Below are 57,671 nucleotides of genomic sequence, written 5' to 3' on the forward strand. Positions count from 1 at the left end.
ATCGTCAGCCTCGGCTGACTAAAAAACGCCCGCTTGCAGCGGGCGTTTTTTATGGGAGAATGAATCCCACTTACAAATAAAAACGTCAGTGATCTGAAGTATTTGAAATAATCGCCCATACTCTGTGCAGTATGGTTTAACCTGAGCAACAATCCGTATTGCCGGCAGGGGGTACATTCCAAACCACCGACACTTATGGGCTTTTAGTTTACGGGCGCCTGACGAACAGGCTAAAGACGGGTCTGAATGCAGAAATCCTTTGAGGTTGAAAACCGCCTTGGCTATCGCATCCTTCGATGGATACTTGCCGTCGCGCTGGTCAGCGGTGTCATCGTCAGTGCCATACAGGTGGTGCTGGACGCACGACACGTGTCTGCAGACCTGAACAACCAGGCCCGGCAAACCATTGCCATGGTAAAAGATTCGGCAACTCAAGCGGTGTTCAGTATTGACGAAGACTTGGCAAACCAGGTCGTCGATGGCCTATTTGCCAGAGAAGAAGTACTTTTAGCCCAGATTCTTCATACCAATGGCGACCCTCTAAGCAGCCGCGAACGACCAAAGGCCAAGAGCGCCTTCAACCCTTTAATTAACACCATTTTTGACGCCAGGCGCCAGTTCAACACAGAGCTGACTCGCAACGACAACTCAGGCACTGTTTACGGCCACTTTGTTGTTCACTACGATACGGTTCCTGCCGCCCACATGTGGCTGAGCCGGGCCATCATAACCTTCACGTCCGTCGTCGCTACCGCCGTCATTCTTGGCATGGTGTTGTACTTCGTTTTCTATATGCTTCTGACTCGGCCATTGCTGCGAATCGTGCACTCAGTCAAGCAGGTAAACCCGGAACATCCCGACGACCGCCTGGTTGCGACGCCAACCGGCCATGAGAAAGACGAACTCGGGCTTTGGGTCAGCGCCACCAACACCTTGCTTATTGCCATTGGCGACAGCCAGAAGCGGCACCGGGAAGCCGAAGACAAGGTAAACCGACTCGCTCGATACGACCAGCTCACCGGACTCCTGAGCCGGGACAGCTTTATGGAGCTACTGAAGGCCGACCTCGAAGAATCGAAACGCAATAACACACTACTATCCGTCATCGTTTGCGGTATCGACGACTTCAAATCCATCAACGATCAATGCGGCTTTCGCACAGGGGATATAACCCTGCAAACCGTCGCAGACAGGCTAATTAGCATTCTCGGCGGATCACGCTTCACGCTAGCGCGTCTCGGTGGCGATCAGTTCGTCATTGTCGAGAAGGGGCTAAAAGACGGCTTTCAGGCGGCCGACACAGCGGAAGCTATTCTCGCTGGTGTCAGCGAAACCATTGGCCTGGAGGGCCAAAGTGTTTCAATGACAGCCACCCTTGGCATTGCACTTTACCCCTCCGATGCTATCCAGCCAGACCGGCTGTTGCAGAGCGCAGAGCAAACCATGATGCTGGCCAAACAGAAAGGCCGGGATCACTTCCAGTTCTATGTGGCAAGCATCGACCAGGAAATTCGCGATCGCAAACAACTGGAGAAAGATCTATCGGAAGCCTTGTCACTCAACCAGCTTCACCTTGTGTATCAACCCCAGGTGAATCTTGAAACCAAACGGATTATTGGCGCTGAAGCCCTCCTCCGCTGGGATCACCCGATACGCGGGCTGGTGCCTCCGGACTACTTCATACCGGTGGCAGAGAACAACGGCTCCATTGTAGAGATTGGCCAATGGGTTCTGGAGCAGGCCTGTCTGCAAGCAAAGCAGTGGGCAGACAAAGGGCTTCCTTTGCGCATCGCTGTGAACCTGTCTGCGGTGCAACTACGGCAGGATCGTATTGTCGATGACATTCTGGATACACTGAAGCGCCATGACATTCCCGCCGGCCGCCTCGAGCTGGAAGTCACAGAAACCAGCTTTATGACCAACCTTGCAGACGCCGTAGCCAAACTGCATACGCTTAACCGTGCCGGCATCAGCATTGCCGTAGACGACTTCGGAACCGGTTATTCTTCCCTTACCTACCTCAAGAAGATGCCGGTACAGCACCTGAAGATTGATAAGCAGTTCATTCGTGATCTGCTGGTTAACGAGGAAGATACCCGCATAACCAACACCATCATTGACCTGGGAAGAAGCCTAAACCTGACGGTCGTTGCAGAAGGTGTTGAAACAGCAGAACAGGAATACTACCTCACCCAGCGTGGATGCAAGCTGGCACAGGGATACTTCTTCAGCAGGCCATTGCGCCCTGCGGATTTTGAGGCGTTTGTTCAGGAATTTCATCAGAAAGCCGTAGAAAATAACGCCTGATTTTTTCACTTATGAGGAGTTGCCATGGGAACTACCATTATTGGCCTGATTGTTATTGCCGTTGCCGCAATCTATCTGGTTTCTATCTATAACCGCCTGGTTTCATTGCGCAACCAATTCAAAAATGCGTTCGCCCAGATTGATGTGCAACTCCAGCGCAGACACGATTTGATTCCCAATCTGGTTGAAGCTGCCAAGGCCTACCTGGTGCACGAAAAATCAACACTTACGCAGGTGATGGAGGCAAGGAACAATGCTGTCAGCGCCCAGAAAGATGCGGCCAAAGATCCGGGAGACGGCACTAAAATCCAGCGTCTTGGCGGCGCCGAGAATCTACTCACCAAAGCCTTGGCTAACTTTTACGCGGTAGCCGAGAACTATCCGGACCTGAAAGCCAACGAAACCATACAGCAATTGATGGAAGAGCTTTCCAGCACAGAAAACCGGGTTTCCTTTGCCCGGCAGGCCTATAACGATGGCGTAATGAACTACAACATCTTCCGCGAGCAATTCCCCAACAACGTGATTGCGGGCATGTTCGCCTTCAAGGAAACCTCCCAGCTGGAGCTTGAGTCTCCAGAGGCCCGCCAGGTTCCGAAAGTAGCCTTCTGAGGCTCTGAACCATGGCTCATCCCGGTTTTTTCCAGCGCCAGGCCAGTGCCCGGCGCAATACCAGCCTGCTGGTATTCCTGTTTCTCACAGCGGTGGTGCTGATTACACTCGCTGTGTGCCTGGTTGGTTATTTTGTAACTCGCAGTGAAACCACCGGCCAACCTTTCCACCACTGGCTAGCCTCCAGCCACGGGTTGACCACAGCCTCTGCCGTTATCCTTCTCATTTTCATAGGCTCCATGATTCGCTGGGCGGATCTTGCCGGCGGCGGTAGCCGTGTTGCAAAAATGGTGGGCGCACGCCCCATTGACCCTGATACCCGCGACAGCGACGAACGGGTTCTGCGCAACATTGTGGAGGAAATGGCCATAGCGAGCGGCGTGCCCGTGCCGGAACTCTACATCATGGATAACGAAACAGGCATCAACGCCTTTGTAGCCGGCTACACACCGGGTTCCGCCGTTATGGTCGTTACCCACGGCGCCATAACCCAACTCACCAGGGATGAGCTTCAGGGCGTCGTGGGGCACGAGTTCAGCCACATCTTCAATGGCGACATGCGCCTGAACGTGCGCCTCATCGCTTTGCTTGCCGGTATCTTGATGATCGGGCAGATTGGCAGCTTCCTTCTTCGCACAGCGTTTTACAGCGGCGGGCGCACCTCTGGCCGCAATAAAGATGGGCGGGCTCAAGCTGCCTTTGGCATTGTTGGCATCGCACTTTTTATCATCGGTTATGTGGGCGTATTCTTTGGGCGCCTCATTCAAGCCGCCGTATCCCGCCAGCGGGAAACCCTTGCAGATGCATCGTCTGTGCAGTTCACACGCAACCCGGACGGGATTGGCGGTGCACTTTTCAAGATTGGACTCAAAGGCAGCTACCTGGACACCACTGGCCATGCCAGCAACATGAATCACATGTGTTTTGGTGAAGCCACGCATATGAAGCTCGCGTCTCTTCTTGCGTCCCACCCGCCTATCGAACAACGCATAAACGCGATCCAGCCAGGCCTGATGGCCCGGCTCAAGAGTCGCCTCCGCGATACAGAAACAGGCGATGATTTGCGTTCCGCAACCACCGGAGCCCAGCCATCCGGAGTCTCCAGTTTTGCAAGTGCGGCCACGGACATCTACGGCACCGTCTCCGGTAGGCGCACATCGCTGTCAGGCTCCGCTATTGCCACACACGCACCCACCCCCACGGCCAGCACGAAAAAACTGTCTGAGCGAGTTGGAACCATCAGCCCGGAAGGCGAAGATTTTGCGGTCCGACTGCTACAGCGCTTGCCGTCAACCTTTCGCGGTTTACTTTATACCCGGGCGGGCGCCATCCAACTCTGTTATGCACTGCTTCTCAGCGATCTGAACCAAAAAGAGCGGGCTGAGCAGCTCGCATTGCTGCCAGCGCACTCATTATTCGGACCGCAACCCGAATTGCTGGCAAAACTGATTCCGACACTCCAGAAAATCGGTGAAGCCGTGCGCTTCCCTGCCCTGGAACTCGCCATGCCTGCTCTCAGAAAATTGGACCCGGAAGAACGCGCCGAATTAATTCGGTGTGTGAGGGCTCTGGTGAATGCGGACAATCGGGTTACCCTGTTCGAACTGACTCTCACCAGCTTCCTTTCCCGCCATCTCGGGGCGGATTCCGCACGAGTGATTCCTGTGCGCTACCGCAGCTACAAAGCGGTTATGCCCGCGCTGCAAAAGCTTCTGAGCCTCATGGCTCGGGCAGGATCAGACAGCGCACAGGAAAAAGTTAATACCTTGTACCGTGAGGCTATGGCCGGTTTTGCCAGCTGTGACAACTCTGACCACCCGATACTACCGAAGGTAAGCATGCGCGAACTGCAAGGGGCTCTGAAAGAGCTCAACGGTCTTTCAGCGCTGTTAAAGCCTGCGGTAATCGATGCCTGTGGCCACTGCATCACCTATGACGGAGTGATTGATCCGAGAGAGTACGAACTGATGAGGCTCGTGGCGGATCAGATGGATTGCCCGATGCCGCCAATGGTGGTGTGAAGATAAGCCGGTTTAGCGAACCGGCTCATCCAGATTGAACAGAATATCCACACGCGGGTTAGCGTCCATTTCTGGCAGGCCAAGCTTGTCACGGATATCCAGGTTTACCTTCCAGAGTTTGTTGAACTTCTCCGATGTCGCCTCAACAGCTTCCGTCTTGCCAAGCATGATCTTAGGCCGCAAGAACACCAGCAAATTGCGCTTTACCCGGCGCTCAGACTCGGATGAAAACAGCCTGCCAAGGTAAGGAATATCCCCAAGGAAAGGCACTTTGCTCCGGTTAACCTGGTAGTCATCGCGGGTAAGACCGCCCAGCACGATGGTTTCGCCATCATCCGCCAGCACGGTTGTCTTGATTTCACGCTTGTTAGTAACAATGTCTGACGCATCTTCAATGCTGTCGGCAACGCTTTCAGTTGTCTGCTCCACCACCAACCGCACAAGACCATCCGCACTGATAGTGGGTGTTACCTTGAGGGTCAGGCCGATGTCCCGGCGCTCAATGGTGGTAAACGGGTTGGTGGTGCCGTCACCCGTTACCGTAGACTGGCCGGTACGGAAAGGAACGTTTTGCCCCACAATAATTTCCGATTCCTGGTTGTCCAGAGTAATAATGCTGGGTGTCGAAAGCAGGTTCGCGGCTGCAGACGTAGAAAGCGCTTGTAACAAGATGCCCCAACTTACCCCGTCCTTGTTTCTCTGGCCTGCCCCGATCGTGCCGCCACCCGTGGCCGGTGTAAGCGCCGAGCCTGTCAGTATTGCACTCAGCACTTCACCCAAACTGCGACCAACGTTTCCAAAGTTTGATCCCATAACTGGCGAAGAAGAACCCGACTCGTCGCCCACGGCTAACTGAACGCCAAGATCCTGACCCAACTCATCGCTGATCTCGACAATGGCAGCTTCAATCATCACCTGAGCACGGCGCACATCCAGTGCGGCGACAATTTCTTCAGCCTCTTGCATCAATGAAGGCTCGCCCCGGACCACCAGTGCGTTTAGCCCCTCATCTGCAAACACTGCAAAATTGCCTGTCGGCTTGCTGCTGGCACCACCGCCAGACGCGCCTCCTGAGCCCTCTTTCGTGAGTTCGCCCATCACACCTTTAAGCAATTCCGTGAGGTTTTTCGCGTCTGCGTGCTTAAGGCGAATAACCTTGGTTGCTCCGCCACTGGCAGAGGGCTGATCCAGCTGCGTGATCAACCCACGCATTTTGCTACGGAACGATTCATCGCCTCTGAGGATCAATCGGTTACTGCGCTCATCAGCGGTAACACTGTATTTTCTTGCGGCGCTGTCATTGCCCGCTCGGCCCAACTCGTCCGGCGCCAGCTCCTGCAACAGAGTCACCATATCGCCAACCCAGGCTTCCTTGAGTTTGATCACCTCCACCTCGTACTTGGAGGGGCTGTCCAACTCACGAACAATCTGCTCCATACGCTGAATGTTGGAAGCGTGATCGCTGATAATCAAAGCATTGGCTGCGGCGACACCGGCCAGATGACCATACTTTGCCACCAGCGGCCGTAAAATAGGCACCAACTCCAATGCACTGGCGTTATCAATCTGGATAACACGGGTTATAAGCTGCTCAGAAGGAATATTTGAGAAACGGCCGAGAACCTCAGCGGACTGTTTGGCGTCTACCTGCTGTACAACCTTGATAACTTCCTCACCGGGAATGGCCGTAAATCCGTGCACGTTAAGCACGGCAAGGAACAGATCGTAGATTTGATCCTTGTTCATGGGCGCGCTGGATAGAACCGTCACCTTGCCCTTAACCCGAGGGTCCACCACAAAGCTGTAGCCGGTTATATCGGCCACCTGAGTAACAAACGCGCGTATGTCTGCGTCTTTAAGGTTCAACCGCCATGTTTCATCCTGGCCGTACGCCGCCGACATCAGGGGCAGTAAAATAAGCAGAGCCAAGGTCCGCAAAAAATTGGTCTTGTAGTTATACATCTGGCGATTTCGTCCTGTATCGATAATCCCGGTCAGCGCCACTGCTCAGGTATGGCATAACTGATGTTGAGAATAGACCCGTCACGTTCGATTTCTATATCCAGGCTGGCTTGGCCGCGCCAGCTTTCGAGCAGCGATCGATCTTGCTGCACATCACCCAGGCGCTGCCCGTTGATGGCGGTAATCACATCACCCGCTTTGAGATTCACTGCGTTCAGCATGGCATTGGAGCCATCGTACACGTAGCCCGAGCCACCAGACTCATCCACTGGCGCAAGCCCGTATGGGGTCAGAGCTGCCGCGCCTGCGCTATCGAGCTGCTGCTTTGCATTCTCAAGGAATGCTTCCGGTGATGATTCTGCAGGTACCTGTGCCACCTCTGCAACCATTGTGGAAACATCGTCTTCCTCAAATGTCAGAGACTCATAGCGCCCACCACGGCGAATCAGGATTCGGCCCGCTTCCACTTCAGCCAATTCGGCATTGCCTGGCAGCATTTCACCAACACGATACCACGCGGTTTCACCGTTACTCCCGGCCACTATAGCACCCGAGTCTTCCGGGCGCTGTCCCACAAGAACACCTTCAAGCCTTAGCCGCAAACCGGTTTCCGGAGCCGCACGCTTAACCGCTTCCGCTACCTCCCCAGGCGCTTCCGCTCGGCCAAAAAACTCATAACTGGCCATTGGGTAGCTACCAGACCGCCCAAAAGCCTGGGCCGCAGATGGGCCACCCGCAGGCGCAACCACAATCGGTTTATCCTGCCAGGCAAATAGCCATGTGGCATTTGCCATCACAACACTTAAATACACAACCAGCCATACCAGCAGCAGGTTGGCCACCGCTTTTGCAATCCGGTGTTGGGTATCAGGAGCCGGCATTGCCACCATCAACGCGCCCCCGGCAACAGCGGTTGCCTTACACGAAACACAATATCATCAGGGCTGGCGGAATCCGGCCAGGGTTGGCCCGCGAGATCTATCATGCGTTTGTATACCCGCAACTCCATCATCCCGTTCCAGAGAATACTGGCATCCGCCGCCGGGCCACTGCCTGCCTGCTCGGCAACTACCAAGGCCACACCACCGCTGGTGGTATCCATGGTGGCCTCCATAGGCGGGAACTTTGCTTGCCCGGTTTGCTCACCCATAGGCCAGCTTACGCTACCGCCAGCCCATCGTCCGAGACCATCCGCACGAATAACGCGGCCATCTGCCCACTCCAGAGCCAGGCGATCGATGCTCACATCGCCCTCAATCATTGCGCCACCGCTGCGCCGAATCAATTCTTCAAACTCTGCGACAGCAATGGTGCCACGGGCATTCAGCCGGGCATTTTCGGGCCACCCTATGGCTATATCACCCGAAACCTCGGATTGCAGTGACGCCACAGAAATCCGTACCGGCTGCTCCAACTGTGTAATAGATGGCCAGCCCAGCTGCCACTCAACACGCAACGGGAAACCGGCAACCACCACGCTGGCGGTACCATCCCAAACACGGCCCGCTATCTGCTGCACCTGTACCTGGGGTGGCAATGAAACATAGGGAGAGGCTTTATGCCAGACCCAGCCGGCTGGAACAAAAACAATCAAGGCGCCCAAGTACACAAACAACCCCAGCAACACAAGCAAAAACAGTTTGCCGGGGCGAAGAAAAGGTTTGGATTCAGCGTCACTCATTCGGTAGCACACAGACAGTTGACCGGTTGCCGAGTCTAGCAAACGCTCAGGTCAAGTTCATGACAAAAAAACAAAAACCCCGCATCAGTGTGAACCGACGCGGGGTTTTTGAGTGCAGATCAGGCCACGTCGCTATTTTTGCGACGCAGTCGGAATCAGCAAGCTATGAACGGCATCACATCATGCCGCCCATGCCTCCCATTCCGCCCATTCCACCCATATCTGGCATTCCACCGCCAGCGCCTTCTTCTGCTGGCTCGTCTGCAACCATCGCTTCAGTAGTGATGATCAGAGACGCTATAGAAGCAGCTGCCTGCAGTGCAGAGCGAGTGACCTTGGCTGGATCCAGAATACCCATTTCCAGCATATCGCCGTACTCTTCGATAGCAGCGTTGTAACCAAAGGAACCTTCGCCTTCGCGAACCTTGGCAACCACTACAGAAGACTCGCCGCCTGCGTTGGATACGATCTGGCGCAGAGGCGCTTCCATCGCACGACGCAGGATGTTAACACCGGCTTTCTGCTCTTCGTTGATGGCATCTACCTTGTCCAGCGCAGCAATAGCGCGGATCAGGGTTACACCACCACCAGGCACAATGCCTTCTTCAACGGCAGCGCGAGTAGAGTGCAGCGCGTCTTCAACACGTGCCTTCTTCTCTTTCATTTCCACTTCAGAACCAGCGCCTACCTTGATAACGGCAACACCGCCAGCCAGCTTGGCCACACGCTCCTGAAGCTTTTCTTTGTCGTAATCTGAAGAGCTGTCTTCAATCTGCTTACGCACCTGCTCAACACGGGCTTCGATATCAGCCTGTGCACCAGCACCGTCAATGATGGTGGTGTTTTCTTTAGTCAGGTTTACACGCTTGGCTGTGCCGAGATCATCAAGAGTGGTGTTCTCCAGGCTCAGGCCAACTTCTTCGGAAATCACAGTACCGCCGGTCAGAATGGCGATGTCCTGCAGCATTTCCTTGCGGCGATCACCAAAGCCAGGCGCTTTAACAGCAGCGACTTTCACAATGCCACGCATGTTGTTCACAACCAGAGTAGCCAGCGCTTCGCCTTCGATGTCTTCAGCGATGATCATCAGCGGCTTGCCTGCTTTGGCAACAGCTTCCAGCACCGGCAGCAATTCGCGGATGTTGGAGATTTTCTTGTCGACCAACAGCATGTACGGGTCATCAAGTTCAACCGACATGTTGTCCTGGTTGTTGATGAAGTACGGAGACAGGAAGCCACGATCGAACTGCATGCCTTCTACTACGTCCAGCTCGTCATCCAGGCCACGGCCTTCTTCAACCGTGATAACGCCTTCTTTACCAACTTTCTCCATAGCATCAGCAATCAGCTTGCCGATAGTCTCGTCGCCGTTGGCAGAGATGGTGCCTACCTGCGCAATGCTGCGGGTATCGTCGCAAGGACGGGCCATTTCACGGATAGCTTTAACGGCTTCCGTAGTGGCCTTGTCGATGCCGCGTTTCAGATCCATTGGGTTCATGCCGGCGGTAACAGACTTAACGCCTTCATTCACGATGGCCTGAGCCAGAACGGTTGCGGTAGTGGTACCGTCACCCGCCGTTTCGTTCGCCTGGGAAGCAACTTCCTTCACCATCTGGGCGCCCATGTTTTCGAACTTGTCTTTCAGTTCGATTTCTTTGGCAACCGATACGCCGTCTTTAGTGATTACCGGAGCGCCAAACGACTTCTCCAGAACCACGTTGCGGCCCTTGGGGCCCAGAGTTACGCGAACTGCGTCTGCAAGAACGTTGACGCCTGCAACCATGCGCTTACGGGCGCTATCACCGAATTTAACTTCTTTTGCTGACATGTGTTCTATTCCTGTTCGTTAAATCGAATTCGTTGAATCAATCGAGTTAATGACTGTTCGTGCGAATTGCTTCAGCGATCACTCAAGCACGCCGTAAATATCGCTTTCGCTCATGATGAGCAGCTCTTCACCGTCGATTTTTACAGTGTTGCCGGCGTATTGGCCAAAAACCACGGTATCACCCGCTTTGACTGCCAGCGCACGAGTCTCGCCATTTTCCAGAATGCGACCATTACCCACGGCAATGACTTCACCCTGGGACGGCTTCTCTTTGGCATTACCCGGCAGCACGATGCCGCCTGCAGTTTTCTCTTCTTCTTCCTTACGGCGTACAACGACACGATCGTGTAACGGACGAATCTTCATTGCTCGGTTTTCTCCAATTAGTCAGATTAATGTGGCAATGACATTTGCTGTTAATGGCCGGACTACAGGTGCAATCCGACAAAATTGCCCGGCTTCTAACCTGCTGTTTTCCAGCAAGTATCAGCCTGCGGCGAACTTGTGATTCCTATGTGGGGCTGGCACAGGGGTTTTCAATACCTGCTCTGATAAATTTTTCACTTTTTATCGAGGCGATCATGGTTGGTTTCAGTTTCATCACGGTATTCCCCTTCGATAATGTCGCCGCTGCCATCGCGGTCGAACGGGCGCTGTTGCCCGAAGGGGTTACCGGATTCTCCAAAGGGGCTTTGCCCGCCACCCGCTCGAAAATAAAACCCACCGCTGGTGTTAGTCGCAACCATACGCTTCAGTGCCTGAGCCGCCAGCCAGTGCCTGCTGAATGGTAAAAGGCACAAAAACCCGACGGCATCAGTAATAAACCCCGGGGTAAGCAAAAGCACACCGCCAACCGCAAGAATTAACCCCTCAGCCACTTCCTTGGCTGGGAGCTCACCGCTGCTCAGGCGCTGGTTGGCTTTCAACAGAGTTGCCAGCCCTTGCTGGCGAAGCAGCCAGGCTCCCGCCACCGCCGTCAGCAACACGAAACCGATGGTATTGAACACACCAATCACGCTGCCGACCTGAATCAGAACCGCCATTTCGGCAATCGGCATAACAATAAAAACAAACAAGAATATGGACATCAGGCTCTCGTGTTTCGGGTTTGGGCATTCCAGGGTCTGGTATACTCGCAGCCCTTTCGATTACATCTGATTTCTATTTAAGGGCAAAACATGAAACTTCAAGATTCCGTGATTGCAATTACCGGCGGCGGCCAGGGCCTTGGCCGTGCCATGGCAGAATACCTGGCGGCCAAAGGCGCAAAACTGGCGCTGATTGACCTTGCCCAGGATAAGTTGGAGGAAGCTGCAGCCGCCTGCAAAGCCGCGGGCTCTGAAGCCAAAATCTACCTGTGCAACGTGGCAAAAGAAGACGAAGTAGAAGCAACATTTGCAGCCATTGCAGACGACTTCGGCCAACTTAATGGCCTTGTTAATAACGCCGGCATTTTGAGAGACGGGCTGCTGCTGAAAACCAAAGACGGCGAGATCACCAAGCGCATGGAGCTGTCCCAGTGGCAGTCGGTTATCGACGTTAACCTCACAGGTGTTTTCCTGTGCGGCCGGGAAGCCGCCACCCAGATGATCCAAACCGGCAGCAAAGGCGCCATCATCAACATCGCGTCCATTTCCCGCGCGGGCAACATGGGGCAAAGCAACTACTCGGCCGCCAAAGCCGGTGTATCTGCCTTGGTGCCAGTGTGGGCAAAAGAACTCGCCCGCCACGGTATCCGCTGCATGGGTATTGCACCGGGCTTTATAGAAACAGAAATGACTGCCTCCATGAAACCGGAAGCGCTAGAGAAAATGACCGCAGGTATTCCACTAAAGCGTATGGGTAAGCCGGAAGAGATTGCTTCAACTGCAGCGTTTATCTTTGAAAACGACTATCTGTCTGGCCGGATGATTGAAGTGGATGGCGCCCTGAGGCTCTAAAGTGACTAAAATACTTTACAAAACAGAGAAAATTGCTAAATTGTGAAGTATATTGGACACATGGCGGCAATATGGATTACCAGACTCTAGGGCAGACTATCTCAACTTTGCGCCAGCAACACGGGGTGTCTCAGCAAAAAATGGCTGAACACCTCGGCATGTCCCGAGCCACCATCAATGCACTGGAAAATGGCCGTTCGGGCGACATTGGCATACGCAAGGTAATGAAAATTCTGGATTATCTGGGCAAGGAACTCAACATTCGGGATAAGTCGCCTTTCCCTACGTTTGAGGAGCTTAGGGATGAGCAGTGAGCTAGACGTATGCGTAGATGGCCATCAAACGGGGAAGCTGTTCAAGGAAACCGCGGATATTGTTTTCAGCTATGGTGATAGCACCTCCCCGGATCAGTTTGTATCCCTCACTATGCCGGTGCGCCGAAAGGAGTACAGCCATCGCTATCTTCACCCAATCTTTGAAATGCACCTGCCTGAAGGTTACTTGCTCTCTACCATCAAAAAGCAGTTTGCTAAAATCACCGATACTGACGACCTGGGCCTTCTGAGACTACTCGCCCCATCAATCCGTGGGCGCATCGAGTACAACCGCCAGGATCAATCCGAAAGCAACCCGTTTCACCTCGATACGCTCTTGCATTCAGACAATCCAGGGCTATTTGAAGAACTGGTTTCACGATTTGCGTTACGCTCGGCGCTGAGTGGCGTGCAACCTAAAGTGCTGGCTCAGCTTGAGAACAAAGCGACGTTGCGCCTGGACGATTTCATTGTCAAAGCCTGGGGGCAAGACTACCCGGCCCTTGCCCTGAATGAATACTGCTGCATGCTGGCCTGCAAATACGCAGGCATTCCGGTACCGGAGTTTCATCTCTCTGATGACGAATCTCTGTTTATCATGAAACGGTTTGATCTGAATGAAGACGGCAGTGCGCTGGGCTTTGAGGATATGTGCGTCCTCCAGGCAAAACAGCGGGACGACAAGTACACCGGAAGCTATGAGCAAGTTGCAAAAACAATAAAAACCTTTGCAAGCCCAGCGAGTAAAAGAGCGTCACTGGAGCAGTTCTTCAAAATGATTGTGCTCAACAACGCACTGCAAAATGGTGATGCACACCTGAAAAACTTTGGCCTGATCTACAAGAACACTGACTCAATCAGGCTGGCCCCTGCCTACGATATAGTATGCACGACGGTTTATATAAACCAGGATATCCCAGCACTAACACTTGCCGGCAGCAAAAAATGGATGCCTCGTGCAAAGCTTGAACGCTTTGGAGTGCAGGCCTGCGAGCTGACAGGAGCCAGGGCCACGGCACTTTATGAAGAATGTAGAAACGCCCTGAGAGAACTACTGCCTTACCTAACGATGCGGCTTGCCCAAACCCCTGACACAGACCAAAGAATGGTACTGGAGCACCTGCAAACTCTTATTGCCACCGAAACCGGCGCATCGCTACCCGGCCGTTGACCACTTCCACGCCTTCGGCTTGCAGCCGGCTAACCTGTTCCTGGTAGATTTCCGAACCTTCCGGGAATGCAATCTGGCCATTGCTGCGAATTACCCGGTACCAAGGCACTGAGTGGCCTTTCGGCAGCTTGCCAAGTGCGCGGCCAATGTAGCGGGCCTGCCGGCCAAGTCCCGCCATGTCTGCTACCTGCCCATAGCTGACGACCTTGCCCGGCGGAACAGCCATCACTACCTGCCAGATTTTTTGATCTTTAGTCGGCTCCTCTTGCGATTCCTCATACGGCTCCATAGTACCTAGCCTCCCGTTGGTTGAGGGGCGTCCGGCTCGCCCTTTCCGGAGTGATCCGGCGCCAGAGCATCCAGCCTCTCGCCTTGTCGAATCAGGAACATAGCCAGAAGAATGGCGGGGATCCCCATCAAGCCGGCCACGAGGAAAAACTCCGCATAACCATAGCCCGCCACAACCATCCCCGAGAAACCGCCCAGGAACTTACCCGGCAGTGTCATCAAGGAGCTGAACAATGCATATTGAGTGGCGGTGAAAGACGCACTGGTCATGCTGGAAAGCCAGGCAATCAACGCCACATTGGCAATACCCCCACTGAGATTATCGGCGCTCACCACCACCGCCAATGTGGCCAGGTTGGGCGGGTACTGTGCCAGAAACACGAACAAAAGATTGGTACTGGCCGTCAGGATGGCCCCCGCCAGCAGAATCTTTCTCGTTCCGTAACGCACAACCAGAACACCGCCCGCCAGAGAGCCGGCAATGGTCATGAAAAACCCGAAAATCTTGGTGACGTCTGCCACCTGGGTTTTGCTGAAGCCCATAAAATTCAGATAGAAAGGATTGGCCATCACGCCCATGGCAATATCGGAAATGCGGTACACCGCCACCATCAATAGAATCGCGATGGAAAGCTCTTTATAACGGCGAAAGAAATCCAGAAACGGCCCCGCAACTGCAGCATAAAACCAACCTGCAAATCGGGCTACCCGAGGCCCGAGGTGGGTGCGTTTCGCAGCTTCCTGCTCGATTTTCTGTGCAATATCCTGAGCAGCCGAAAAATGGTTTACCGCAGGCTCCCGCACCACCAGCACGGTCAATGCACCCACACCCACCAGTGCCGCCATAACCTCATAGGACACCTGCCACGACCAGAACTCGGCAAGATACAAAGCCCCTGCACCTGCAACCAGCAATGCCAGCCGATACCCGAAGATATAAGTAGCCGCCAGCGCCGCCTGCAGCCGCTCTTCGGCGATCTCAATGCGATAGGCGTCTATAGCTACGTCTTGAGTGGCAGATGAAAACGCCACCAACAAGCCGCACAACGCCATGGTTTCCGGCACCGCAATGGCATCCACATGGGCCATCAGATACAAGCCGGTGGCGATACCCACCTGCGCGAACAAAATCCAGCTGCGGCGTTTGCCCAAAAGCCTGTCGAGCACCGGCAATTTCAGCCGATCTACAACCGGCGCCCAAAACACCTTGATGGAATAGGTGATCCCCAGCCAGCTGAAAAAACCGATGGTGGCGGTTTCCACGCCCACATCCGCAAGCCTGGCGTTCAACGTGGAGAACACCAGCAAAAACGGCAACCCGGCAGAAAAGCCGAGAAACAGCAGAGCAATGACCTGCCAGCGCGTGTAGGTGTGTAGCGTATCCCGGATCAAATCCAGACGGGTGCCGGTTGAAATGGTGGAGCCTCCGAATCAGTCGCGGAAATTATTGAACTGCAGGGGTACATCCAGCTCAGTCTCGCGCAGCAGGGCAATCGCAGTTTGCAGATCGTCCCGCTTCTTGCCGGTTACCCGCACCTTGTCACCCTGAATGCTGGATTGCACTTTCAACTTGGCCTCTTTGATCAGCTTCACGATCTTTTTTGCCATATCGGTTTCAAGGCCCTGCTTGAGTACAAAATGCTGCTTGATCAGCTTTCCGGACTTGCTTTCGCCACTCTCTGAAAGTGCACGACCATCAATATCCCGGCTTGCAAACGCCATGCGCAGAATGTCGATCAACTGCTCAAGCTGAAATTCCTGCTCCGCGCTGACCGTTACACCCTTATCGTCCATTTCGATATCCGCATCCACATTTTTGAAATCCCAGCGATTACCCAGATCTTTCTTGGCTTTGTCCACCGCATTGGTCACTTCGTGCATATCAATTTCTGAAACAATGTCAAAAGAGGGCATGATCGTTATTCTCCAGGAGCTGTTGCGAGTATACTCGTTGCTTGAATTTAAGGGGCCAAGCATACCAAGCTCCGGAAATCCCCGCATCTGACAATGGACTGGTAAAAGTAGGTAACAATGCCGAATCTGGATCTCCCTATCCTCGTAGTAGACGACGCTAAATTCAGCAGTATGGTGGTTGGCCGAACTCTGCGAAATGCCGGGTATCGCGACGTACGCATCGCCAACAATGCCCCTGCGGCCCTTAAGCTGATGGAACAGCGTGCGGTAAGTGTACTAATTGCAGATTGGTTGATGCCTGAAATGGACGGGTTGCAACTCACTGACAAGGTACGCCAGCTGGATGAACAAACGAACCACTACACCTATGTATTCCTCCTGACAGCCCGGGAAAGCGTAGAAGCCTTGGCATTAGCGTTCGACCGAGGCGTAGACGACTTCATTTACAAATCCGACATGACCAAGCAGCTGATTCCCAGGATTTTTGCTGCAGACCGCATGGCAGATCGCCAAAACACGCTGCTGCGTGCCAACGCCTTGCTCATCGAGAACAACCGCGAACTCGAATCCAGCAACATCATTGATCTGGAAACCGGGCTGTGCAACAACCGATACGGGCGCGACCGGCTCACCAAAATGCTTCGGCACGCAGAATCCCGGGGCGGTGCATCGGCCTATGTGCTGTGCGGCATTCGCAACTGGCAGGATTTGAAGCGCAAACACCCGCCCACGGTAATGTCTGAGCTGGCGGTTGGTATTGCGCGCAGGCTCAGCACCCTGATTCGCCCCATCGACGTGCTTTGCCGTGTGGGCGACAACCAGTTCGCCATCATTGCTTACTTCCCGAATAGTGACCACTGCACTACCACGGCGTTTCGCCGGGTATTCGATGGCATTAACCATAAAGCCCTGAAAACAACGGCCGGGTACATTTCAGTAGAGGCCGGCATGGTGCTGTGCAAAGCCGATGCTCAAAACGGAACGCCCTCCATTCGGGATATGGAGCAAGCGGCTGTACACGGCCTAGTAGACGCTTACGAAACCAGGCGCTTTACCGAGACGGTACCGACGCTAGGCGCAAGCGCCTGAACCTGGAACAATCTGTAACACTGTGACACACATCACGCACAGACACAGACCAGCGAACGCCCTATTCTGAGATTGTGGATTTAAGCAGTATCCCCCATGGCGGAGGAGCCGTGTTGTACCTCCGCCGTCAAATGGGAATCCACCGAATTAACGAATTTTTCAGGCACTTTCGTTTGTTCTCTCTTTAGGCCAGCTCTTTAGCTGGCCTTTTTGTTTTTTGCTCCGGGCAAACCATTCGTTTAAGTTGTTCAGCACAAGTTTCGTTATACTCCCCTGATAACACCTAAAAACAACCGTGCTGTAATCGTGACAAACCCATCATGACAAATCTAGGAACCGCCTCCGTTGCTGCCCTGCGCCAGTATGTGCGCGCCGCCGAATCCATTGGCGCCGATACCTCCGAGCTTTTTACAAAAGCCGGCTTAGACCCCGCTATCCTGGATTCTGACGAAGGCCGCATAAACGGGGATCAGTTTCAGCAGTTCATTCTTCTACTCTGCGAACTCACCAACAACCCTATACTCGGGCTTGAAACCGGCGATTTTGTGCAGCCAGGCTCCTACAGCGTGCTGGGTTACATTACTATGAGCTGTGTAACCCTAGGGGAAGCCGTCGCCCGCATTGCGCCTTTTGAGAAACTGGTGGGTGACATGGGCACCACCTCGCTCGCTATGGATAACGAATCCATCAAACTGGTATGGAACTGCAACTACAACCACCCGATTGTGCGGCCACAGGTTATCGACAACGTGTTCGCTTCCTGGGTGAACTATGCGCGTTGGCTAGCAGACAATACCAGCGCCTCGCCCACCAACGTGCGGCTGAAGCGTCAATCCCCAGGCGCTGACCTTGAACAGGCCTACCAGGAACGCTGGAAATGCCCTGTTCAGTTTGGCGCAGACGAAGACTCCATAACCCTAAAAAAAGAATTACTGGAAACCCGGCTGCGCCAACCCGACCCCATGCTGCGCAAAACCCTGGAAGCCCACGCCCTAACGCAGTTGGCCTCACTGGATACAGACACAGACCTGACATCACAGGTGAAGCACAGCATTCAGAAACAGCTGATGCACGGTATAACCCGGCAAGACATGGTGGCGGAAGATTTAGGAATTACGAGCAGAACCCTGCAGCGAAAACTAAGCCAGGAAGGGGTTTCTTATCAGAAGCTACTGGATGAAGTTCGCCAGAAGATGGCGGAAGATTACCTGCTGAACAGTGATCTGAGCATTCCGGATATTGCGTTAAGACTGGGCTACAGCGAAACCACTTCGTTTCACCGGAAATTCAAAGCGGTGGCGGGGAAGACGCCCGGAGAGTTCCGGGCGCCTACTACTTAATTTTACGACTTGGGCCTAGCCTTAAAGCTTACGACCTTTACCCGCAGCAATCCGCAGACGCAGAGCGTTCAGCTTGATGAAGCCTTCTGCATCCTTCTGGTCGTAGGCACCGTGATCTTCTTCGAAGGTCGCGATGGTTTCATCGAACAGGGAGTCGTCAGACTTACGGCCCACAACATCCACGTTACCTTTGTACAGCTTCAGGCGAACAACGCCGTTCACGTATTCCTGAGTCTGGTCAATCAGTGCCTGCAGAGCTTCACGCTCAGGCGACCACCAGTAGCCGTTATAGATAACCTCAGCGTAACGCGGCATCAAGCTATCTTTAAGGTGCGCCACTTCGCGGTCCAGGGTGATGGACTCAATAGCACGGTGCGCGCGCAGCATAATCGTGCCGCCCGGTGTTTCGTAACAGCCACGGGACTTCATGCCCACATAGCGGTTCTCAACAATATCCAAACGGCCAATACCGTTAGCGCCAGCAACCTTGTTCAGGTTTTCCAGCACTTCGTGGGCCTTCATCTCCACACCGTCAACGGCAACAATATCGCCCTTGCGGTAGGTAAGCTCGATGTAGGTCGGCTTATCTGGTGCAGCTTCCGGAGACACACTCCAGCGCCACATATCATCCTCGGCTTCTGACCAAGGATCTTCCAGATTCATACCTTCATAAGAAATGTGCAGCAGGTTGGCATCCATGGAGTAAGGCGACTTGCCCTTCTTCATATCTACCTGAATATTACGCTCGGCACAGTACGCCAGCAGCTTCTCACGGGAGTTCAGATCCCACTCACGCCAAGGCGCGATAACCTTAACACCAGGCTTAAGCGCATAAGCACCCAGCTCGAAACGAACCTGATCGTTACCCTTACCCGTCGCGCCGTGGGAAATGGCATCTGCGCCGGTTTTGTTGGCAATATCAATCAAGCGCTTGGCAATCAGAGGGCGGGCAATAGACGTACCCAGCAGGTACTCGCCTTCATAAATAGTGTTAGCACGGAACATCGGGAACACATAATCGCGCACAAACTCCTCGCGCAGGTCCTCAATGTAAATTTCCTTCACGCCCAAGGCTTCCGCCTTCGCACGCGCAGGCTCAACTTCCTCACCCTGGCCGATGTCGGCGGTAAACGTTACCACCTCACAGTTGTAAGTATCCTGCAACCACCGAACAATAACGGAGGTATCCAGGCCGCCAGAATAGGCCAGAACCACCTTTTTAATATCAGACATATTTTTTGCTCCAGACTGAACAGAATGGATGTATTGAAAAGAAGGGGCGTATTGTACGGGATGGCGGGGGAGTTGGCTATTGGGAGCGGGAGGAACGTCACCCCCTCTCCCCCGGCCCCTCTCCCGCCAGGGGCGAGGGGAGCTACACAACTAGAGCACTAGGCGACTCAGCATGCCCAAGGGAGTGCAGTAAAGCCCCTCTCCCCTGGCGGGAGAGGGGTTGGGGAGAGGGGAGGGTAAAATCAACCAACCTGAGCTGACTTAGACACCGCCTCTTCACGAATGCCATCCCAACCATCTTTGATCGAGCGCAGCAGATCTGCGACTTCATCCAGCTTGGCCATATCGTTCTTGGCACTGGCTTCAAGAAGCGTACGCTCCATATAGTCGTACAAACCTTCAAGGCGCGCAGCTAGCTCACCACCTTTTTCGAAGTCCAAAAAGCCCCTCAGCCCACCGATGATTTCAATGGCCTTGCCAATCAGCTTTCCCTTGCCTTCAAAATCCTTGGCCTGCATGCGAGCCTTGGCCATGTTAATCCGCTCCAGCGCACCGTTGTACAACAATTGGATCAGCTTGTGCGGATCGGCATCAGTGATGCTGGTCTGGGTATTTACCTGCTGGTACGCTTTTAAGCCTTTCATCGTAAACCTCGTTTCTCACCGGCTACGCCGGTATCACTTCTTGTTGAAGTTCTGCGGAGCCAGAGCGTCGAGCTGCTGGGTCACGTAATCTCGGGTGCTGTTCAGTTGGGAAATCAGCGAATCCGCCGCACTAAATTGTTTCACCAAGCGCTCCCGGTAAGATTCAATACGAATATCCAGCTTTACCTGACTTTCCTGAATCTTTTCCAGTTCGCGATTCAAACTGCTGGTACGGTTTTCAATCTTGCCATCCGCACCCACAAAACCGTTGACCAGATCAACCGTGCTCTTGCCAATGCCCTGCACAAAGTTGATTGAACCGCGAGAACCGGTTTGGTCGCCGAGGATACGCACTTGAATGCCGGATGCGGCGCCTGCATCACTACCCAGATACAACACTTGGCCATCACCCTTAGCAACCTGACCATTAATTGTTCCAGCTACGTCTGTGCCCGCCACCCCATCTTTAGAGTTCAAGCTCGGCGCATTCAGCGCGCCGGTCAATCTCACGTTAGACTCCGCACCATAGTTCCCGGAGGTAAACGTAAGGCCATCCGTCGCATCCCACGCAACCTGTACAGAGCGGTTTGCAGCTTTTAGCTCGCTGCTGTTATCCAAAGCTTGCTGTATAGCTGCGGCAAACTCTGCCCCAGTAAAATCATCCCCCGTGCCGGAAAGAGGGGAACCATCAGGCGCATTTTCCAAAAATACGCTCACCTGAGTTTCACCGTCTACCTCAAAGGTAAACCGGTTGCCCGCCATAACCGTTACGGTTCCTGTATCGGCAGCCGCGTAATTCAAACTTCCCCTGGTCGCAGCCTGGGTAACATTAATATCGTACTTACCCGCCTGTGTATTTGTACCACTTCGAACAAATTCAACCTGACTGTCGGTTGCTCTACCCTGCTCCGCAAAGAGTGCCGTTACGTCGTCCGGATTGTTCTTTAACTGGGTTTCAAATTTTTCTCGGTCAAAGTTTAAAGCACCGGTATTCGGGTCAGTTGAAACGCCCACATCAGCCAAGCTACGCACACTGGCATTTTCAAGCCCTGGCACAACACCTGTAAGCACTTGGCGCAGTTCGCCCTGAAGGGCTCGAACGGTGCTATCGCCTGTCAACAAACCACCCACACCGGCTTCGCTATTGAAACCGGCCAGGCTGTCTATGGTGGACTGCAGCGCATTGAACTTGTCTACGAAACCCTGAACACGATCCGTTACCGCACCCACATCCTGGCTAACGGTTACGGTAGAGGTGCCTGTTTCCTTGATGTCGAAAGAAAGGCCATCAATCACATTCTCAAAGCTGTTAGAAGAGCGGGTAACTTCAATGCCGTTGATCTCCATTACCGCATCTGTGGCGGCAATGGTTTGTTTCATATCCGGGTTGGCTGTCGGGTCTGCAACATCGAATGCAAAGCGCGCCAAGCCTTCTGCACCCACCTCTTCTGTGGCGGAAATACTTACCGAATTGGCCACGCCGGTTTCATCCGCTGACATTACCAACTGATAGCCATTACCGGTATCAATGATACCCGCAGACACACCTGCGTTAGCTTCGTTAATGACATTTGCCATACCCTGCAGCGTATTGTTGCTACCATCGATAGTGATATTGGTAACCTTGTCACCCACCGATAACTGCAAAGTGCCTTGGCCCACACTGGCGGTGTCTCTGTCTGCAAATACAGCTTGCGAGGCCAAAGCCTGAGCCTGAGCCAGACTGGTCACATTCAGGCTATAGCTACCGCGGCTGGCTTTGGTGCTGTCTACAGAAACACCGATATTTTCATTAGAAGACGTAGCGGAGAAAGCTTTCAGATTATCTGCAGAGCTTAGCTGGCGCATAGGCAGGCGCAACTCAGTAATGGCGCTGCGCAACTTGCCATAGGCAGAGAGCATTGCTTCTGATTGCTGGGTTTTCTGGGTTAACCGGTTTTCAGTCGGTGCACGTTCTGCCGCAACCAACTGATCCACCAGATCAGACGTCAGAACGCCAGACCCGATTCCCAGTGATGAAATACCTGCCATACCAATGCCTCCTTTAAGGGGCTGATCACTCTATACTACGTTTAACGACCGCAAGCGGCAAAACTTTGCCTCTTTACCACTTTAATTTTGTAACTCGGCGTAACACTGCTTTTATCCCCCTCTCCCCCAGCGGGAGAGGGGCTAGGGGAGAGGGGAAAGCCTCTACTCCCAAAACCAAAAACACCGCCAGCCCCTTACGGGAGTGGCGGTGCTGAAATACCGTTATTCTCAATCGCGCAAAAGCGGCAAGCTTTTACACTTTAATGTTGAACAACGTCAGCGGTTCATCCTGCTGCAATTTCTCTGCCAACCTCAATGCTACTTCATCCGGCATCTGGCGAATCACTTCCTGAGTAGACTGATCGACCACCTTCACAATGGTCTGGCCCGATTCGTTATCTACCTCAAACTGAAGATCCCGCTGCACATTCTGAACAAAATCGTTCAGCTGGCTAACCGCCTGGCCCAGCTCTTCTCGTTGTGCCTCACTGCGCTCTTGCAGCCTTTCGGCTTTGGAAGCTTCGTTAGCAACCTGGGTATTCTGAACCTGACGAGTGCCAGTAGATGAAGTAACAAGGTCAGGGGCTTTGATGCCCTCGGCCTGAGATGACGACAGTGCCTTGGCCGGAGCCTGGGCGCCAGAGCGCACCAGCTTCAAATCCGGGCTGTTCAGGTTAACGTCATTCATAGCTTTACCTCGCTATACTCAAACGGCGTAAAACCGGAACCCGAAGGTTCCGGCTATTACCGTTAAGCTCTTACTGCAGGAGGGACAGTACCTGCTGCGGACGGGCGTTAGCCTGTGCCAGTACTGAGATGCCAGCCTGCTGAAGCACCTGGGATTTAGCCAAGTTGGCTGTTTCAGCCGCGAAGTCAGCGTCCAGGATACGGCTGTTGGAGGCGCTGAGGTTCTCTACAGAGGTGCTCAGGTTCGCGATGGTGGATTCGAAGCGGTTTTGGATTGCACCCAAATCACCTCGGAGACTGTTTACCGCACCAAGAGCAGAGTCAATGCGATTGATTGCATCGTTTGCGCCAGCCACATCGCTGATATCGATATCTTCAATGGCACCAGAGGCCGCTACGGACTGTCCACCGCCAACCATAGCTGCGTTTGTGCCTGCAATGGTAATAGACTCCAATGAACTGATATCTACTTCGCCTGAGAATGTTGCCGCTGTATCATCAGAAACCTTTGCATCTGCAGCCAAACCAACCGTGTTTGCAACGCCAGAATCGCCAGCTGTAATCTTTTGCTTAAGCGTAAAGTTCTCACCATTTTTGGTTTGCAGCTTCAGCTCATTGTTAACAACCTCGGCACTCAAGCCTTGCTTTTTCAGCGTCTCGTTGCCGTTGATGTAGTCTGCAACATCCTGAGCCGTCACGACAGTAGGGGATCCACCGCCACCAGCAGTTGCAGTCCCATCTACCGTGAAGGTCGTGGCCGCTGTTGCTGCTTCGCCGCCCACGCCAATAGCCAGTTCAAATTTACCAGGGGTCTGGGGAGTCGTAGCATTTACATCTGCCATGCTAACGTTTGAATAGGCAAAGGTCTGCTCGTTACTACCTTGTACTGACGTAAGTCCATCAATGTTTTTGCTACGAATGGCTTCAGCGATCGAGGCTGCACTGCTGTCGGCGGCCAGCTTGACAGTCTGAGCGTCGCCGGCACCTACCTGTACGGTAAATTCGCCAGTACCAAGCGCAATCGCACCAACGTTTAATTTAACGTCAGCGACCGCACCAATGCTGTCTGCACGTGTGCCCGCGCCAAGATTCACACCAATGGTTTCTCCCGCGTTGGCACCAACTTGGAAATTAGCCTGGCCAAAAGTACCGTCCAGAACTTTTAGGCCGTTGAACGCTGTTTGCGATGAAATACGATCAATTTCTTCAATCCGCTGCTGTACTTCGGCGTTCAGAGCTGCGCGGTCTGAGTCGCTGTTAGTGGCGTTAGCCGACTGAACCGCCAGCTCACGAATACGCTGCAGGTTGTTGGTAACTTCATCCAGAGCGCCTTCAGTGGTCTGCGCCAGGGAGATACCGTCGTTAGCATTACGGGTAGCCACGTTCAGGCCAGAGATCTGTGACTGAAAGCGAGTAGAGATCGCCATGCCAGCGGCATCGTCTTTGGCCGAGTTGATACGCAGGCCAGAGGACAAACGCTGCAGAGCTTGATCATTCATGCCCTGAGACTTGCCCAACTGGTTCTGAGCGTTCAATGAAGCGACGTTAGTGTTAATTCCGAGAGCCATAATGCTTCCCCTTCGACAGTTTGTCGTTATTTCATGGTTAAGGTCTGGCGTTCTCTTTTTGGGTTTGGAGCGCCGCCCTGTTACTTCACTTAACGGCACCTGATTCGGTTGCTTTAGGAAAAACACCAAGAACTTTGTAAAGGAATGTAAAAACGGCAATTTGATTCCCACTCTCTCCGCCGGAAATTTGCCACTTATCATCAGCCACCACCCACATACCGATTAACTCTTTATATTAATCAGTAAGTTGAAGAAGATTCAGAAGAACTGGCACATACTTCGCTTAGCCTCCCTACAAACGGCCATTTAACAAATTTATTGCCGGTATGCTGCCTCAACCATTAACAAGCAGCGTGACCCGGCACCTCTGAGTAGGGAGTTTAGATATGCCACAGGTCATTAATACCAACATTGCCTCGCTGAACGCTCAGCGGAACTTAAACGCCTCGCAGGGCCAGGCCAATACGGCTCTGGAAAGACTGTCTTCTGGTCTGCGCATCAACTCGGCCAAAGACGATGCCGCCGGGCTGGCGATTTCCGAGCGGTTTCAGTCTCAAATTTCTGGTCTTAACCAGGCTCAGAGGAATGCTAACGACGGCATATCTTTGGCGCAAACGGCTGAAGGCGCCATGGACGAAATCACCAACAACCTGCAGCGCATTCGTGAACTGTCGGTTCAGTCGGCTAACGCCACAAATAGCATTTCTGATAGGCAAGCTCTAAACGAAGAAGTGCAGCAGCGGATTGAAGAAATAAACCGCATTGCCAGCCAAACGTCCTTCAACGGCCTTAAAGTGCTGGATGGCACCTTCGGCACCCAAACCTTTCAGGTGGGGGCCAACGCTGGTGAAACCATTGGCATCAGCGGCCTGGATTCAAGGGGCAGCCGGCTGGGGGCCACCCTCGGTGCCACCACAAACTTTGCTGAGAAAATCGTTCCGTTCCCGCAGGAAACAGACGCCACCGGCCTGGATTTCGCCACCGCTATTTCCGGCTCTGTAAACATTGGGGGTACGGATTACCCCATTGCCGCAACAACGGGGGGGGATACCATTGCTGATCTGGCGGCCAGCATCACCACAGCCATCAGCGGCGATTACCCAAACATTACGGTTGAAGGCGATACAGCCACCGACACCCTTACCTTCAGCAACGAGTCCGGTGAAACCGTAGCCGTTAGCTTTGACCTGACCGATGCTGCGACCCCAACTGCCGCCACATTCACCCAATCCCTGAACGCAGAAGGCGGCTCTACGGCGGATTACTTCAAATCCAATCGGGAAGCCTCTGTTGATTTTGTTGTGAACGGTGTGTCATTCAACTCGCCAGACGTCAGCTCGCTGAATGATTTAGTGGGCACCATCAATGCCCAATCCAACGAAACAGGCGTTGAAGCCAACCTCGACCGAACCAACAATGAAATTGTTTTTTCGTCAAAGTTCGGAACAGACATTGACGTTGAGATCACCTCAGACCTGAACAACGACGGCAACCCCGACATCAACATAAATGAAGCCTTTAGTGCCGCAAACGATACGGTTTCGCTGAACAACACCAATATATCCACACCCGACGGAGCCGATCGAGCGATGATTGCCATCGATTACGCCATCGACCAGATCAACGGTTTCCGCGCGGAATTGGGTGCGGTACAAAACCGTTTCGAATCCACCATACAAAACCTAGCCACAACTGCAGAAAACCTCTCAGCCTCAAACAGCCGCATCCGCGATGCCGACTTCGCCGCAGAATCCGCCGAACTGGCCCGCACCCAGGTGCTCCAGCAGGCTGGCCTCTCGGTTTTGGCTCAGGCCAATGCCCGGCCACAGCAGGTGTTGCAGTTGCTGCAGGGTTAATAGTCCAGCAAGAAGAAGCCCGGCTCGGATTTCCGAGTCGGGCTTTTTGCGTTCTTCCTGGCCTCAGCAATTTACTGATTCTGGTCTGATTCACCCTCCAATATTGATCCACGGTCCGAAGAAATCGTGCAGCAAGAAGCGTGGCACCGACGACAAAACTGGCACACCTTTCGCAACACCTCATACAAAGCACAGCAAACAACCAAAAACTGCAGGCCGTTGCCGCAATTTTTGAACCTAGCGGCAGGTAAATGAGGTATCCCATGCAAGCCAAACATCACGTTCAGGAATCCCATTCCCAACAGGCACAGGCGGCTCGCCTGCTTTTGCAGGCCAACCGTGCTTATGGCGAATCCAACAGCGGCGGGTTAAGCCATATCCAGCGCCTGCAGGCCCGGCAGGAGTGCCGTGTGTATCTGGAAGAAGTGATTGCGCTTGAACCAAACAGCGCCGTTGCTCTTGGGTTGTTAGGGCGCGTGGAGATGGACGACGGGCAGCTTGAAAACGCCCACGACCTCTTTAATGCCAGCCTGCAAGTTCAGCCTCGCCAAGCGCAGCAATACGCCAACCTCGGGTACTGGGCCCTGAAAACCGAGCGCCCTGCTCTGGCTGAACAGCACTTCCTGCAAGCCCTGGATTGCGACCGGCAATCTGCCGCCGCTTTCTGTGGTGTCGCCCATGCCAAGCGGTTGCAGGGGCAGTTTGATGTGGCCTACCTGCACTACCGCAAGCTGCTGGAAACCGGCGCTGAGTGGGATTCTGTGTACAGCGGCATGCTCTCTTGCGCTCACCATCTTGCGGTAAACAAGGCGGACAGCAACCTGGCGCTGGATGCCATTGCCCTGCTTAGCCACGAGGGTTTACCCCATCAGGAAATCGGGCGTTTTGTGGGGGCGATCATTCGCCAGCAATACGATCTGGATAACCCACAGGCCGAGATTTTCCTGGATGCCGCCAGCACAGACGAACTGCTGATCCTGGCTCTGCAAAAAACTCTCATGCCAGACCCAGCGGTGGAAGAGCTGGTTGTTATGCTTCGCCGCGCGATTCTGGCGGAGGTTGCGCAAACCGTGGAGCTGCGGGATGAACTCCAGCAGCTCGCCCTTGCCATAGCGCAATACGCAGACCGCACAGGCTACGCGCTGGCAGCGGAGGATGATGAAGAACGGTTGGTGGCTGCGGTGAATGACAGCCTCAAAGCCCAAATTGTAATGGGTGAATCTCAGGAAGCTTTGACTGGTTCGCTAATGATCAGCGCCATGTACGGTGCTTTGTTCCATCAGGATTTTGCCGTTCAGCTTGGGCAGTGGAATCTGGTGGATTGGCCGCTGGCGCTTCAACCGGTTCTGGCCGCCAGCTACTACCACCGGGCGGAAGAAGAAGGCATCAAACAGTGTTTTGATGAGAAGGCGGAAGAGTTGTGCCTGGATAAGATGGATGTGCCACAAGCCTGGCCCGCTTGGTCGAAACTGGCTTATCGCGCGGAAAGCAGCTTGAAGTCACTGATGGCCACAGAGCTGGGCTTGGCCACAGACAAGCTGCCAGACACCTTGCGCATAATGGTCTGTGGCGCGCAATCTGGTCAGCGCGCTATGGAACTGGCCAGCTATCTGGCAGATGTGGAAGTGATTGCTGTAGATGAATCACTGGCCAACATTGCCAAAGCCACCCGCATGGCTGCCGAATCCGAGATCAGCAATATCGTGTTCTGGCCCTGGTCCATCGCCCAACGATTTGTGGCTGATGGCCATCAAGTACACTGGGTTGAAGTGGGCCGCCTGCCCTCCCCGGCCATGACGGAACTCTCACTGGCCGCTCTCGTAAACAACGCAGCCGGCTCTGGCGCCGTTGTGCACCTGCACACCTCCATCGCCGAACAAACGACCGGCGACAGGCAGATGCGCAAACTGATTGCAGAACACCGATTGCAACCCACCCGATCTACCCTGCGCCAGCTTCGCCGGATGGTTCTTACGAACCGACAGGATGCTACCTGGCAGGAACTCGCGCAGGAAGACGACTTCTACAGTTTGGGCGGGTGCCGCGACCGTTGGTTCAAGCCGCAGGATGAGGCTCAGCTGAAAGATCTGATGGCGATGGTGAGCAACGAGGTGGAATGGAAGCTGATCAAAGCCCGTGATGAAGATGGGCATAGCTTGGCAACCAAGCCTGTACAAACACAGATTCAGGCAGAGGCTTTGGGGAGTGAAGTGCAGAGTGTGATGGGGCAGAATTTGAGTGTGTATTTTCAGCGGCGACGTTGATTTAGTTGCGTGATCAACGCCCCTCTTCTAATACGGAAGAGGGGCGTTTTTGTTCAAATATAAGGAATCAAAGACTCCCCATACAAATGCAAATCCTCCAAAATCTGCTGGTTCTTGGGCGTCAGTTCCGGATCACTGGCCAGTCGCTGCAACTCAAGCCCAAATGCCTCAAGCGACAGCCAACCTTTCTTCGGTGCCATCAAACGCTGGGTTCGGAACTGTTCCCATCGTTCGGCTTCTTCACTGGTCAGTGAATCCGGATAGTTCCGAGCACGGTAGCGGAATAGCAGTTCCTGCAACCGTTCATCTTTAAAGTGGAAGCTTTCCTCCACCAACAACTCCGGCGGGGTTTGCAGCACTCGGTTCAGCTCACTGCGGTCGGCCGGGGATATAAAGCCGCCAGCATAGAGTTGTTCATCCGGGTCTGTCAGGTCGCTTTGGTGTGGCTGATCAAAGGCTTCTGCAATTCGCTGCGCCAATCCTGGGGCTTTTCTTAGCGATGCAAGGTTGGCACGAAGGGTGTCACCATCCAGTTCAAGCTCTTTCAGGCGCTCGGCAGAAAGTGTGCTGAGCATGTTCGCAGGCGCCAAAACCGGGCATTTGTTCAGTTGCACACCTTTTAAAGGGAAGCGCTTTTGCTCCCCCAGTTCTGCTTGGGAAGTAAATACCCGCTCACGTATCTGCTCTGGCGTGGCGTTTATCAGTTCGTTTGGGTCTTCCCGCAGGTCGTACACAATCACCAAATTTTTATTGCTGGGGTGATCCGCAACCGGCGCCACCATGGCACAACAGCCCCGGGTGGCCGGGTATTTCGCGGAGATGTGGAGTACAGGCTTCATAGTCGCCGTATCCAGCATGGCGCGGGCAGAGTGCTTGTCTTTGTTGTTCAGCACATAATCAAACAGCTTCGGCTGTTTTTCCCGAATCAATCTGGCTACAGCAAGAGTGGCTTCCACATCCGACATGGCATCGTGGGCGGCTTCGTGGGCAATGCCGTTGGCGACTGTGAGCTCTTCAAGCTTGAAGCTGGGGCTGCCGTCTTCCTTGCGGGGCCAGTTGATGCCTTCCGGGCGCAGTGCATAGGTTAGCCGCACCATGTCGATAATATCCCAACGGGAATTACCGTTCTGCCATTCACGGGCATAGGGGTCTTGCAGGTTGCGGTACAAGGTGTGACGGGTTACTTCATCATCAAACCGCAGGCTGTTGTAGCCCACCACACAGGTGCCCGGCTGGCTGAAGGCTTCATTTATCTGGTTGATAAATTCGGTTTCCGGGAAGCCCTCTTCCATCGCCTTTTGAGGCGTAATGCCGGTAATCAGGCAGGCTTGGGGTGATGGCAGGTAGTCGTCGGTGGGTTTGCAGTAAATAACCAGCGGGTCTTCAATAATATTCAAATCCGCATCGGTTCGCACTCCCGCAAACTGAGAGGGCCGGTCGTGCACCGGGTCTACACCAAAGGTTTCGTAATCATGCCAGTAAAAAGAGCGGATCAACGGAAGACTCCTGCCTTGTGAATCATTAGGTTCAGGAGTCTAGCAAATCAAAACAGGTTAGTACCCATGTCGACCTGATGCGTGCGCAAGCGGTCAACGCCCGCACCGGTAAGATTTTGCAGATCGACGGTCATGTTAGTGGGCAAGTTAATGAACACACCTTTGCCAACATCGATCGTATTCAGACCATCAAGACTTTGCCATTCCATATTGTCATCCCGCTGAAAGCCGATAAAGAAGCCATCAGTAAAACCAACAGTTCCGTCAGTCGCGCCTGTGTCTTCACCCACAATTACGGATCGGAGATTGGTCAACGGAGCGCAGTTAGCCAAGGCGCCATCTACGTTGCAGCCAGCCACCTGCCCCGGACTAGTGGGTGCAAGACCTATGTGCGTGGCGCGATTATTCGTTGCCACGCCACCTACGCCACTAAACAGCATAGCGTCGTACACTTGGCCGGAATCGCTGATTTTCATACCTATATCGCCGCTAAAGCTCGTGGTATGGGATGAAACAGACCCACGGGCCTGCTCAAAGCCCATACGAAAGCCAGCCAACCCGGCGCCGTCTTCTGCCAGTTCGATATAAGGCTTACGGGCCTCGAAGGGAATGGCATCGCCTTCGTTATAGGTAACCCCATTAAATTGCTCACCATTAGTGCGAGCAATGTGGCCCAAGGCTACATGCTGGGCAGAAAAATCTGTACCGCCGTTAATCTCCCCAATCTGTACATCATCAATATTCACCCGCGTTTCCACATCCATATTCAGGCTCATGCGGGTATATTCATGGCTTGTGCCAGTTATATTCTCAACCTTCATAAACGCCTGCCCTGTTATATCTCCCATCGCGGATTCAGAAATGGGGTCCAGTTCAGCTTGGGCAACAGGCACAATACCTAGGCTTAAACTAAGGAGGGCGGCGCATCCATACGCGTGATATTCCATAAAAATGCCTCTCTTAATCTGGTTGTTCGCTGTCAGTCTTGATTTTTCAGTTGCAAGCAGACAGCCTATACTTGCACTCTGCATCTTTATTAAGTTGCCGAAATGCCACTATATCGGAGGCCCCAAGGCCAATGAGGTGTGCTCAGTCACAAACCGGAATAACAATTCATTACAATCCATCAATTTGCAGCAGCCGAAGGTGTCGTTTACGTGTACATACCCTGGCGTAATGCTATGATCAGCGAACAAACATTCAATAGCCCCCGGGCACACCCATGAACTCCCGCATTCTTATCTGCGATGATTCTGCACTCGCCAGAAAACAGATGGCCCGCGCCCTCCCGGCCGGGCTAGCCGACACCATCCTTTTTGCCAATAACGGCCTGGAAGCGCTAGATAAGCTACGCGCTGGCGAAGCCGACCTGATGTTTCTCGATCTGAACATGCCGGAGATGGACGGCTACCAGGTTCTGGAGCATGTTCTGGCCGAAGACCTCCCCATCATGACCATCGTAGTGTCTGGCGACATCCAGCCCGAAGCGCGGGACCGGGTCCGCAAGCTTGGTGCGATCGATTTCATCAAGAAGCCCACAGATATGGGGGTTGTCCTCAGCCTGCTCGCCGAATACGGCTTTTACCGCCCAGGGGAGCTTGAAAGCACCGCACTGAGCGATGGCACACTCAGCCCCGACGATGCTTCCCACACCCCGGAAATTTCAGTCTCGCTCAACGATTACCTTCAGGAAATCGCCAACGTCGCCATGGGGCGCTCGTCAGACTTACTCGCCCGGCTTTTGCGAGTGTTTGTGAAACAGCCCATTCCAAAAGTGGCCTTTATTGCCAACTCCGAACTCCACATGGCCATTTCTGCGGCCCACGACAGCGACACCTATTCCGCGGTATGCCAAGGTTTCACCGGTGCGGGAATTGCCGGCGAGGCCTTGCTGCTGTTTGCGGATGCCAGCTTTCGGGAAATGGCTGAACTGCTTCACTACGAAAACTTTGAGGGTGCATCCGTAAACGTGGAAGTGCTGATGGATATGTCGAGCATTCTGTTCGGCGCTTTTCTCAAAGGCATGGGCGACCAACTGGATCTCGAACTCGGCCTCAGCCACCCCAGCGTGCTCGGCCAACACAGGCAGATCACAGATCTACTTGAACACCAGAACTCCCGGGAGGAACAACTCCTGTGCATCGAGATCAGCTACACCCTGGAAGACAGAAATATTCAGTGCGACATGCTGGTGCTGCTCACGGAAGACTCAGTGCCCTTCCTTGAACAACGCCTCCAATACCTGACGGACTAAACCATGGCCATAAACGAACTTGAAGCCCAATCCTTCCACTGGCTGGTGGATATGCTCGAATCCGTTGAAGTTGGCCTGGTGGTGTTGGATTTGGACTTCCGGGTGCAAGCCTGGAACGGCTTCATGGAAAACCACAGCGGTATTACCGCCAGTAAAACCCGTAACCAGGTGATTTTTGAGCTGTTCCCCAACATTCCGGAAGCCTGGCTGAGGCGCAAGGTGGATGCCGTCACATTGCTTAATACACGAGCGTTCACGTCTTGGGAGCAACGGCCCTACCTGTTCCAGTTCCGCAATACGCGCCCCATTACTGGAACGGATGATTATATGTTCCAGAATCTCACCATCAGCCCGCTTTCAGGCAGTACCGGGCAGGTGGAGAAAATATGCATCATGGTGTACGACGTAACCGATATAGCCACCGCCAAACGGGCTCTGGAACAAGCCAATGAGCTGCTCGCCAAACTCAGCATGACCGACCGTTTGACCGGCCTGTTGAACCGGGGAACCTGGGAGAACCTGGTGGATGCAGAGTTTGAACGCTTCCGCCGCTATGGCCACACAACCAGCCTTGTGATGTTTGATATCGACTTCTTTAAAAAAGTAAACGATGCCCATGGCCACCTTGCCGGAGATGAAGTAATCAAACACACAGCAACAACGGCGAAAGACAGTTTGCGATCATCCGACAGCATTGGCCGCTACGGTGGCGAAGAATTTGGAATTATATTGCCGGAAACCGATGCCGAAGGGGCCCGTGTTATATGTGAGCGAATACGGGACAGCATCGAAAAAAGCATTGTACAAACCAGTGTAGCCCCCATCCAATACACAGTAAGCGTGGGGATTTCACAATTAAGTGGCAAGCCTGAAAACCATATGTCCTGGATGCAGCAGGCCGATGAAGCTCTATATGCAGCAAAGAAGGCTGGCAGGAACCGCGTTATTGTTCACCAAAGCCCTGATCTGCCCGATTAGAATAAACCGTAAAACAAATATTAGTACAAAAAAGGGGCCGGATGAATAGATCATCCGGCCCCTTTTTTCACATCTCTGGCTAATCAGTCTTTCTGCCAGCTCTGTACTGTTTCTTTGCCGTGGGTTTTACGCCACTCGTTCAGCGTTTTGTGATTGCCACCGCGAGTCTTGACCACTTCACCCGTGTGCGGGTTAGTATAGGTTTTCATGGGGCGCTTGGCGCGGGTGCCAGTGCTGCCTTGTGCTTTTTCTGTCGCGATAGAAGGATCGATGGCGGCCAAAATACGAAGCACGTGCTTCGGCGACTTGTCATACTCTTCCATCAATTCCCGAATACTGCTTTCAAAGGCCAGTTCGCGCTTCAGGGACTGATCCTGTTCCAGCTGGTTAATCTCGTTTGCGAGCTGTTCCATTAGCTGCTTTTTCTGGTAATAATCGTTAATCTTTGCCATGGAAATAAAACCTTATAGTTTCTGTGGACTCTGGAAATCAAACCTCGCTAAAGCAAACACAATGCTCGCGGCTTGCCAAAAGACACAGGAATAATAATTCATAGGGTTATATATGGCAAAGACTAATAATTAAAAAGCCTTTAATAACTCATAACATAGGTTTAATTTACTATTAGTTTGGTATCAAAACACCCGAATACCCCAGGCTCTCAAGGCGCTGTTTGAATGCCTGCTTGGCATAAGCATCTCCGTGCACAATTCGAATCTCGGCCGGCTTTTCGGGAATGCCTTCAATAAAGCGAACTAAATCCGATTGGCCAGCGTGTGCAGAGTAGCCGCCCACCTGGTGCACACTTGCCCGAATATCAAATCGCTCCCCATCTAACTCTACCCATCCACCACGGGGCCCATAAGCAAGAATATCCCGCCCGGGCGTACCTGCGGCCTGATAGCCCACAAACAACACATCATTTCTGGCTTCCCCAAGCATGGCTTTCAGATAATTAACCACCCTGCCACCGGCACACATGCCGGAACCGGCCAGCACCACACAGGGGCGATGGGAGCGAGCAAGGTAGTCCACTGCGTTGAGGTGATTATCATGGGAGTTAATCACCGTTAATTGCTCAAAAGAGAGCGGATGCCGCCCCTGCCGAACCAGTTCAGCCGCCTCTCCATTCCAGAAGGGCTTTAACTGGCGGTAGATACTTGTGAACTCAGCCGCCAAAGGCGAATCCACCACAATTTCCAGATCGCTCCAGGCCAAGCCATCGGTTACACAGTCGCTTCCAAACTCGTGAATCAGGCCCTCAATCTCGTACAGCAATTCTTGGGTGCGGCCAATGCTGAACGCCGGAATCAATACCGTGCCGCCATCCGCCAGTGCCCGCTCCAGAATAGCCTTCAGGCGATAACGCCGAGTTTCCCGGCTTTCGTGATCCTTATCACCGTAGGTACTTTCAATCACCAGGCGATCTGCCCGTTCCGGTGAGGCAGGCTCCTGCAGCAAAGGTGCATGGGGCGCGCCCAAGTCGCCACTGAATACAATCCGCTCATGCTTGTGACCAGACACTGCATCGCATTCAACATAGGCAGAGCCCAGAATATGCCCGGCACGTTGCAAACGTACCGACAGCGAAGCCCCAGATTCTGCAAACACCTCATGCCATTGCCCATAGGGTACAGGCACCAACCGGGAACGAATCAAACCGAGCACTCGCTCAATTAGCTGCTTGTCTCGGGTGAAACCAATCTTTAACGCATCTTCCAGAATTTCCGGAAGCATGATGGCAGAGGGCTCGGAACAAATAATCGGCCCCTCGAACCCGGCCGCCAATAAATATGGAATGCGGCCCACGTGGTCTATGTGCACATGGGTGACAACCAGGGCGCGGATGTGGTCTATGGGGAAATCAACGGAGAGATTGGAGGCCGACGCGCCGTCGCCCTTCTCAGCACCCTGAAACAGGCCGCAGTCGATCAAAATACCGGCTGGAGGGGCTTGTTCAGAGTGCAGAGTAAGTTCGTGGCAGGAGCCAGTGACGCCAGAGGTGGCGCCGTGGTGGGATATTTCAATCATGGTCAACAATCCTTGTTGTATGTATCTCCCCTCTCCCCAACCCCTCTCCCGCTAGGGGCGAGGGGCTTTAACTGCATTGTCTTCAGGCTTTGGAGTTTTCTCCCCTCTCCCCCCGCGGGAGAGGGGCCGGGGGAGAGGGGGCCTCTCTAATCAAACCGGCAAGCGGTGAATCTTCCTTTCGGTTTCCTCATCAAACTTTGCATGCTCGCTGCCATTACACCAAACCAAATCCGCCACACCCCCATTGGGCGTATAACCCGTGGGCGCACTTTTGAGCGTATCAATAATCAAGCAGCAATCGAAATCCTGACTGGCACGGGCCAGTTGTTTGAGTACCGCATCCAGCTCCTCCCAAACCATAGAAACCTCTCGGGCCATCATAATGCGCGGGTGGGAGGTACCCTGAGGGTCGTCGCCAATCAGCAACTCCTCGAAAAGCTTTTCACCAGGCCGCAGCCCCGAAAAGACAACCTCTATATCTCCCTCAGGCTGCTCCGGCGTTTTCTCCACAAGCCCCATCAGGTTAATCATCTTGCGGGCCAAATCGGCAATCTTCACCGGCTCGCCCATATCCAGAACAAACACCTCACCGCCACGGCCCATACTGCCCGCCTGTAGTACCAACTGGCTGGCCTCAGGGATGGTCATGAAGTAGCGGATGATGTCCTTGTGGGTAACCGTAATAGGCCCGCCGTCGCGAATCTGGTCGCGGAACAGCGGCACCACCGAACCGGACGACCCCAGCACATTGCCAAACCGAACCATGGAGAAAATCGTTTTACTCTGGCGCTGCGCCAAGCCTTGCAGCACCAACTCCGCCATGCGCTTGCTCGCGCCCATTACATTCGTCGGGCGAACGGCCTTGTCGGTGGAAATCAGAACAAAGCGCTCAACCCCTGCAGTAATGGCGGCTTCTGCAGCGTGCAAGGTGCCGAACACGTTGTTCTGCACACCTTCAATCACATTGTGCTCAACCAAGGGCACATGCTTGTAGGCGGCTGCGTGGTAAACCGTTTGAATGCCAAAACTACGCATCACCGTTTCACAGCGGCGGCGGTGGACGACACTGCCCAGCAGAGGGTGAATCTCCACATTCAACCCATCAATTCGGTTGATGGCCTGCAGCTCACGCTCAATGGCATACAAGGAAAATTCGGATTGCTCAAACAGCACCAGAACCCGGGGTCGATGATGAATAATTTGACGGCACAGCTCGGAACCAATGGAGCCGCCAGCCCCGGTTACCATCACCGCTTTGCCATACAAACTGGCTGCTACCTGGGCATTATCCGGGCGCACTGGATCCCGGCCTAACAGGTCTTCGAGTTCAAGATCGCGGATGTCGTTAATTCGAGCCTGGCCGGCTACCAGCTCGCTCATGGAGGGCACGGTTTGAACCGGCAGCTTCAATGTCTCCAGCTGATTAAGGAGCTTGCGGCGGTCAATCTTCTCATCCGCATCCAATGCCAGAAGCAAACGTTTTACGCCATGCCCTCGCACCGCCTGTTCCAGATGGCTCAGAGCAAACACGGGTAAACCTGCGATCAGAGCCTTGTGATTGGCTGGTATCAAGCCGATGAACGCCACCGGGTGATACTCGGTACCCTGCTGCAGTGCTTTGGCCAACTGAGCGCCGGTTTCCCCTGCCCCCACAATGGCCACACACTCCTTGCCACGGCTGGTGGTGTGATGCACCAGCATGCGCACACTCATGCGGCTGCCGCCTACAAAAATAAAGGCCAAGGCCGCGTAAATCACGGGAACAGAGCGGGGGATCTGAACTTGCAGGCTGTAACCGAGGATGATCAACAACAGGGCCGAAATCCCGACACCGGTAATGATGGTGAGGAAAGCCCGATCACTCATATAACGGACAACGGCGCGGTACAGGCCGAGACGAACGAAAACGCCTAAGGTAAAGACCACCGTAAGGGCTGTGATCAGAAGCTGCCCCTTAGTCGGTAGCCAAAAGGTCTGCTCCAAACGCAAGGCAAAGGATGCCCAAAGAGCAAACGAGAGCGCGACAGCATCTACCGACAGGGAAACAAGACGCTTTTGTATACGGGGCAATCCCAGGAACTGCGTAAACATATTAAGTGTAATCCCTCATCTGTCGAACTCCTTCCCTCATCCCCATAGTCTCACTAAACATCTGCTGAGGAAGTAAAGAGGCAGCGTCGCAATCCAGTACTATTGTGACATCAGAGTGTTGCTTCAACGCCGATGCCGGCAAAGCCTCATCCACAGTACTGTGGAACAAATCCGCCATAATGGCTGCTTTTTTCATGCCCGTCGCCAACAGAACAATCTCCTTGGCCTCCAGAATATCCTGAATACCCATAGTGATTGCGCGGGTGGGCACTTCCTTCTTATCGACAAAAAAGCGACCGTTGTCCAGTCGAGTTTGCTCGGACAGCTCAATTACATGGGTTCGGCTGGAGAAACAGGTATGGGGTTCATTGAAACCAATATGGCCATTGGAGCCAATGCCCAACAGTTGTAAATCCAACCCGCCTGCTCCCCGGATTGCCTCAGAGTAGGCGTGGCAAGCCTTCTCAACATCCATCGCCATGCCGTCTGGAAGATTTATTTTCTCTTCCGGGATGCTTAGCTTGTTGAATAAATGCTGATGCATGTAATAGCGGTAGCTCTGAGCATGCTCCCCACCCAGACCAATATACTCGTCCAGATTAAAGGTGGTGAGCTGGGACAGATCTACAGGTTCGCGCTGTAAACACTCTAACAAGCGGTGATACACGGGCTCCATAGTGCTGCCGGTTGCCAAGCCCAGGTTGGTGCAGGGGTTGGCTTGAATCCGGGCTAGGAGGCGCTGGGCGGTGTAGTGGGATGCTTCTTGGGTGGTGTTGAAGATTTTGTACATGATTGGCGGCTCAATCTTTGCCTGGCACCCGGTCGCCAGCTCCTTTGCCTGAAACGGTCATGAGGATGTATTTAAAGTAGGCAGCCAAGCTCAAACTAGCCAACATCTTGGCATCCGTTTCTGCTAGCAGCTTTGGCGTAGACATATCAATATCGTTTACCTGCGCCAAACCAGTTATACCCGGGCGAGCCTTTAGCACACCGCGCTCTTCGCGCTCTGCAATTAACTCTTCCTGATTAAACAGACAGGGGCGCGGGCCCACCAAACTCATCTCCCCTTTTAATACATTCCATAGTTGGGGCAATTCATCCAGCTTGGTTTTCCGAAGAAAATGACCAAACTTGGTGATGGACGAACTGCTTGCCAGGTGACTGGCTACGGAAGCAGTGTCTACGGACATAGTGCGGAACTTTACCAGCGTGAATGGCTTTTTATTCCGCCCAACTCGTTGTTGCTTGAACACCGGAGAACCTGTGTCGAACAAACCAATTACGTAGAGCACAAGCAGCGCCGGAAAACCAAACACCAATCCCAACAACGAAAATATAAAATCCAATAAACGAATCACAGCTTCAATCCTGATGGTCTGGGAAACAGCGCTGCAAGCCCTGCTTTACCGTTAAGGGTGGCGCCCAGTTCAAAGTCTTCTGGGTATGACTAATATCAACTTGGAGGGATCCGAATAAGCGCTGGGCCACGGCTTTACTTCCAAGGAGTGTCGCGCCCAATTGAAGCAAGCCTGCGGGAACAGGTATAAGCCGTGATGGCCGGCCCATGGCTTCAGCAACACCTTTAAGCAATTGCGTTGTAGACAAATCCTCACCGTCGCTAACCAGAAACGTCTGATTGGCTGCGCCTGGATGGTCTATGCAGGTGATGATCAGATCAACAAGATTATCCAGCGCAACCAGAGAGCGCTTGTTGTGGACAGCGCCCAATGGCAATGGCAAACCCTTGCTAACCAGCTTTATCATACTGGCAAAGTTGCCCTTCACTCCCGGACCGTAAACGAGCGGAGGCCGAATGATAACGACTTCCATACCAGTTTCCGCAGCCAGTTCACGCAAAGCCTGCTCCGCTTCGTGCTTGGAAATACCGTAGAAATCTTGGGGTGCGGGTGTGTCGCGCGAGTAGAAAGGTTGGTCTGTGGCAGTTTGCTCACCGTTCACTTTAATCGAACTTATAAAGATGAAGCGTTTTACACCTGCGGCGGCAGCTTGCCGGGCTAGGTTGAGCGTGCCTGTTGAATTAACTGCACGATAAGCTGAAAGAGGATCAGCGGATTCGTCTTTCATTATGTGGGCACGGGCTGCTGTATGCACAACAACGTCTTGGCCTGAAAGTACGGATGACCAATTTACGGGCTTATCCATATCCCCAATGGCAACAATATTCTCTATCGCATCTACATGCACGGAGCCTGATCTCACAACGCCCACACATTCAAGTTTTGGGTCTTTGCTAAAACGGTGAAAAAGCGACCCGCCCACGAATCCATTCGCACCAGTTACAAGAATCCGCAATCTATTCGTCATGGCTTAAGTAAATCTCGATAGATCTCAATATGCTGCGCCACAATACGCTCAATCGCAAACGCCTCTTCAGCGAGCTTTCTGCCTTCCCGTCCCATTTCATGCCTCAACTCTGGGTTCTGGATAAGGGACTGTAGAGCATCAGCTAGCCCTAAAGGATCTTTTGCAGGAACAAGCACCCCCGTTACATCAGGAGTAATTGCATCGCGACAGCCTGGCACATCGGTCGTCACTACGGCTCTCCCACATGCAGCAGCCTCTACCAGACTTTTTGGCAACCCTTCCCGGTAAGACGGCAGGCATACAATATGGGCTGCCGCGTACTGCTCAGCAATATCGCTACGATACCCGAGCAGCTCAACCACCCCGGCTCGCTTCCAGCTTTCTAGATCAGGTTTGGAGACACTTGTTGGATTTCCAGGGTCTGGCGATCCTACAAGACGCATGGTCACAGGCACGCTCCGCTCACCTAATAGTTGCGCAGCCTGAACAAACTCGAAAACACCTTTATCGCTTAATAAGCGCGCTGCCATGACCACAACCGGCTTACCCGCTGGCTCCGGCAGGCATGGATACTCATCGAGATCCACACCTGAACCACGAATCATTCTTGTGTCCGACGGCTCCAACGCAACAAGGCTTTGCAAAGTGTCGCGATCATCCGGGTTCTGAAAAATTACAGCGAACCTTTTCTGCTTAAATGCTGCCGCATACAGTCGTTTGACCAGCCACCGGCGGGCTTTTGCCGCAATTGAAGATGCAAGAAAAACCGTACCAAGCCCAGAAACAGCGGACACCACAGCATTCACGCCAGAGAATCGTGCTGCAACACCCCCATATACAACCGGTTTAATGGTGACAAGGTGAACCAAGTCCGGCTTGAGACTGCGAAACAATGCGATTAACTTCAATATCGTTTTCAGCTCACTGAGTGGGTTTTGCCCCCTCCTTGCAAATGGTACAACATGGTGGGTAAATCCCTGCTTTTCAATTTCGCCGACCTTTTCTCCAAATGCCGAGGCAACATATACATCATAGCCTTCAGCTTTCGCAGCTTGAGCTATGGGCAGGCGATGCGACAGAAAAAACTCCGGCGCATTCACCACGAACAAAATTCTACCTGGAGCCTTAATCAAAGCCGCAAATCCGCCTCTCCCAGAGGCAATAAACCCTTGAGGTCATAAAGCACTCCGTCATCTTTCAGATAACCTCGAAGATCATCCGAGCTCATCGCAGCATATTCCTTGTGCGGTACCGCAACTATCACACCGTCGTATTCGCCCTGACCTGGCTGCTCGGTCAGGCTGATGCCATACTCGTGCTCTGACTCAGCACTGTCAGCCCAACAGTCAGTTACATCAACTGCACAGCCGAACTCCTTCAGCTCTTTCACTACATCTATTACACGGGTGTTGCGCAAGTCGGGGCAATTCTCCTTAAAAGCGAAGCCCATTATCAGTACACGCGCCTTGGCTATAGTGTGGCCTGACTTTATCATCGCCTTGACCAGTTCTGCCGCCACATAAGACCCCATGCCATCATTTACCCTCCGTCCTGCAAGAATGATTTCCGGGTGGTATCCAATAGCCTGGGCCTTATGGGTCAGGTAATACGGATCCACCCCAATGCAGTGGCCGCCTACCAAGCCGGGCTTGAACGGCAAGAAGTTCCATTTAGTACCAGCTGCAGCTAGCACCTCATGGGTATCAATCCCTAACCGGGCAAAGATCATCGCGAGTTCGTTTATCAAGGCAATGTTGAGATCTCGCTGGGTATTCTCAATCACCTTGGCAGCTTCTGCTACCTTGATGGAACTGGCCTTGTGGGTACCGGCGGTAATGATGTCCGCGTATAGGGCATCCACTTCATCCGCAATGGCTGGAGTAGAGCCAGAGGTAACCTTCATAATCGTGGTTACGCGGTGCTCCTTGTCCCCTGGGTTAATCCGCTCCGGGCTATAACCCGCATAGAAATCCGCATTGAACTTCAAGCCGGACACACTTTCCAATACCGGAACACACACTTCTTCAGTGGCACCGGGATAAACCGTGGATTCGTAAACCACGATATCGCCGACTTTTAACACCTTGCCCACGCTTTCACTGGCCTTTATCAGCGGCGTTAGGTCTGGGGTTTTGAAGTCATCGATGGGCGTAGGTACAGTCACAATGAACACGGTGCAGTCTGCAATATCATCCAGCGAATCGGTAAACGATAATTCAGGCGCTGCACCCAGTTCCTCTGCTGATACTTCGCGAGTGAAGTCTTCGCCGTTGTTGAGCTCGGCAATGCGCTTAGCATTGATATCAAAACCAACAACTTCGCGTTTTTCACCAAAAGCGACGGCCAGAGGAAGGCCCACGTAACCGAGGCCGATGATTGCGATTTTTTTCATGCAATAAATCCGTTGATAGACGTGACAAGTTACTAAGGGTGAGGAAATTCAGCTTTTGTGATCTAGATACCAGGGCATAGCCTTGGCAATTCCTTCTCTAATTCTATATTCCGGCGCATACCCTAGCTTACTGGCAGCCTTACTAATGTCTGCCTGGGAGTGCCGCACATCTCCCGGTCGAAAATCACGGTACACTGGCTCTTTCTCATAAACGACGCTGCTCTCTGCCAAAGCCTCTTTCAATGAGTCGAACAGGATATTCAACGTGGTGCGATCTCCAACCGCCACGTTGTAGACCTCATTCTTGGCAGATTCGTCCGCAGTGGCGGCGAGGAGGTTGGCCTGCACCGCATTCTCGATGAAACAGAAATCTCGGCTGGTTTCACCATCACCGTTGATGAAAACATCCTCACCACTGACCATGGCTGCAGTCCATTTGGGGATGACCGCGGCATAGGCACCATTAGGGTCTTGCCTCTTGCCGAAAATATTAAAGTAACGCAGACCAATGGCATTGAACCCGTAGCTGCGAGAGAACACATCGGCATACAGCTCATTCACATATTTAGTAACCGCATAGGGCGATAGTGGTTTGCCGATATTTTCTTCCATCTTTGGTAGCGCCGGATGGTCGCCATAGGTAGAGCTGGACGCGGCATAGGTGAAGCTCTTCACTCCGGCATCCCGCGCCGCCACCAGCATGTTGATAAAGCCAGTGATGTTGGCGGCATTTGTGGTGATCGGGTCGCTGATGGAACGTGGTACTGAACCAAGGGCGGCTTGATGGAGAATGTAATCCACACCACTGCAAGCTTTTTTACAGTCCTCTTCGTTGCGGATATCACCTTCAATAAAAGTGAAGCATGACCATTGCTCTCGGCTTACGAGGCTTTGGACTTCATTTAAGTTGTGTTGGTGGCCAGTGGCGAAGTTATCCAGGCCAACCACTTGTTGGTTCAATTGTAATAAATGCTCCAAAAGATTGGAGCCTATGAAGCCAGCAACGCCGGTGATCAACCAAGTGTTGGATTCATTTTCAAGGCGGGTACACAAATCATGATATCGCATCAGGGGCTTTGGTTTCCTTTTCTACAGAACGAATGGCACTAGGAGCAAGTTGGGGCTGACTGGCACGCCCTATCCGCCAATGCGCGGGCGCAAATGGCCTGAAGAGCGAGCGAACATCACAGTCCGAACACACAAATAGTACAAAAATAGTGATAAAGGGGTAACGGTAACGAGCTGCGGTACCATAATTGAATACAACCAACCCATAAATCGAAAGCGCGAAAATAATAAACAACAACCAAAAATTCAGTTTCCGCGGGGCACGTCGCCAAGCGACTCTTATGATCAGGAAAGTCACGACCACTATAGCAATATTTTCAAAAGACTGAATTAACTGAAAAAAATTTGAAGTTTCCCAAGGAAAAGGCTTCATAAAAAAATACAAACCACTAGTAATTCCTTCCAGAATAAACTCGCTTGGCCCGTTTATTAATACCACCTGTGATGGATCACCACCATCCTCCGCAAACATCGCAGCACGATAATAGTTAACGAGTGGTAACGCTATGGGAGCTGCTATAAGAAAAACAATAAATCCCACACTCAATGTTATTGCCCCCCTCCCTAGTGAAACTCCGCCATGCCGAATACCAAACCACGTGTATGCAAGAAGCAAAGGGGCTAAAACAAAAAAATTCTGAAATTTAATTGTAAAAAGCAATACGAGTGGAAACCATAAAACTAGCCAACGGCCTTCCCGTGCCCATTGGATGGCAACTACCATAAACACTAGTATAAAGTTATCTCTAAGGCCCATCCCTGTATACAAAGCAAGACTGGGATAAAGGAGGTAAAACCACATGGAAAGACTGGTGAAAACTTTTTTTCTAAACAACCAAAAAAATAATACCAAGTATAAAAAAGTATTTATAAATCCAATACTTAATGGCGTAACCGCTAGCGGGAATGGCATTAATGTAAATAATGCAGCCGCTTGCTCTACGTTACCACCTGTCAACGCATCAAAAAAACCAAGCTCTCCACTCCTGATAGCATTGAAAGCATGCCAATACTTGAACGCATCCGGCATAAAAGAAAATGAAAAAACCACCCCATTTAGAAACATCGGGAGCAGGCAATGACCAAAAAGCACTATTTCAGCTAACCGTGGCACCTTCATCAGCCGACAATTTATAAAAACGAATAACAAACAAAGGAGCAAGTTCGGCATGTCGTAAAAGCGCATACCGAAAAAACCGGCATCAAATATCCAGTCCAAGTCGGTCATTCAGACACTCGAAATACGTTCAAGACATCACTCTCGGTTAGGAACTAAAATCAGTCTGAGCACTTAAACTTAGCCTTCTCATGAGACGATAAAAAAGCAAGCTAAAATATAGAAACATCAGAACGTCACAGAACAAAACACCTCGGATAGCGGTTACGTTAATCATATCTAAAACTGACTTTTACGTTAATTTCTTGTGGCTAAATTGATGCGGATTTTTCCCGAGGTTACACTACATCCGATCCCGGATCACCTATGCAGCATGAAGTCAACAAGCCACACCAGTAGACTCAACAGCTGGGCAAAAAGGAGCAGATCAAATTAGCGAATTACTGACATTGTGCGGTTAACACAAACTTCAGCAAAACTTCTGATCGATTCAAGAGCCAGAAATATTAAAAAACTTAATCTTAGGCTATATCAATCCTGTTTCCGGCCCAAACTCAGTCTTTAAGGCCAACATCAGGCGTTTTGACACGGACTTACCCAGCAAACGCGTATACAAAAGCAAATATGTAAAAAGCCGCGCCCTGTGTTCTTTAACAGCCCTCGGCAACACACCTTCCTGTGTCGGAGTAGATTATTGGCTACGTGGAATAGGCACTCACCCGGCGCTCACTACTGTTCCGTCAGCCACGCCTGAAACATCAACACATTCCAAAGATGGTACTGCCAATTCATTTTGCCACTCAAGTGCTGCACCCACATAGTTCTGACAGGTTCCGGGTGGAAAAAACCTTCTCTTCTCAACCGTTGCTCACTCAATAAAGACTCAGCCCATTCACGGAGTGGCCCACGCAACCAACTATCCAGCGGAATCCCAAATCCGGCTTTCGGGCGCTCGATAAGTTCCCGTGGAACATACTTGTAGAGCACCTGCCTAAGCAACCATTTTCCCTGCCCATCACGAATCTTATATTCTAGGGGCATCTGCCACGCCAACTCGACAATCTGGTGGTTAAGCATGGGTACCCGTGTTTCGAGGCTAGTGGCCATAGCAGCACGATCCACTTTCACCAGAATGTCATCCGCCATATAGGTTTGGGCATCCATTGCCATCATGGCATGCTCTAGACTGTCGGTTTTTGGCCAGGCACTGCTATTGGAGATTAGAGTTTCGGGCTCACTGCCATTGACCACAACACTGGCCGGGTCATTCCAATGACTGGTTAACTGACGATAAAATGCATGGCCATCCGTCAGCGATAACACATCTGCCAACTTTCGGGCTTTCTCACCCGGTATGGATAAACGTGCACGCTTTGGCAATACAGGCGAGAGCGTTTGAAAAAGGCGATCCCACTGCGCGGGTGACAAAGCACGCAAGGAGGCTGCACCAAACTGGCGAACAAACTTAGGCAGTCGCTGCACCGGTCCCCATACTTTTTGCGCTGCCATATAGCGATTGTAACCACCAAAAAGCTCATCACCGCCATCGCCACTCAGCGCAACAGTCACATGCTGTTTCGCCATCTGGCTTACGAGAAAGGTAGGAATCTGGGAACTGTCACCAAAAGGTTCACAAAACATACTTGGCAGCCGGGGTATTACTCCATGCGCATCTCTGGCATTTACATAAAGCTCTGTGTGATCTGTGCCTAGATGTCGAGCAATCTGCTTGGCGTGCTCGGCCTCGTTATAGCCTCCCTCTTCGAAACCAATCGTAAAGGTTTTCACTCTCCTGGTGGACTGCGCCTGCATCAGTGCAACGATAGCAGAGCTATCTACGCCCCCACTAAGAAAGGCCCCCAGTGGCACATCCGACAGCATCTGCTCCGAGACGCTGCTAGATAAACAGTTTTCAAGAAGATCAACCGCTTCAGAAGGGGTACCAAGAAACCTGTTCGTCTGACCATTCTCAACAACGTGATTTAAGCTCCAGTAAGCTACAGGGGCCGCAGCTTTTGACTCGGCCACATCGCCCCTCACCGGAATCCGAACGTAATGCCCAGGCTTTAATTTCTGAATACCTTGATAAATACTATAAGGTGCAGGTATGTAACAGTGCCGCAACAGAAGGGTTAACGCATCTCGGTCCACCTCGGCATTAAAACTTGGGTGGGCTTTCAACGCCTTCAATTCAGACCCAAACAACAGAACATCACCACACCAGCCCCAATATAGAGGCTTTTCACCTACTCTATCCCGGGCTAGCGTTAACTCGTGCTCTTGCTTATCCCACAAGGCAAACGCGAACATTCCCCGAATTGCTTGCAAAGTTGCTTCTAGTCCCCAAGCCGTCAGACAGGCGAGCAATGTTTCGGTATCGGATTGGCCACGCCAATTTAGCTCTGCATTCTGACCAGCCAAAAGACTCCGCAACGCCAGATGGTTGTAAATTTCGCCGTTGAAAACCAAAACGTATCTGCCGCAATCGGAGTGCATAGGTTGATGACCTGCAGCAGACAAATCCAGAATCGATAACCTTCTATGCCCTACTGCCACCACTCCGTCGTCAGTGTGCCAATATCCTTCGCTATCTGGTCCTCTGTGGCTGATTTGATCGCACATAGATTGAATGGTAGTGCGACTAAAGGATTCTCCGTAGACAAAACCGGCTATTCCGCACATCAGCTAAAACTCTCCGGCCGCTGCCAATCGGCGAACCAAGCATGCTCAAAGTTCTCGACCATACTCTCTATCGAGAAATGCTCGACGATGCGATCACGACAAAACCGCTTTCGACTTGCCCATTTGTCAGGATTATTACGGCACTCACTTTCCATCGCCAATATAAGGTTCGCCAGTTCTTCCGGGCGGCCTGCAGGACAAACCGCCTTGGCGTCACCTATAATGTGCCTCGCATCACCGACATCTGTTGAAACGCAGGGCGTTCCACACGCCATTGCCTCAGCAACAACATTGGGAAATCCTTCAGAACGGCTAGACAAGACGTGTAGATCCAATGCATTCATAATGTCCGGTATATCAGCTCGAGGTCCAAGCAACTGAACGCGTGCCTCTAAATCAAGCTTCTCGATTAGCTCCAGCAGCTCCGAATTGTTTTCATCTATGTTGGTTCCGATTAAAATGCAGCGGAAATCATCTAATTCCTGAGCAATCAACTTAATAGCTCTGAGTAATGTTTCATGATCTTTTAAGGGATCATACCTGCTAACCGTTCCTAAAAGAAAAGTATTTTCAGAAATTCCTAATTCGCTACGAACGGAGTTTCGACGTTCTTTATCAACTAACAAGCGTTTTACGTCATAGCCATTAAAAATGGTATTCAGCTTTCTAGCAGAATAGCCAATTTCGGCATGCACTTTTTTTGCCTCTTCAGCACAGCAAATAATGCCGGCAGGAACCCATCCCGAGATGCCGGCGCATACCCGTGCAATCGCGCGTGTCGCGGCTGAAGATCGTCCTTTTTCAAGCGAAGACATCCTCACTCCCCAGAAAACCCGGTTCACACCCGCAAACCGAGCAGCCAACCCACCAAAAAGATCCGCATGGTACATCCAGGTTTGTACGCAATCAGGCTGCTCTTTCTTGATTATTTGAATAAGGTTCAGCCACTTTCTCAAACTCAATTTACCGCGATCCATGCCGAGGCAATAAACTTTTACACCACCCATTTCTAAAACCGGACCGTACTTCCCCTCATCCATTAAAGAGACCACAATGTGCTGCAACTCACTGTTGAGGCAAAGCCTTGCTAGAACACCTTCTGCACCACCATCATTCAGCCCGGTTATAACATGAAGAACTTTATTCATTGGGCTTCTAGCCAAGCCTGAAACATCAAAACACTCCATAAGTTACCAGAATTGTCCCGCTGCCCATTTAGGTGTTGCAGCCACGCCTTTCGAATGGGTTGAGGATAAAAGTACCCTTCTGTCTGCAGGCGCTTTTCATCCAACAAACATTCTGCCCAATCTTTAAGAGGGCCTTTCAACCAGTCCCCAAGTGGTACAGAAAACCCTTTCTTCGGGCGTTCAATAAGCTCACGGGGAACGTGTTTATATAACACTTCCCTCAAAACCCACTTACCCTTGCCCTCTCGAATCTTCATGTGTAAGGGCAACTGCCACGCAAATTCGATAATACGGTGATCCAACAAAGGCACTCTGGTTTCCAAGCTGTTCGCCATGGCTGCGCGATCCACCTTCACTAGAATGTCGTCTGGCATATACATTTGAGTCTCCATCGCCATCATCCAGTGCTCGTAGCTGTTTGTAGCGGGCCACAACTCCGGCGAGTTCAGCACAGACGCGGGTTCATTTGCGTTCCGCACAATGGTTTCCGGCTCTAGCCAGTGGCTCATCATCAGCCGATAGAAGTCTTCTTTCGAACGGGCGGCCATCACGTCTGCGAACTTAAGCAATTTGTCCGGTGCTGGCGATCGAGCGATCATAGCCGCCATCGCTCTCCTAACCGGCCTAGGCAGTTTGCTAAGCGCACGCCAATACTTTGGAGCGAACTGGTATGGTGTGTAACCCCCAAACAATTCATCACCGCCATCACCACTCAGTGCAACCGTAACGTGCTGCTTAGCCATCTTGTTGACAAGAAATGTGGGCAACTGCGAGCTATCAGCAAAAGGTTCGCAGTATATAGACGGCAGATGGGGCACCAGCTCTAAAGCATCCTTTGCGGACACGTACAACTCGGTATGGTCCGTGCCGAGGTGGCTGGCCACTACGGCGGCGTACTCAGCTTCGTTGTATCGAGGATCATCAAAACCAATAGCGAACGTTTTAACCGGTCTACTTGCCTGCGCCTGCATCAGCGACACAACCACACTGCTGTCGACACCGCCACTGAGAAACGCCCCTAATGGAACATCTGCCAGCATCTGAGCGCTCACACTTTGAGTCAGAAGCGCTTCTAAGGCCTCAACCGCACGTGACTCTGTAGCTCCGAACGTGCGCTGGCCGCCGTTCTCAACTGCTTTGTTAACTGACCAATAGGGCACGGGTGTAGCCGCATCAGGCAAGGAGCTACTATCAAAGTGAATATAATGTCCGGGAGGTAGCTTGAAAATGTCTTTATAAATGGAGTGAGGGGCGGGAATGTAGTTATGACGCAGGAAGATAGCCAATGCGTCCCGATTAATCTCACCCTCAAACTCCGGAACGGCTTTAAGCGCCTTTAGCTCCGAGGTGAAAACCAAACCGGCGTTACACCAGCCGTAATAGAGAGGTTTTTCGCCAGCCCGATCCCGGCCAAGGGTCAGGCGTTTCTCTTGTTTGTCCCAAAGAGCAAACGCAAACATCCCAACTGCGGACTCAAGGGTCGCCACTACCCCCCAGGCCGAAAAACAAGCCAATAGGGTCTCGGTATCCGCATGGCCGCGCCAATCCACAACCTGCCCGCTGTCTTCTAACATTTGCCGCATCTGCAGGTGGTTGTATATCTCACCATTGAATACTAAAACATAACGCCCACCCTCTGATGCCATTGGCTGGTGGCCTGCTGGCGAAAGGTCAACAATTGCCAGGCGCTGGTGCGCTAGCAAAACATCATCTTCCTCATTGTACCAATGACCATGTGAGTCGGGGCCACGATGCTCAAGTATACCGCTCACATCTATAGATGCAGCTCGAGCGACATTTATCCCAACTGCTAGCGTTCCAAAAATTCCACACATTACATAAAAACCAATAAAGTATTAGGATGGGCTTGATTAGTGAACTATAGACACGGCACTTTTGTGCGATCTTCAACACAGCGGTACAAGTGGCTGCGCCTAACCGGCCAGCTTATTAAGCTCTATCGGCTTCCCATGCAATGGCATAGCGGCTGAAGAGGCCGTGATCAGAAACAAGCACCAATACTGCCCACATGTTACTGACGAGCAATAACTGATGCTTTACACCGCAAAGATGATTGGCTCAGGCCCTAAACGGAGACTCCATGGTGCCTCCATGGCTTTGCTTTGTTGCTGGTGTTTTTTCTTTACCCGATAGAGCGATCATTCCAGGGGTAGGGAAACGCATTTGTCTGCCATCGGGGTTAGTCGTCCTCGCTGCTATCCAGCTCCTCGCCCCGCAAGGCTCCGAGTTTTTTGACAGCATCAGAAACGAGGTTGCCTTAGCCATAAGCTCTGCCCTTGTGGTGAGCTTCCACTCTCAGATTTTCATGGGCTTGAGGACGAACAATTAACCTATATCTTAACAACTCCAAACGAAAGCAGATAAACACACAGACAAAAAAATGACTTTAAATCTCCCGTGACCTTAAAGACGAACCATAGCGAGGCTCCATATTGTAAGACATGCCTTTCACCACGAATTATCATAGAATAACAATATGACAACTCCTTAAAATATTCAGGATTCTTGGCCAACACCAGATTACATGAATTAAGGTGATCAACAGTATTCCGTCCTACAACCATCCTCTTGTTCGTTACATTCCCAGCGTGCCTTCTATAACGACCTAAAATTTCATCTATATATCTAATATTACCACCTGAAGAAAGAGCTTCGACCCAGTAAAGCCAATCAGATGCAACGGGAAGTTCTCGATTGTACCCTTTTTTAGGCGTGCGATCTCGTCTAACCATTGTTGAGCACGCCCCATTAAAACAGCCATACTTAACGGCAACCTTTACGTCACCCTCCTTTGGCGTATTCTTTTCAGAAAAACGATACAGGGTTCTGTTAGTCAAACTGTCAAAGACGTCCAAGTCATGATAGCAAATAGTACAGTCAGGATCAGACTCCATAAACTCAACTTGTTTTCTGAGCTTACCTGGTAACATCAAGTCATCACCGCCCATCCAAGCGACATATTTACCTGAACACGCAAAATGTGCAACATTCGAGTTATAAGTAATCCCTTGATTAATCTCAGCCAACTTCAATATTATCTTTCCTGGGTAACGCGTTTCATATTCATATAACATATCATGAGTGCCATCATCAGACGCATCATCGGCTATGATAACTTCTAGGTTTGGATAATCTTGGGCTAAAACCGAATCAAGACATGCTCGAAGAAATTCTTTTTGATTATAAGTAATTATAGCTACTGAAACCAATGGGAAATTATTTTCAGGCATCAAAACATCCAGCGTTAATATGATAATCGACAGTTCTTGACCTTAAACTCAGTTAGGCTGATTCAATTTTCGCCAACCAGCCGCTAAGTTTTAAGCGCTCTAACCACTCAAAATTGAATTAAACTTGCCCAGCATATCCAGTAAAGTGTTTTTTCCAAAATAACGCTAATGCGTCTGTGCATGCTTAATCGTTAGACCTCAACGCAGGCTTAAATGACCACATCCATTTCCACTAGATTGGCTAGAAAAATCTCCACCACCGGACAAACTCACTAAAGCGCATAAGAAAGATATGAAATAGAGGGGATGGCGAAAAAATTGATTTTTAACAACTCTCCACTAGCTAAGGACTCAAAATGCTCAAGAAAACCTCTTTAACATGGACACTAATTAGAACATTACTATTGAGAAGCCACATTCAAAACCACTCAAAACCAGCGACCTTTTCAAAAAATTTTACATCAATTAGGCAATAGAATGAGGTAAACTTGACAACCTCTCTCTCCACACCTCCAACTCCCTAACAACATAATCTTTTCCGTCAAGTAATTCCGATACTATTTCGTTATCTTTACCATTCCCTATATTTTTAAGTGACTTATTCAGCTCAAATCTACGGTTATTTTGATCACGGGCCGTAGATATTTTAAAGAAATCACAAATCCTCGATGTTACTCGATCATGATTTAATAAAAAGTCCTCAAAGGAAAAAACAATCAGATCATCTGTTGATGTCTCAGAAGCGATTTTCAATCGAGCTTTATATATTTTTTTCGAAATTTCTAAAAATCGATCGGCCGGGTGAAGGTGCTCTGTGCCGCCATGAAATCTAGGGGATGAAGTATCTAAATGAGATCCAGATAGAACAATATCAGCAAATTGATCCAACGGATCTCGGTGAACGAACACCAACTTAAACGGCGCAAACAATTTTGGCCATAAGTCACTATGCTCATCGAACATTTCATCATAAAAAAATGGATTTTGGAACACACTGTATTGAAAGTTGCCTTTGGCTGACAGCCTACTTGCAAGCTCATTTAACCACAACCGCCAAAAACTCACTTCATCAAAGTCATTGGATGATATATTTCGCTCATAAGTGCATAAAGCTTTATAAAAAAACCTATAGTAAGCTGGCCGCAAGAAATAAGCTGGCTCCTGCCTAGATTTAAACATATTCTTTGTGTAACGGCCAACAACGTTTCTTACAATCTTATAAGCCCCGAGATAACAATCAACTTTATTCTTAGAAATCATTTCATTCTTTTTTTCAAAATTCTGTGTCGCGATCATATCCATAATACCGCTCTCGAGTCTCGATATGTGGAAATCGCCCTTAATGAAGGAGAATTCTTCAAAGCCGTCCATCCAGTCAAGTACAGCCGTATTACCAACGAACCATCCACCAGAATTAATAACATTCATTAAACAAATCCCTTAACTCCGCCCTCTGATCTATGAGTAAGCTGCTGACAAAATAGGGCCACCCTTTCATTTCACTCCAATTACTTATAAATACAAAATCCAAACCCGCTGTAGTCGCCGCCTCATAATCATATCTACTGTCACCCAAAAACAGTGCAGGATCCTGGACGACACCATCCATTATTTTCTGAGCGAGTATTTCATCTTTTGTGTCAGGGCTACCAAAAATCCCTCCATCAAACAATCTCACTAAGCCACGCTTAGCGAAAATTTCACGCAACTCACTCTGATCACCGCCAGAAACGATCAACCAACAAGCTTCAGAAGTGAATTCTCGAAGCTTATTCAGATCCTTGGCCACTTCGCAACTAAGCAAACCTTTGCGCACTTTACCTGCATAACTGGATAACAATTTATCTAAATTAGGACCGCGTTGCTGAACAGAAACGATATTCTCCAGGAAGTAAGAAAACTTCTTATAACGTGAAACTCCCCCATTAGCAACGTGATACTCTACTAGCTTCATCGCAGCCTCCTCACCATAAGGTAAAGCAGTGTGATAAAAAGCTTCAGTTTTAACTTTATTAGAGTTTAAAATAACCCCATCGCAATCAAAAATTATTGTGGAATAGTCAGTAATACGATGCTTCACAACGCCACTAGCCCTTTTTCAACCATACATTCAGCCATCAAAAAATCTTCAGGCCAGTCAATATCATGGCTTTCTAGCTTATCAAGTTCATATAGATAGGGGTGCAGCCCAATACGGTCTTGCTGATCCGCATAAACACTCGAAGAGGTTAAAAACGCGCCACTGTTTACTTCATGCACTGGCTTAATTGTTTGAGTTCGGGGCCATTTTTCATTCACACGATCATAATTAATGGGCTTGCCATTTTGCCATAGAAAACTTTGCAATGGAGTGGTCGTCATCAGTGAGTCATAGCCTCGCTCCAATTGATCTCGGTAGCAGTTTATGAGGTTGTCGTATCGTTCGCCGGTAATAAACGGGGATGTCACATGTGTCCAGAGAATGTGGCCTTTTGGTATCAATGAAAGTGCGTGATTCACCAGCTGGTCGGTACTGGTTATATTTGAGGACAGTGCTTCTGCGCGTTGATGTAATCGAATGCGACGCTGCTTTAAACTATCTGCATAGTTTAAAATTTCTTCGTCGTTCGTACTTAACACAATTTCATCGATATAATGGCTGTTTAGCAATTGTTTAAGTTTTACTTCAATTAGGCCGAACGTGTTACCAGCGAATGATTTGATATTTTTACGGGGCACTCTCTCGCTGCCTTTACGGCACGGTAGAAAACAGCTGACAGCTTCCTTCATGGCAATAATCCATAGACACTTTTTTGTGGAACATCATAACGAGTTGGGGTAATCGCGATTAAAGGCGCCGCGCCTGAGCTTTGTCGATAAAGCTTCACTACGTCATTCATTTCACTGTTGCGCGGGTCTCCAGCCGGATAACCATCAAATCCCGCAAGAAGAACGCAGTTAGCTTGGCCACAACCAGCAATTGCAAACGCATAAGCCATTACTAATGAAGTCGGCAACGTGCAGTGATGCTCACCAAATTCAAATTTGTTTTCCTCTACATTCAAGCCAAAATCCAATATTTCTTTATCTGCCAATGCCTGCCTGACATCTTGCGGCAGCATAGAATAAGGTGTGATCAATGGCTGCGTCAGTTTTGTATGGGTGACACAATCCGCCAATAGTCTTACCGGGTGACACGCCACACGTAGGTTGATCAGTTCGGCAGCGATGGCGCTTTGCGTATTTAATGCCAACACTAAGGGTTGGCGCCCGCGTATATAACGCTCCAGAGCCTGACGGTGGCGCTCCACGCCAGGCCCGGTCCCCAATAAAAGCACGTCACGACCAAAGAACTGAGAGACTGGGGACCAATGGCCCTGCGGCGCGCCTCGATAGAAATGTCGCGCTGCATCCAAAGTGTTTAGACTGAATTTTTTGCCGCCCACCACGCGTAAATGCTCTATCACTGCCAGTATATCTTCTTCGCTGAACCGGGAGTCGCTTAACATTTCCTGAATATAGGTTGGGTGAATGCCATATTTTCCGGCCAGATAGTAATAAGGATTGGTTCCCCAGCCATATTGGCGTTGCATGGGTTTAAAGTGCTGACGTAACAGCGCCATTAAAGGCACTAGGTTTACCGGCTGCCCGCGACGTTCAGCGATCTCAATCGCCAACTCTTCTGTACGTGCGTTACCAGGACCACGCCCCATGCCGGTGACTGTAGCATCCACCCATTCCACGCCTTCTTCAATGGCACGTAACGTATTGGAGAGCGCTAACCCTAGATTGTCGTGGGTATGAATACCGGTTGGACCACCCCACTCGCTACGCAACCACTTGATAATTTGCGCTGCTTGTTCCGGCAACATACTGCCCATACTGTCAGCGAAATACAACGCATCTAATGGGTACGAAGCCGCCAGCCTCGCTAGCGTTTTTACGTCTTCCTCGGTTTTATCCGCAACCTGCATCAGATTAAAACCAACCATGTAACCCTGCTCCTTGAGCCACGTCACAGCTGGCAGCGCTTTCTCAAACTCATGCACATGACATGCGATGCGCACCAAATCGATGGGTGATGCGCTCGCACTGTTTGGGAATAGGCGTTGCAACACCTCAACTTGGTTAAGATCGCCCACAAGCTCACTCGCATTCACCATCACGCCTAATATTAAATCATCAGGAATTGACAGACTACGAACAAACTCATCTGTCGTATAGGCGCAGGAACCCTTGAATCCCGAGTTTTGTGATGAGCGCAGACCTAGCTCAACTATGTCCACCCCGGCAGCAACCATCGCCTCCAAGTATTTATTAATCAGATCATTGGAAAAATCCCAAGCATTATAATATCCCCCATCACGAAGCGTGCAGTCCAGCATGATGATATTTTTATGCATCGTGAAAACTCCAACTGTATAGAATTGTGTAAATATAACTTAGCGGACCAATACATCAAACTATTTCAGTTTCTTGAAAACCAAAATATATAAAAATATAAAAAATATAAAATAACAACTAGCGTGCGCTATTGCGACGCCCTGCAACCCATAAATCGGAGTAAATAGAACTGTTAAAAGATAAAATCCAGAATGAAAAAACACTTGCGTCAGAAGAAACAACTTGGTCATTGCCTTTGCAAGCATTAGGAAAGAAAGTATCCAGCTAGCTATCTTTAATATATCACCTATGATCTGCCAAGCGAACAGCACTTCCATTTCTTGAAATTCAATACTAAAAAGAACTTTAGTAACCAAACCTCGTGAGACATAGAGAATCACGCCAAAAAATGCGGTAATAGGAAGAATCAACTTATAGCCTTGGATTATTTCTTGTCTAATGTCAGCAGAATTTTGTAGTTCCGACAGCCTCGGCAAATAATAGATGCCCAAAGTCGTTGTCACGAGCATCAAGTACGCGCCGCTAAGTCGCCACATTGCTTCCCAGTAGCCAGCGGCGTCCCAGCTAAGTGTTTCCCCCAAATGATTGCGAATCAGCGTATGGCTAAACGGGGCCAAGATAGCAGAAAATATGGCCATCGCGGCGTATTTTGACAGATCCTTAGCCGCACTTTTATCTATACCACCAACAAGATAAACAAACTTGAACCAAGGTGCTTTATACGTCATAAGTAGAGTAACGAAGAACGTTAACGATTGATAAATTGCCAATGCCACCAGCGCACCGTACAGTCCAAATTGAATAGCCATAAAGCTTGTCACCGCCAGTGCAAGCAGGCTACCAGCGATATTGGCTATGACATAGCGCTGGATTTCTTTCTTCCCGTTGAGTATCGCCAGCAATAAGGTATTGAACACAAACAGAACAAGGGTAGCGGCAAACCAGATAAACACACTGCCCAGCGTTTCATCTTTTAAAGCCCATCCTGCTAGCGATCGATTAAATGCGACCACTAACGCGGCTGAACTCAACGAACCGATTAGCGCGATAGTACCTGCGGTGTGCCAGACAGCGTGCTGGCGCACTTCATCATCGAAGTGCTCCGCTGTGTATTTGGTAACGCCGGTATTAATGGCACCACTGGCAAATGTAGTGATCATCTGTACGACGTTCTGAAACTGCCCGAGAGCAGCGTACCCAGACGGGCCAACATAAATCGCGAGGATCTTATTCAGTCCCAGCAACGTTAGCATTTTGATGATCACAGCGATGCCGTTGAGCAGGCTAGTTTTTATTAGTGTCATCTATTTATATAACCGCGAACTTATTGCATGCCTGGATGACCTGTTGCACTTGCGCTTTGTTCATCACTGAACTAATCGGCAGACTAAGCACCTGCTGATGAATAGATTCTGTCAGCGCATATGTCTGCTGATTCAGGCCTTGATATGCCTGTTGCTTGTGTGGAGGTATCGGGTAGTGAATCAGCGTCTGGACCCCGAACTTTTGTAAATGCTTTTGAAGGTTTTCTCTTTGAGTCGTACGAACGACATAGAGATGAAACACATGGTCTTGAATGTCATCTAGCGTTGATTGCGCAACAATTGGTTGTGCTAGTGTCGGGTTTTTAATGCCCTTCGCATAGGCAAGCGCCACAGCTTGCCTC

The 57,671-nt window shown here is 51.4% G+C and carries 48 protein-coding genes (1 of these 48 cut by a window edge); 12 read left to right on the top strand and 36 right to left on the bottom strand.

Going from position 1 to position 57,671, the window contains the following annotated elements; genetic code table 11:
- The first annotated feature begins 246 nt into the window (after positions 1–246).
- From Q0824_RS05095 to Q0824_RS05105, 3 genes are read left to right on the top strand one after another with little or no spacing between them, the layout of a single operon-like run.
- Positions 247–2,307: a GGDEF domain-containing phosphodiesterase gene (locus Q0824_RS05095; RefSeq protein ID WP_298448093.1), complete on the top strand. Its 2,061-nt coding sequence runs from the start codon at positions 247–249 to the stop codon at positions 2,305–2,307.
- 24 nt (positions 2,308–2,331) lie between these two features.
- Positions 2,332–2,919 carry a LemA family protein gene (locus tag Q0824_RS05100; protein WP_298448094.1) on the top strand — a complete coding sequence of 196 codons (588 nt, stop codon included), beginning with the start codon at positions 2,332–2,334 and terminating at the stop codon, positions 2,917–2,919.
- Between the two features lie 11 nt (positions 2,920–2,930).
- On the top strand, positions 2,931–4,940 hold the full coding sequence (locus Q0824_RS05105) for a M48 family metalloprotease (protein ID WP_298448095.1): 2,010 nt from the start codon (positions 2,931–2,933) through the stop codon (positions 4,938–4,940).
- Positions 4,941–4,952: 12 nt separating this feature from the next.
- On the opposite strand, the gene gspD is transcribed toward Q0824_RS05105, so the two are convergent.
- The 6 genes from gspD to Q0824_RS05135 all read right to left on the bottom strand — a co-directional run bounded on the left by gspD (position 4,953) and on the right by Q0824_RS05135 (position 11,499).
- Positions 4,953–6,902: a type II secretion system secretin GspD gene (gspD, locus tag Q0824_RS05110; RefSeq protein WP_298448096.1), complete on the bottom strand. Its 1,950-nt coding sequence runs from the start codon at positions 6,900–6,902 to the stop codon at positions 4,953–4,955.
- Positions 6,903–6,934: 32 nt separating this feature from the next.
- A complete protein-coding gene (locus tag Q0824_RS05115) occupies positions 6,935–7,792 on the bottom strand; it encodes a type II secretion system protein N (RefSeq protein WP_298448097.1) in 858 nt (285 codons plus the stop codon).
- Positions 7,792–8,583, bottom strand: coding sequence for a type II secretion system protein N (gspN, locus tag Q0824_RS05120; RefSeq protein ID WP_298448098.1), 792 nt, complete (start codon positions 8,581–8,583; stop codon positions 7,792–7,794). The genes Q0824_RS05115 and gspN overlap by 1 nt, the downstream gene beginning before the upstream one ends.
- Before the next feature lie 175 nt (positions 8,584–8,758).
- The gene (gene groL, locus Q0824_RS05125) at positions 8,759–10,411 is read right to left on the bottom strand and encodes a chaperonin GroEL (RefSeq protein ID WP_298448099.1); all 1,653 of its coding nucleotides are present in this window, start codon (positions 10,409–10,411) and stop codon (positions 8,759–8,761) included.
- A 78-nt stretch (positions 10,412–10,489) separates the two neighbouring features.
- Entirely contained in the window at positions 10,490–10,777 is a 288-nt protein-coding gene (gene groES / locus Q0824_RS05130) for a co-chaperone GroES (protein WP_100639400.1), read from the bottom strand.
- A gap of 194 nt (positions 10,778–10,971) precedes the next feature.
- Positions 10,972–11,499 carry an FxsA family protein gene (locus Q0824_RS05135; protein ID WP_298448100.1) on the bottom strand — a complete coding sequence of 176 codons (528 nt, stop codon included), beginning with the start codon at positions 11,497–11,499 and terminating at the stop codon, positions 10,972–10,974.
- 90 nt (positions 11,500–11,589) lie between these two features.
- Between Q0824_RS05135 and Q0824_RS05140 the strand changes: the two genes are divergently transcribed.
- The 3 genes from Q0824_RS05140 (at position 11,590) to Q0824_RS05150 (ending at position 13,836) form a co-directional block, all read left to right on the top strand.
- Complete coding sequence (locus Q0824_RS05140; protein WP_298448101.1) at positions 11,590–12,351, top strand: SDR family oxidoreductase; 762 nt, start codon at positions 11,590–11,592, stop codon at positions 12,349–12,351.
- 71 nt (positions 12,352–12,422) lie between these two features.
- Complete coding sequence (locus tag Q0824_RS05145; RefSeq protein ID WP_200201204.1) at positions 12,423–12,665, top strand: helix-turn-helix transcriptional regulator; 243 nt, start codon at positions 12,423–12,425, stop codon at positions 12,663–12,665.
- Complete coding sequence (locus Q0824_RS05150; protein WP_298448102.1) at positions 12,655–13,836, top strand: type II toxin-antitoxin system HipA family toxin; 1,182 nt, start codon at positions 12,655–12,657, stop codon at positions 13,834–13,836. The genes Q0824_RS05145 and Q0824_RS05150 overlap by 11 nt, the downstream gene beginning before the upstream one ends.
- Here Q0824_RS05150 and Q0824_RS05155 read toward each other — a convergent pair.
- The 3 genes from Q0824_RS05155 to Q0824_RS05165 all read right to left on the bottom strand — a co-directional run bounded on the left by Q0824_RS05155 (position 13,796) and on the right by Q0824_RS05165 (position 16,038).
- Positions 13,796–14,125: an MGMT family protein gene (locus Q0824_RS05155; protein WP_298448103.1), complete on the bottom strand. Its 330-nt coding sequence runs from the start codon at positions 14,123–14,125 to the stop codon at positions 13,796–13,798. The genes Q0824_RS05150 and Q0824_RS05155 overlap by 41 nt on opposite strands.
- Before the next feature lie 5 nt (positions 14,126–14,130).
- Positions 14,131–15,465, bottom strand: a complete 1,335-nt coding sequence (locus Q0824_RS05160; protein WP_298449528.1) for an MFS transporter — start codon at positions 15,463–15,465, stop codon at positions 14,131–14,133.
- A gap of 90 nt (positions 15,466–15,555) precedes the next feature.
- A complete protein-coding gene (locus Q0824_RS05165; RefSeq protein ID WP_298448104.1) occupies positions 15,556–16,038 on the bottom strand; it encodes a YajQ family cyclic di-GMP-binding protein in 483 nt (160 codons plus the stop codon).
- A gap of 117 nt (positions 16,039–16,155) precedes the next feature.
- Here Q0824_RS05165 and Q0824_RS05170 point away from each other — a divergent pair, with 117 nt between their 5' ends.
- Positions 16,156–17,127, top strand: a complete 972-nt coding sequence (locus Q0824_RS05170; protein WP_298448105.1) for a response regulator — start codon at positions 16,156–16,158, stop codon at positions 17,125–17,127.
- Positions 17,128–17,447: 320 nt separating this feature from the next.
- The gene (locus Q0824_RS05175) at positions 17,448–18,467 is read left to right on the top strand and encodes an AraC family transcriptional regulator (protein ID WP_298448106.1); all 1,020 of its coding nucleotides are present in this window, start codon (positions 17,448–17,450) and stop codon (positions 18,465–18,467) included.
- A 21-nt stretch (positions 18,468–18,488) separates the two neighbouring features.
- On the opposite strand, the gene Q0824_RS05180 is transcribed toward Q0824_RS05175, so the two are convergent.
- From Q0824_RS05180 to Q0824_RS05200, 5 genes are all read right to left on the bottom strand, one after another.
- The gene (locus Q0824_RS05180; RefSeq protein WP_298448107.1) at positions 18,489–19,700 is read right to left on the bottom strand and encodes an argininosuccinate synthase; all 1,212 of its coding nucleotides are present in this window, start codon (positions 19,698–19,700) and stop codon (positions 18,489–18,491) included.
- 242 nt (positions 19,701–19,942) lie between these two features.
- Complete coding sequence (gene fliS / locus Q0824_RS05185) at positions 19,943–20,344, bottom strand: flagellar export chaperone FliS (RefSeq protein WP_298448109.1); 402 nt, start codon at positions 20,342–20,344, stop codon at positions 19,943–19,945.
- Positions 20,345–20,377: 33 nt separating this feature from the next.
- Positions 20,378–22,375, bottom strand: coding sequence for a flagellar filament capping protein FliD (gene fliD, locus Q0824_RS05190; RefSeq protein WP_298448112.1), 1,998 nt, complete (start codon positions 22,373–22,375; stop codon positions 20,378–20,380).
- A 253-nt stretch (positions 22,376–22,628) separates the two neighbouring features.
- Positions 22,629–23,063 (bottom strand): flagellar protein FlaG, encoded by a 435-nt coding sequence (locus Q0824_RS05195; RefSeq protein WP_298448114.1) that lies wholly within the window; start codon positions 23,061–23,063, stop codon positions 22,629–22,631.
- A gap of 70 nt (positions 23,064–23,133) precedes the next feature.
- Positions 23,134–24,630: a flagellin gene (locus Q0824_RS05200; RefSeq protein ID WP_298448126.1), complete on the bottom strand. Its 1,497-nt coding sequence runs from the start codon at positions 24,628–24,630 to the stop codon at positions 23,134–23,136.
- Positions 24,631–25,016: 386 nt separating this feature from the next.
- Here Q0824_RS05200 and Q0824_RS05205 point away from each other — a divergent pair, with 386 nt between their 5' ends.
- Both Q0824_RS05205 and Q0824_RS05210 read left to right on the top strand, forming a co-directional pair.
- Positions 25,017–26,486 (top strand): flagellin, encoded by a 1,470-nt coding sequence (locus Q0824_RS05205; RefSeq protein ID WP_298448128.1) that lies wholly within the window; start codon positions 25,017–25,019, stop codon positions 26,484–26,486.
- Positions 26,487–26,749: 263 nt separating this feature from the next.
- Positions 26,750–28,750 (top strand): hypothetical protein, encoded by a 2,001-nt coding sequence (locus Q0824_RS05210; RefSeq protein WP_298448130.1) that lies wholly within the window; start codon positions 26,750–26,752, stop codon positions 28,748–28,750.
- 53 nt (positions 28,751–28,803) lie between these two features.
- Here Q0824_RS05210 and sbcB read toward each other — a convergent pair whose 3' ends face one another.
- Together sbcB and Q0824_RS05220 are read right to left on the bottom strand one after the other, a co-directional pair.
- Positions 28,804–30,246, bottom strand: coding sequence for an exodeoxyribonuclease I (sbcB, locus tag Q0824_RS05215; protein WP_298448132.1), 1,443 nt, complete (start codon positions 30,244–30,246; stop codon positions 28,804–28,806).
- 47 nt (positions 30,247–30,293) lie between these two features.
- Complete coding sequence (locus Q0824_RS05220; RefSeq protein ID WP_298448134.1) at positions 30,294–31,067, bottom strand: hypothetical protein; 774 nt, start codon at positions 31,065–31,067, stop codon at positions 30,294–30,296.
- Positions 31,068–31,468: 401 nt separating this feature from the next.
- Between Q0824_RS05220 and Q0824_RS05225 the strand changes: the two genes are divergently transcribed.
- Positions 31,469–32,500: a response regulator gene (locus Q0824_RS05225; protein ID WP_298448136.1), complete on the top strand. Its 1,032-nt coding sequence runs from the start codon at positions 31,469–31,471 to the stop codon at positions 32,498–32,500.
- Positions 32,501–32,503: 3 nt separating this feature from the next.
- On the top strand, positions 32,504–33,478 hold the full coding sequence (locus Q0824_RS05230; protein ID WP_298448137.1) for a sensor domain-containing diguanylate cyclase: 975 nt from the start codon (positions 32,504–32,506) through the stop codon (positions 33,476–33,478).
- Between the two features lie 83 nt (positions 33,479–33,561).
- On the opposite strand, the gene Q0824_RS05235 is transcribed toward Q0824_RS05230, so the two are convergent.
- From Q0824_RS05235 to Q0824_RS05330, 20 genes are all read right to left on the bottom strand, one after another.
- A complete protein-coding gene (locus tag Q0824_RS05235; protein WP_298448139.1) occupies positions 33,562–33,930 on the bottom strand; it encodes a histone-like nucleoid-structuring protein, MvaT/MvaU family in 369 nt (122 codons plus the stop codon).
- A gap of 172 nt (positions 33,931–34,102) precedes the next feature.
- Positions 34,103–35,509 (bottom strand): MBL fold metallo-hydrolase, encoded by a 1,407-nt coding sequence (locus Q0824_RS05240; protein ID WP_298448141.1) that lies wholly within the window; start codon positions 35,507–35,509, stop codon positions 34,103–34,105.
- 150 nt (positions 35,510–35,659) lie between these two features.
- A complete protein-coding gene (locus Q0824_RS05245; RefSeq protein ID WP_298448143.1) occupies positions 35,660–37,600 on the bottom strand; it encodes a nucleoside-diphosphate sugar epimerase/dehydratase in 1,941 nt (646 codons plus the stop codon).
- Between the two features lies 1 nt (position 37,601).
- Positions 37,602–38,390, bottom strand: a complete 789-nt coding sequence (gene nagB, locus Q0824_RS05250) for a glucosamine-6-phosphate deaminase (protein ID WP_298448145.1) — start codon at positions 38,388–38,390, stop codon at positions 37,602–37,604.
- Between the two features lie 10 nt (positions 38,391–38,400).
- Positions 38,401–38,958, bottom strand: coding sequence for a sugar transferase (locus Q0824_RS05255; RefSeq protein ID WP_298448147.1), 558 nt, complete (start codon positions 38,956–38,958; stop codon positions 38,401–38,403).
- A gap of 4 nt (positions 38,959–38,962) precedes the next feature.
- Positions 38,963–39,925, bottom strand: a complete 963-nt coding sequence (locus Q0824_RS05260; RefSeq protein ID WP_298448149.1) for an SDR family oxidoreductase — start codon at positions 39,923–39,925, stop codon at positions 38,963–38,965.
- The gene (locus Q0824_RS05265) at positions 39,922–41,058 is read right to left on the bottom strand and encodes a glycosyltransferase family 4 protein (protein WP_298448151.1); all 1,137 of its coding nucleotides are present in this window, start codon (positions 41,056–41,058) and stop codon (positions 39,922–39,924) included. Before Q0824_RS05265 ends, Q0824_RS05260 begins: the two co-directional genes overlap by 4 nt.
- Complete coding sequence (tviB, locus tag Q0824_RS05270) at positions 41,055–42,317, bottom strand: Vi polysaccharide biosynthesis UDP-N-acetylglucosamine C-6 dehydrogenase TviB (RefSeq protein ID WP_298448152.1); 1,263 nt, start codon at positions 42,315–42,317, stop codon at positions 41,055–41,057. The genes Q0824_RS05265 and tviB overlap by 4 nt, the downstream gene beginning before the upstream one ends.
- A 48-nt stretch (positions 42,318–42,365) precedes the next feature.
- A complete protein-coding gene (locus Q0824_RS05275; RefSeq protein ID WP_298448153.1) occupies positions 42,366–43,385 on the bottom strand; it encodes an NAD-dependent epimerase/dehydratase family protein in 1,020 nt (339 codons plus the stop codon).
- A complete protein-coding gene (locus Q0824_RS05280; protein WP_298448154.1) occupies positions 43,372–44,613 on the bottom strand; it encodes a hypothetical protein in 1,242 nt (413 codons plus the stop codon). The genes Q0824_RS05275 and Q0824_RS05280 overlap by 14 nt, the downstream gene beginning before the upstream one ends.
- Positions 44,614–45,231: 618 nt before the next feature.
- A complete protein-coding gene (gene asnB / locus Q0824_RS05285) occupies positions 45,232–47,184 on the bottom strand; it encodes an asparagine synthase (glutamine-hydrolyzing) (RefSeq protein ID WP_298448155.1) in 1,953 nt (650 codons plus the stop codon).
- A complete protein-coding gene (locus Q0824_RS05290) occupies positions 47,184–48,332 on the bottom strand; it encodes a glycosyltransferase (protein ID WP_298448156.1) in 1,149 nt (382 codons plus the stop codon). The genes asnB (Q0824_RS05285) and Q0824_RS05290 overlap by 1 nt, the downstream gene beginning before the upstream one ends.
- Entirely contained in the window at positions 48,329–50,206 is a 1,878-nt protein-coding gene (gene asnB / locus Q0824_RS05295) for an asparagine synthase (glutamine-hydrolyzing) (RefSeq protein WP_298448157.1), read from the bottom strand. Before asnB (Q0824_RS05295) ends, Q0824_RS05290 begins: the two co-directional genes overlap by 4 nt.
- 516 nt (positions 50,207–50,722) lie before the next feature.
- Positions 50,723–51,622, bottom strand: a complete 900-nt coding sequence (locus tag Q0824_RS05300; RefSeq protein WP_298448158.1) for a glycosyltransferase — start codon at positions 51,620–51,622, stop codon at positions 50,723–50,725.
- A gap of 465 nt (positions 51,623–52,087) precedes the next feature.
- Complete coding sequence (locus tag Q0824_RS05305) at positions 52,088–53,050, bottom strand: sulfotransferase (protein ID WP_298448159.1); 963 nt, start codon at positions 53,048–53,050, stop codon at positions 52,088–52,090.
- On the bottom strand, positions 53,037–53,702 hold the full coding sequence (locus Q0824_RS05310) for an HAD hydrolase-like protein (protein WP_298448161.1): 666 nt from the start codon (positions 53,700–53,702) through the stop codon (positions 53,037–53,039). The genes Q0824_RS05305 and Q0824_RS05310 overlap by 14 nt, the downstream gene beginning before the upstream one ends.
- On the bottom strand, positions 53,699–54,391 hold the full coding sequence (locus tag Q0824_RS05315) for an acylneuraminate cytidylyltransferase family protein (protein WP_298448162.1): 693 nt from the start codon (positions 54,389–54,391) through the stop codon (positions 53,699–53,701). The genes Q0824_RS05310 and Q0824_RS05315 overlap by 4 nt, the downstream gene beginning before the upstream one ends.
- Positions 54,388–56,004 (bottom strand): aldolase catalytic domain-containing protein, encoded by a 1,617-nt coding sequence (locus Q0824_RS05320; RefSeq protein WP_298448164.1) that lies wholly within the window; start codon positions 56,002–56,004, stop codon positions 54,388–54,390. Before Q0824_RS05320 ends, Q0824_RS05315 begins: the two co-directional genes overlap by 4 nt.
- A gap of 60 nt (positions 56,005–56,064) precedes the next feature.
- The gene (locus Q0824_RS05325; protein ID WP_298448166.1) at positions 56,065–57,309 is read right to left on the bottom strand and encodes an O-antigen translocase; all 1,245 of its coding nucleotides are present in this window, start codon (positions 57,307–57,309) and stop codon (positions 56,065–56,067) included.
- Positions 57,310–57,313: 4 nt separating this feature from the next.
- On the bottom strand, positions 57,314–57,671 hold the final stretch of the coding sequence (locus Q0824_RS05330) for a DegT/DnrJ/EryC1/StrS family aminotransferase (RefSeq protein WP_298448168.1). It continues 764 nt past the right edge of the window; only the last 358 of its 1,122 coding nucleotides appear in the window; its start codon lies off the right edge, out of view; the stop codon is at positions 57,314–57,316.

Source organism: uncultured Marinobacter sp. (assembly GCF_947488835.1).
GTDB lineage: Bacteria > Pseudomonadota > Gammaproteobacteria > Pseudomonadales > Oleiphilaceae > Marinobacter.

Bases quoted from the DNA above. Each gene is read 5' to 3' on its own strand.
- Q0824_RS05095 (WP_298448093.1), top strand. From the start codon at position 247: ATGCAGAAATCCTTTGAGGTTGAAAACCGCCTTGGCTATCGCATCCTT.
- Q0824_RS05100 (WP_298448094.1), top strand. From the start codon at position 2,332: ATGGGAACTACCATTATTGGCCTGATTGTTATTGCCGTTGCCGCAATC.
- Q0824_RS05105 (WP_298448095.1), top strand. From the start codon at position 2,931: ATGGCTCATCCCGGTTTTTTCCAGCGCCAGGCCAGTGCCCGGCGCAAT.
- gspD (WP_298448096.1), bottom strand. From the start codon at position 6,902: ATGTATAACTACAAGACCAATTTTTTGCGGACCTTGGCTCTGCTTATT.
- Q0824_RS05115 (WP_298448097.1), bottom strand. From the start codon at position 7,792: ATGGTGGCAATGCCGGCTCCTGATACCCAACACCGGATTGCAAAAGCG.
- gspN (WP_298448098.1), bottom strand. From the start codon at position 8,583: ATGAGTGACGCTGAATCCAAACCTTTTCTTCGCCCCGGCAAACTGTTT.
- groL (WP_298448099.1), bottom strand. From the start codon at position 10,411: ATGTCAGCAAAAGAAGTTAAATTCGGTGATAGCGCCCGTAAGCGCATG.
- groES (WP_100639400.1), bottom strand. From the start codon at position 10,777: ATGAAGATTCGTCCGTTACACGATCGTGTCGTTGTACGCCGTAAGGAA.
- Q0824_RS05135 (WP_298448100.1), bottom strand. From the start codon at position 11,499: ATGTCCATATTCTTGTTTGTTTTTATTGTTATGCCGATTGCCGAAATG.
- Q0824_RS05140 (WP_298448101.1), top strand. From the start codon at position 11,590: ATGAAACTTCAAGATTCCGTGATTGCAATTACCGGCGGCGGCCAGGGC.
- Q0824_RS05145 (WP_200201204.1), top strand. From the start codon at position 12,423: ATGGATTACCAGACTCTAGGGCAGACTATCTCAACTTTGCGCCAGCAA.
- Q0824_RS05150 (WP_298448102.1), top strand. From the start codon at position 12,655: ATGAGCAGTGAGCTAGACGTATGCGTAGATGGCCATCAAACGGGGAAG.
- Q0824_RS05155 (WP_298448103.1), bottom strand. From the start codon at position 14,125: ATGGAGCCGTATGAGGAATCGCAAGAGGAGCCGACTAAAGATCAAAAA.
- Q0824_RS05165 (WP_298448104.1), bottom strand. From the start codon at position 16,038: ATGCCCTCTTTTGACATTGTTTCAGAAATTGATATGCACGAAGTGACC.
- Q0824_RS05170 (WP_298448105.1), top strand. From the start codon at position 16,156: ATGCCGAATCTGGATCTCCCTATCCTCGTAGTAGACGACGCTAAATTC.
- Q0824_RS05175 (WP_298448106.1), top strand. From the start codon at position 17,448: ATGACAAATCTAGGAACCGCCTCCGTTGCTGCCCTGCGCCAGTATGTG.
- Q0824_RS05180 (WP_298448107.1), bottom strand. From the start codon at position 19,700: ATGTCTGATATTAAAAAGGTGGTTCTGGCCTATTCTGGCGGCCTGGAT.
- fliS (WP_298448109.1), bottom strand. From the start codon at position 20,344: ATGAAAGGCTTAAAAGCGTACCAGCAGGTAAATACCCAGACCAGCATC.
- fliD (WP_298448112.1), bottom strand. From the start codon at position 22,375: ATGGCAGGTATTTCATCACTGGGAATCGGGTCTGGCGTTCTGACGTCT.
- Q0824_RS05195 (WP_298448114.1), bottom strand. From the start codon at position 23,063: ATGAATGACGTTAACCTGAACAGCCCGGATTTGAAGCTGGTGCGCTCT.
- Q0824_RS05200 (WP_298448126.1), bottom strand. From the start codon at position 24,630: ATGGCTCTCGGAATTAACACTAACGTCGCTTCATTGAACGCTCAGAAC.
- Q0824_RS05205 (WP_298448128.1), top strand. From the start codon at position 25,017: ATGCCACAGGTCATTAATACCAACATTGCCTCGCTGAACGCTCAGCGG.
- Q0824_RS05210 (WP_298448130.1), top strand. From the start codon at position 26,750: ATGCAAGCCAAACATCACGTTCAGGAATCCCATTCCCAACAGGCACAG.
- Q0824_RS05220 (WP_298448134.1), bottom strand. From the start codon at position 31,067: ATGAAGGTTGAGAATATAACTGGCACAAGCCATGAATATACCCGCATG.
- Q0824_RS05225 (WP_298448136.1), top strand. From the start codon at position 31,469: ATGAACTCCCGCATTCTTATCTGCGATGATTCTGCACTCGCCAGAAAA.
- Q0824_RS05230 (WP_298448137.1), top strand. From the start codon at position 32,504: ATGGCCATAAACGAACTTGAAGCCCAATCCTTCCACTGGCTGGTGGAT.
- Q0824_RS05235 (WP_298448139.1), bottom strand. From the start codon at position 33,930: ATGGCAAAGATTAACGATTATTACCAGAAAAAGCAGCTAATGGAACAG.
- Q0824_RS05240 (WP_298448141.1), bottom strand. From the start codon at position 35,509: ATGATTGAAATATCCCACCACGGCGCCACCTCTGGCGTCACTGGCTCC.
- Q0824_RS05245 (WP_298448143.1), bottom strand. From the start codon at position 37,600: ATGTTTACGCAGTTCCTGGGATTGCCCCGTATACAAAAGCGTCTTGTT.
- nagB (WP_298448145.1), bottom strand. From the start codon at position 38,390: ATGTACAAAATCTTCAACACCACCCAAGAAGCATCCCACTACACCGCC.
- Q0824_RS05260 (WP_298448149.1), bottom strand. From the start codon at position 39,925: ATGACGAATAGATTGCGGATTCTTGTAACTGGTGCGAATGGATTCGTG.
- tviB (WP_298448152.1), bottom strand. From the start codon at position 42,317: ATGAAAAAAATCGCAATCATCGGCCTCGGTTACGTGGGCCTTCCTCTG.
- Q0824_RS05275 (WP_298448153.1), bottom strand. From the start codon at position 43,385: ATGCGATATCATGATTTGTGTACCCGCCTTGAAAATGAATCCAACACT.
- Q0824_RS05280 (WP_298448154.1), bottom strand. From the start codon at position 44,613: ATGACCGACTTGGACTGGATATTTGATGCCGGTTTTTTCGGTATGCGC.
- asnB (WP_298448155.1), bottom strand. From the start codon at position 47,184: ATGTGCGGAATAGCCGGTTTTGTCTACGGAGAATCCTTTAGTCGCACT.
- Q0824_RS05290 (WP_298448156.1), bottom strand. From the start codon at position 48,332: ATGAATAAAGTTCTTCATGTTATAACCGGGCTGAATGATGGTGGTGCA.
- asnB (WP_298448157.1), bottom strand. From the start codon at position 50,206: ATGTGTGGAATTTTTGGAACGCTAGCAGTTGGGATAAATGTCGCTCGA.
- Q0824_RS05300 (WP_298448158.1), bottom strand. From the start codon at position 51,622: ATGCCTGAAAATAATTTCCCATTGGTTTCAGTAGCTATAATTACTTAT.
- Q0824_RS05305 (WP_298448159.1), bottom strand. From the start codon at position 53,050: ATGAATGTTATTAATTCTGGTGGATGGTTCGTTGGTAATACGGCTGTA.
- Q0824_RS05315 (WP_298448162.1), bottom strand. From the start codon at position 54,391: ATGAAGGAAGCTGTCAGCTGTTTTCTACCGTGCCGTAAAGGCAGCGAG.
- Q0824_RS05320 (WP_298448164.1), bottom strand. From the start codon at position 56,004: ATGCATAAAAATATCATCATGCTGGACTGCACGCTTCGTGATGGGGGA.
- Q0824_RS05325 (WP_298448166.1), bottom strand. From the start codon at position 57,309: ATGACACTAATAAAAACTAGCCTGCTCAACGGCATCGCTGTGATCATC.